56 protein-coding genes (2 of these 56 cut by a window edge) are annotated in these 56,631 nt (G+C 71.5%); 45 read left to right on the top strand and 11 right to left on the bottom strand.

Annotated elements, in window-relative coordinates:
• Positions 1–275, top strand: the end of a protein-coding gene (locus FBZ33_RS03265; RefSeq protein ID WP_141907941.1) for a mannose-1-phosphate guanylyltransferase. The gene continues 817 nt to the left of window position 1, outside the view; the window shows 275 of its 1,092 coding nt (coding positions 818–1,092); the start codon falls outside the window, past its left edge; it ends in the stop codon at positions 273–275.
• Here FBZ33_RS03265 and FBZ33_RS03270 read toward each other — a convergent pair.
• Complete coding sequence (locus FBZ33_RS03270) at positions 244–846, bottom strand: NUDIX hydrolase (RefSeq protein ID WP_141912376.1); 603 nt, start codon at positions 844–846, stop codon at positions 244–246. The two genes, FBZ33_RS03265 and FBZ33_RS03270, sit on opposite strands and share 32 nt — an antisense overlap.
• 54 nt (positions 847–900) lie before the next feature.
• Between FBZ33_RS03270 and FBZ33_RS03275 the strand changes: the two genes are divergently transcribed.
• Complete coding sequence (locus FBZ33_RS03275) at positions 901–1,956, top strand: DUF4185 domain-containing protein (RefSeq protein WP_141907942.1); 1,056 nt, start codon at positions 901–903, stop codon at positions 1,954–1,956.
• A gap of 274 nt (positions 1,957–2,230) precedes the next feature.
• Complete coding sequence (locus FBZ33_RS03280; RefSeq protein WP_088946288.1) at positions 2,231–3,229, top strand: winged helix-turn-helix domain-containing protein; 999 nt, start codon at positions 2,231–2,233, stop codon at positions 3,227–3,229.
• 12 nt (positions 3,230–3,241) lie between these two features.
• Here the strand turns inward: FBZ33_RS03280 and FBZ33_RS03285 are convergent, their stop codons facing one another.
• Both FBZ33_RS03285 and cofD read right to left on the bottom strand, forming a co-directional pair.
• Positions 3,242–4,327 carry a coenzyme F420-0:L-glutamate ligase gene (locus FBZ33_RS03285; RefSeq protein ID WP_141907943.1) on the bottom strand — a complete coding sequence of 362 codons (1,086 nt, stop codon included), beginning with the start codon at positions 4,325–4,327 and terminating at the stop codon, positions 3,242–3,244.
• Positions 4,324–5,271, bottom strand: a complete 948-nt coding sequence (gene cofD, locus FBZ33_RS03290; protein WP_141907944.1) for a 2-phospho-L-lactate transferase — start codon at positions 5,269–5,271, stop codon at positions 4,324–4,326. Before cofD ends, FBZ33_RS03285 begins: the two co-directional genes overlap by 4 nt.
• Before the next feature lie 98 nt (positions 5,272–5,369).
• Between cofD and FBZ33_RS03295 the strand changes: the two genes are divergently transcribed.
• The 6 genes from FBZ33_RS03295 (at position 5,370) to FBZ33_RS03320 (ending at position 11,992) form a co-directional block, all read left to right on the top strand.
• Complete coding sequence (locus FBZ33_RS03295; protein ID WP_141907945.1) at positions 5,370–6,365, top strand: hypothetical protein; 996 nt, start codon at positions 5,370–5,372, stop codon at positions 6,363–6,365.
• Positions 6,366–6,526: 161 nt separating this feature from the next.
• Positions 6,527–9,037, top strand: a complete 2,511-nt coding sequence (locus tag FBZ33_RS03300; protein ID WP_141907946.1) for a bifunctional FO biosynthesis protein CofGH — start codon at positions 6,527–6,529, stop codon at positions 9,035–9,037.
• A 161-nt stretch (positions 9,038–9,198) separates the two neighbouring features.
• Positions 9,199–9,477: a hypothetical protein gene (locus FBZ33_RS03305; RefSeq protein ID WP_141907947.1), complete on the top strand. Its 279-nt coding sequence runs from the start codon at positions 9,199–9,201 to the stop codon at positions 9,475–9,477.
• Between the two features lie 51 nt (positions 9,478–9,528).
• On the top strand, positions 9,529–10,926 hold the full coding sequence (locus tag FBZ33_RS03310; protein WP_141907948.1) for a DUF4331 domain-containing protein: 1,398 nt from the start codon (positions 9,529–9,531) through the stop codon (positions 10,924–10,926).
• A gap of 20 nt (positions 10,927–10,946) precedes the next feature.
• Positions 10,947–11,276: a phospholipase gene (locus FBZ33_RS03315; RefSeq protein ID WP_141907949.1), complete on the top strand. Its 330-nt coding sequence runs from the start codon at positions 10,947–10,949 to the stop codon at positions 11,274–11,276.
• A gap of 458 nt (positions 11,277–11,734) precedes the next feature.
• Complete coding sequence (locus FBZ33_RS03320) at positions 11,735–11,992, top strand: WhiB family transcriptional regulator (RefSeq protein WP_007455784.1); 258 nt, start codon at positions 11,735–11,737, stop codon at positions 11,990–11,992.
• A 134-nt stretch (positions 11,993–12,126) separates the two neighbouring features.
• Here the strand turns inward: FBZ33_RS03320 and FBZ33_RS03325 are convergent, their stop codons facing one another.
• Positions 12,127–12,576 carry a metallopeptidase family protein gene (locus FBZ33_RS03325; RefSeq protein ID WP_074316962.1) on the bottom strand — a complete coding sequence of 150 codons (450 nt, stop codon included), beginning with the start codon at positions 12,574–12,576 and terminating at the stop codon, positions 12,127–12,129.
• Between the two features lie 153 nt (positions 12,577–12,729).
• Here FBZ33_RS03325 and FBZ33_RS03330 point away from each other — a divergent pair, with 153 nt between their 5' ends.
• The 8 genes from FBZ33_RS03330 to FBZ33_RS03365 all read left to right on the top strand — a co-directional run bounded on the left by FBZ33_RS03330 (position 12,730) and on the right by FBZ33_RS03365 (position 19,732).
• Complete coding sequence (locus FBZ33_RS03330; protein ID WP_088946295.1) at positions 12,730–13,101, top strand: DUF3499 domain-containing protein; 372 nt, start codon at positions 12,730–12,732, stop codon at positions 13,099–13,101.
• Positions 13,102–13,466: 365 nt separating this feature from the next.
• On the top strand, positions 13,467–14,210 hold the full coding sequence (locus FBZ33_RS03335) for a Scr1 family TA system antitoxin-like transcriptional regulator (protein ID WP_141912377.1): 744 nt from the start codon (positions 13,467–13,469) through the stop codon (positions 14,208–14,210).
• Complete coding sequence (locus FBZ33_RS03340; RefSeq protein WP_185755460.1) at positions 14,207–14,395, top strand: DUF397 domain-containing protein; 189 nt, start codon at positions 14,207–14,209, stop codon at positions 14,393–14,395. Before FBZ33_RS03335 ends, FBZ33_RS03340 begins: the two co-directional genes overlap by 4 nt.
• 232 nt (positions 14,396–14,627) lie before the next feature.
• Positions 14,628–15,812, top strand: a complete 1,185-nt coding sequence (locus FBZ33_RS03345; protein ID WP_141907951.1) for a spermidine/putrescine ABC transporter substrate-binding protein — start codon at positions 14,628–14,630, stop codon at positions 15,810–15,812.
• A gap of 5 nt (positions 15,813–15,817) precedes the next feature.
• On the top strand, positions 15,818–16,972 hold the full coding sequence (locus tag FBZ33_RS03350) for an ABC transporter ATP-binding protein (RefSeq protein ID WP_141907952.1): 1,155 nt from the start codon (positions 15,818–15,820) through the stop codon (positions 16,970–16,972).
• The gene (locus tag FBZ33_RS03355) at positions 16,969–17,877 is read left to right on the top strand and encodes an ABC transporter permease (RefSeq protein WP_088946299.1); all 909 of its coding nucleotides are present in this window, start codon (positions 16,969–16,971) and stop codon (positions 17,875–17,877) included. Before FBZ33_RS03350 ends, FBZ33_RS03355 begins: the two co-directional genes overlap by 4 nt.
• Positions 17,874–18,683 (top strand): ABC transporter permease, encoded by an 810-nt coding sequence (locus tag FBZ33_RS03360; protein ID WP_255508701.1) that lies wholly within the window; start codon positions 17,874–17,876, stop codon positions 18,681–18,683. The genes FBZ33_RS03355 and FBZ33_RS03360 overlap by 4 nt, the downstream gene beginning before the upstream one ends.
• 257 nt (positions 18,684–18,940) lie before the next feature.
• Positions 18,941–19,732 carry a G5 domain-containing protein gene (locus FBZ33_RS03365; protein ID WP_255509103.1) on the top strand — a complete coding sequence of 264 codons (792 nt, stop codon included), beginning with the start codon at positions 18,941–18,943 and terminating at the stop codon, positions 19,730–19,732.
• Positions 19,733–19,893: 161 nt separating this feature from the next.
• Here FBZ33_RS03365 and FBZ33_RS03370 read toward each other — a convergent pair whose 3' ends face one another.
• From FBZ33_RS03370 to FBZ33_RS03380, 3 genes are read right to left on the bottom strand one after another with little or no spacing between them, the layout of a single operon-like run.
• Positions 19,894–20,238: a DUF779 domain-containing protein gene (locus FBZ33_RS03370; RefSeq protein WP_370452959.1), complete on the bottom strand. Its 345-nt coding sequence runs from the start codon at positions 20,236–20,238 to the stop codon at positions 19,894–19,896.
• A complete protein-coding gene (gene adh / locus FBZ33_RS03375; protein ID WP_141907954.1) occupies positions 20,238–21,743 on the bottom strand; it encodes an aldehyde dehydrogenase in 1,506 nt (501 codons plus the stop codon). The genes FBZ33_RS03370 and adh overlap by 1 nt, the downstream gene beginning before the upstream one ends.
• 39 nt (positions 21,744–21,782) lie before the next feature.
• Positions 21,783–23,066: a GAF domain-containing protein gene (locus tag FBZ33_RS03380; RefSeq protein WP_141907955.1), complete on the bottom strand. Its 1,284-nt coding sequence runs from the start codon at positions 23,064–23,066 to the stop codon at positions 21,783–21,785.
• 236 nt (positions 23,067–23,302) lie between these two features.
• On the opposite strand from FBZ33_RS03380, the gene FBZ33_RS03385 reads away from it, so the two are divergent.
• From FBZ33_RS03385 to FBZ33_RS03410, 6 genes are all read left to right on the top strand, one after another.
• Positions 23,303–23,968 carry a response regulator transcription factor gene (locus tag FBZ33_RS03385; protein ID WP_088946301.1) on the top strand — a complete coding sequence of 222 codons (666 nt, stop codon included), beginning with the start codon at positions 23,303–23,305 and terminating at the stop codon, positions 23,966–23,968.
• The gene (locus FBZ33_RS03390) at positions 23,965–25,029 is read left to right on the top strand and encodes a HAMP domain-containing sensor histidine kinase (protein WP_255508702.1); all 1,065 of its coding nucleotides are present in this window, start codon (positions 23,965–23,967) and stop codon (positions 25,027–25,029) included. The genes FBZ33_RS03385 and FBZ33_RS03390 overlap by 4 nt, the downstream gene beginning before the upstream one ends.
• Before the next feature lie 72 nt (positions 25,030–25,101).
• The gene (locus FBZ33_RS03395; protein ID WP_141907956.1) at positions 25,102–26,127 is read left to right on the top strand and encodes a threonine/serine dehydratase; all 1,026 of its coding nucleotides are present in this window, start codon (positions 25,102–25,104) and stop codon (positions 26,125–26,127) included.
• Positions 26,124–27,254, top strand: coding sequence for a D-alanine--D-alanine ligase family protein (locus FBZ33_RS03400; RefSeq protein ID WP_141907957.1), 1,131 nt, complete (start codon positions 26,124–26,126; stop codon positions 27,252–27,254). Before FBZ33_RS03395 ends, FBZ33_RS03400 begins: the two co-directional genes overlap by 4 nt.
• Positions 27,251–27,928: a M15 family metallopeptidase gene (locus tag FBZ33_RS03405; RefSeq protein ID WP_141907958.1), complete on the top strand. Its 678-nt coding sequence runs from the start codon at positions 27,251–27,253 to the stop codon at positions 27,926–27,928. The genes FBZ33_RS03400 and FBZ33_RS03405 overlap by 4 nt, the downstream gene beginning before the upstream one ends.
• A gap of 58 nt (positions 27,929–27,986) precedes the next feature.
• Positions 27,987–28,658 (top strand): hypothetical protein, encoded by a 672-nt coding sequence (locus FBZ33_RS03410; RefSeq protein WP_099850689.1) that lies wholly within the window; start codon positions 27,987–27,989, stop codon positions 28,656–28,658.
• 10 nt (positions 28,659–28,668) lie between these two features.
• Here FBZ33_RS03410 and FBZ33_RS03415 read toward each other — a convergent pair whose 3' ends face one another.
• A complete protein-coding gene (locus tag FBZ33_RS03415; RefSeq protein WP_141907959.1) occupies positions 28,669–29,910 on the bottom strand; it encodes an SUKH-3 domain-containing protein in 1,242 nt (413 codons plus the stop codon).
• Between the two features lie 79 nt (positions 29,911–29,989).
• On the opposite strand from FBZ33_RS03415, the gene FBZ33_RS03420 reads away from it, so the two are divergent.
• The 14 genes from FBZ33_RS03420 to ahcY all read left to right on the top strand — a co-directional run bounded on the left by FBZ33_RS03420 (position 29,990) and on the right by ahcY (position 45,296).
• A complete protein-coding gene (locus tag FBZ33_RS03420) occupies positions 29,990–30,412 on the top strand; it encodes a YbaB/EbfC family nucleoid-associated protein (RefSeq protein WP_141907960.1) in 423 nt (140 codons plus the stop codon).
• Entirely contained in the window at positions 30,409–30,741 is a 333-nt protein-coding gene (locus FBZ33_RS03425; protein WP_141907961.1) for a hypothetical protein, read from the top strand. The genes FBZ33_RS03420 and FBZ33_RS03425 overlap by 4 nt, the downstream gene beginning before the upstream one ends.
• A gap of 15 nt (positions 30,742–30,756) precedes the next feature.
• The gene (locus tag FBZ33_RS03430) at positions 30,757–34,854 is read left to right on the top strand and encodes a toxin glutamine deamidase domain-containing protein (RefSeq protein ID WP_141907962.1); all 4,098 of its coding nucleotides are present in this window, start codon (positions 30,757–30,759) and stop codon (positions 34,852–34,854) included.
• A complete protein-coding gene (locus tag FBZ33_RS03435; RefSeq protein WP_141907963.1) occupies positions 34,823–35,116 on the top strand; it encodes a hypothetical protein in 294 nt (97 codons plus the stop codon). Before FBZ33_RS03430 ends, FBZ33_RS03435 begins: the two co-directional genes overlap by 32 nt.
• A 59-nt stretch (positions 35,117–35,175) precedes the next feature.
• Positions 35,176–35,835, top strand: coding sequence for a tetratricopeptide repeat protein (locus FBZ33_RS03440; RefSeq protein WP_255508703.1), 660 nt, complete (start codon positions 35,176–35,178; stop codon positions 35,833–35,835).
• A gap of 76 nt (positions 35,836–35,911) precedes the next feature.
• Entirely contained in the window at positions 35,912–36,205 is a 294-nt protein-coding gene (locus FBZ33_RS03445; RefSeq protein WP_141907964.1) for a hypothetical protein, read from the top strand.
• Positions 36,206–36,341: 136 nt separating this feature from the next.
• A complete protein-coding gene (gene nfi, locus FBZ33_RS03450; protein WP_255509104.1) occupies positions 36,342–37,007 on the top strand; it encodes a deoxyribonuclease V in 666 nt (221 codons plus the stop codon).
• A 332-nt stretch (positions 37,008–37,339) separates the two neighbouring features.
• Complete coding sequence (locus FBZ33_RS32590; RefSeq protein ID WP_185755194.1) at positions 37,340–38,398, top strand: hypothetical protein; 1,059 nt, start codon at positions 37,340–37,342, stop codon at positions 38,396–38,398.
• 70 nt (positions 38,399–38,468) lie between these two features.
• Entirely contained in the window at positions 38,469–39,854 is a 1,386-nt protein-coding gene (locus tag FBZ33_RS03460) for a phosphomannomutase/phosphoglucomutase (protein WP_088946312.1), read from the top strand.
• A gap of 61 nt (positions 39,855–39,915) precedes the next feature.
• On the top strand, positions 39,916–40,101 hold the full coding sequence (locus FBZ33_RS03465) for a Trm112 family protein (protein ID WP_030490836.1): 186 nt from the start codon (positions 39,916–39,918) through the stop codon (positions 40,099–40,101).
• Positions 40,098–41,294 carry an SIS domain-containing protein gene (locus FBZ33_RS03470; protein WP_088946313.1) on the top strand — a complete coding sequence of 399 codons (1,197 nt, stop codon included), beginning with the start codon at positions 40,098–40,100 and terminating at the stop codon, positions 41,292–41,294. The genes FBZ33_RS03465 and FBZ33_RS03470 overlap by 4 nt, the downstream gene beginning before the upstream one ends.
• A 67-nt stretch (positions 41,295–41,361) precedes the next feature.
• A complete protein-coding gene (locus FBZ33_RS03475) occupies positions 41,362–42,351 on the top strand; it encodes a cation diffusion facilitator family transporter (protein ID WP_141907967.1) in 990 nt (329 codons plus the stop codon).
• A gap of 3 nt (positions 42,352–42,354) precedes the next feature.
• A complete protein-coding gene (gene manA / locus FBZ33_RS03480; protein ID WP_141907968.1) occupies positions 42,355–43,518 on the top strand; it encodes a mannose-6-phosphate isomerase, class I in 1,164 nt (387 codons plus the stop codon).
• A gap of 278 nt (positions 43,519–43,796) precedes the next feature.
• Entirely contained in the window at positions 43,797–45,296 is a 1,500-nt protein-coding gene (gene ahcY / locus FBZ33_RS03485) for an adenosylhomocysteinase (protein WP_141907969.1), read from the top strand.
• 74 nt (positions 45,297–45,370) lie between these two features.
• Here ahcY and FBZ33_RS32595 read toward each other — a convergent pair whose 3' ends face one another.
• Positions 45,371–45,529, bottom strand: coding sequence for a hypothetical protein (locus FBZ33_RS32595; RefSeq protein WP_172861943.1), 159 nt, complete (start codon positions 45,527–45,529; stop codon positions 45,371–45,373).
• A gap of 169 nt (positions 45,530–45,698) precedes the next feature.
• Here FBZ33_RS32595 and efeU point away from each other — a divergent pair, with 169 nt between their 5' ends.
• The 8 genes from efeU to hpf all read left to right on the top strand — a co-directional run bounded on the left by efeU (position 45,699) and on the right by hpf (position 55,121).
• Complete coding sequence (gene efeU / locus FBZ33_RS03490; protein WP_255508704.1) at positions 45,699–46,601, top strand: iron uptake transporter permease EfeU; 903 nt, start codon at positions 45,699–45,701, stop codon at positions 46,599–46,601.
• A 23-nt stretch (positions 46,602–46,624) separates the two neighbouring features.
• Positions 46,625–47,758 carry an iron uptake system protein EfeO gene (gene efeO / locus FBZ33_RS03495; protein ID WP_141907970.1) on the top strand — a complete coding sequence of 378 codons (1,134 nt, stop codon included), beginning with the start codon at positions 46,625–46,627 and terminating at the stop codon, positions 47,756–47,758.
• 25 nt (positions 47,759–47,783) lie between these two features.
• The gene (gene efeB / locus FBZ33_RS03500; RefSeq protein WP_141907971.1) at positions 47,784–49,061 is read left to right on the top strand and encodes an iron uptake transporter deferrochelatase/peroxidase subunit; all 1,278 of its coding nucleotides are present in this window, start codon (positions 47,784–47,786) and stop codon (positions 49,059–49,061) included.
• 182 nt (positions 49,062–49,243) lie between these two features.
• Positions 49,244–49,933: an MtrAB system response regulator MtrA gene (gene mtrA / locus FBZ33_RS03505; RefSeq protein WP_030331519.1), complete on the top strand. Its 690-nt coding sequence runs from the start codon at positions 49,244–49,246 to the stop codon at positions 49,931–49,933.
• Between the two features lie 12 nt (positions 49,934–49,945).
• The gene (gene mtrB / locus FBZ33_RS03510; RefSeq protein ID WP_099850712.1) at positions 49,946–51,700 is read left to right on the top strand and encodes an MtrAB system histidine kinase MtrB; all 1,755 of its coding nucleotides are present in this window, start codon (positions 49,946–49,948) and stop codon (positions 51,698–51,700) included.
• Complete coding sequence (locus tag FBZ33_RS03515) at positions 51,697–53,517, top strand: LpqB family beta-propeller domain-containing protein (RefSeq protein WP_141907972.1); 1,821 nt, start codon at positions 51,697–51,699, stop codon at positions 53,515–53,517. The genes mtrB and FBZ33_RS03515 overlap by 4 nt, the downstream gene beginning before the upstream one ends.
• 37 nt (positions 53,518–53,554) lie before the next feature.
• Positions 53,555–54,229, top strand: coding sequence for a ComF family protein (locus tag FBZ33_RS03520; protein WP_141912384.1), 675 nt, complete (start codon positions 53,555–53,557; stop codon positions 54,227–54,229).
• 247 nt (positions 54,230–54,476) lie between these two features.
• Positions 54,477–55,121, top strand: a complete 645-nt coding sequence (gene hpf / locus FBZ33_RS03525; protein WP_088946321.1) for a ribosome hibernation-promoting factor, HPF/YfiA family — start codon at positions 54,477–54,479, stop codon at positions 55,119–55,121.
• 58 nt (positions 55,122–55,179) lie between these two features.
• Here hpf and FBZ33_RS03530 read toward each other — a convergent pair whose 3' ends face one another.
• Complete coding sequence (locus tag FBZ33_RS03530; protein WP_141907973.1) at positions 55,180–56,292, bottom strand: GNAT family N-acetyltransferase; 1,113 nt, start codon at positions 56,290–56,292, stop codon at positions 55,180–55,182.
• Positions 56,289–56,631 carry the 3' portion of a GNAT family N-acetyltransferase gene (locus FBZ33_RS03535; protein WP_141907974.1) on the bottom strand. It continues 809 nt past the right edge of the window, so the window shows 343 of its 1,152 coding nt (coding positions 810–1,152); its start codon lies off the right edge, out of view; its stop codon occupies positions 56,289–56,291. The genes FBZ33_RS03530 and FBZ33_RS03535 overlap by 4 nt, the downstream gene beginning before the upstream one ends.

Below are 56,631 nucleotides of genomic sequence, written 5' to 3' on the forward strand. Positions count from 1 at the left end.
TCGGCGACTTCCACACCCTCGGCGAGGTGCTGCCGACCGACGACGCGGGCAACGTGGTGCTCGGCACCGACGCCAAGCCGGGTGTGCTGCTGCGCGACAGCGCCAACATGGTGGTCGTGCCGCAGTCGGGGCGGTTGGTGGCCGTCCTCGGGTTGCGCGACCTCATCGTCGTGGACACCCCGGACGCGGTCATGGTCTGCCCCCGCGACCGGGCCCAGGACGTCAAGGCCCTGGTCGACGAGCTCAAGGCGCGAGGCGAAGAGGGCTACGTCTGAGGGCTGCGAGGGCCGGCGCGACCATTTGCACGGTCCCGCCGGCCAGCGGCTCGGGCAGTTGGTCCAGCGGGAACCAGCCCAGCTCCTCGGCCTCGTCGCTGACCTGCTCCACGGCCGCGGGCGGGGCCAGCACGGCGAACCGGACGTCGTGGTGCAGTGACCCGCCCTGACACTGCACCTGGTGCACGTCCACGTCGATCGGCACCGGGTCGATGCGCAGGCCGGCGATCCCGGACTCCTCGGTGGCCTCGCGGAGCGCGGCGGCGACCAGGGTCTGGTCGGTCGGCTCACAGTGCCCGCCGAGCTGCACCCAAAGCCCGAACTTGACGTGCAGGCAGAGCAGCACCCGCGAGCCGGTGGCGTCCAGGACCAGCGCGCTCGCGGTGACGTGCCCGGGTCGGTGCTGCCGACTCATCGCGATCGGGCCGGCGCCGAGCAGGCGGAGGGTCCGGTCCCGCGCTACTGCCGCGTCCGGGCTGGCGGGCTGCCAGCCTTCGAGAAGCGCGGTGGCGTCGGCGTGCAGCGTCGCGTACGTGTCGGGGTCGGTCGGGTGGGCGGTCGGTCCGGTGATCGCGGTGTCGGGCACCCCGTCACTGTACGAGCGGGTGCTTCGTACGCTGGCCCGGTGACCCTGCGACTCGTCGAATTCGTGGTGGCCGGCAACGAGGCCAGTGATCTCCTGCCGGTGCGGTCGGCACCCCTGCTGCGCGCGTACGGCGCCCGACGGGGCTTCTGGACCGTGCTGGACGAGGGGCCGGTGGAGCGCTGCCTCGCCCTGCTGCTGGAGCTGGACGACGGCGAGTGGACGGCCCGGCACGTGCTGGCGGACGCCGGTGCGGAGAACGGGCGGACCGAGGACGGTGAGGCGCTCGCTCACCACGACGGCTGGGTGTACGTCTTCGGCTCCCACTTCGGCTCGAAGGGTGGCCCGCTGCGCCCCCGACGTGCCTTCGTGGCCCGGTTCCGCGAGGACGACGCTGCGGCCGGGCCGATCCCGGTGCACGTGGTGCGCAACTCGTTCCGGCTGCACCGGGCGGTGAACGACGCCCTGGCCGGGTCGCCGCTGGTCCTGTTGCCTCCGGGGGAACGGGTGCGGGCCCGGTTCATCGTGGAAACCCTGGCCAGGGGGACCGCCCGGGAGAAGAGCTGGGTGAGTCGCCTCACCCCGGACGACCTGCCGTTGAACGTGGAGGCGGCGGCCTTCACCCCGGCCGGGACGGTGCTGCTCGGTCTGCGTTTCCCGGTCACCGAGGCCGGTGAGCCGATCCTGGTCGAGGTGGCCGACGTGCCGGGCATGTTCACGACCGAGCCTTCGTGGCCACGGGCGTTGCGCACGTACGTGTTGACCGGGGTCACCCCGCCCGGGGAGCTGACCGGCTTCCGGGCGATCACCCCGACGGCGGACGGCGCGTACGCGGCCGTGATCGGCTCGATCGACGCGCTGGGCAAGGGATCGGTGCTGCTCGACGACCACCCCGGTGGGGGTGACGTCACCTCCCGACACGTCCGCTTCCGTCTCCCGGACGGTGGGTCGGACGACGCGTGCCGGCTCGGCGGGGAGCTGGTGGCGGACCTGGCGCCGTTCCACCACGTCGAGGGGGTGGCCGAGCTGGACGGGCGGCCGTTCTACGTCACGGACGAGGACCACCGGGTCGCGCTCTGGGTCGGCCGAGCGGGATGATGCGAGGGCGGGATGATCGGACGGCACCTCTGCGGAGCAAGGGCCGCAGACCCTCGTGGTGCCGCCCGATCACCGGGGCCCCCCCATGGCCCGGCGCCCTGGCGCCGGGAGCGTCGAGGACGCGCCGGCACCTGTTCGGGCACTGAGAGCATGCCGAACCCGCCCCGTTGACGTCGAGGTTTTTCAGCCCAGGCTTAAAGATGGAGATTAGTGCCGTCCAGGTAGAGTCGAACGGTCGTCCGGCATCCCCCTGCCGGGGACTCAGGAGTGCTCCATGCTGAAGATCCACTTTTCTGGGGAGGACATCCTCCGGACCCGGTTGGCGCCGGCTGCGGACCCGATCTGGGAGCTGGTCCTCAGCCTGCACGTGCTGCAGGGCCGCAACCGCGACCCGTTGACGGCCAACTGGCGGCGCACCGTGTCCCAAGCGTTGCGTCAGGACGTCGCGTCCGAGCAGCTCCGGTTGCTGTTCGCGCTGAACCCGCCACGCGGCTACTTCCCGGACTTCCTCACCCCGTACGACAGCGTCGACGGCTTCGAGGCCGGGCTGGACGCGCTCCGCCGCACCCCCACCGAGCTGCTGCACCGGGACCTGAGCGTGCTGGCCGCCGAGACCCAGCTGCCCTCCTCGGCCGCCGCGCTGGCCCGGGGCGAGGTGGCGGTGCTGCACCACCTCGCCGAGTCGATGGAGCAGTACCGATCGCTGGCGATCAACCCGTACTGGAGCAGGATCCAGGCCGCGGTGGCGGCGGACCGGGCCCGCCGCGCCCGGGCGCTGCTCGACGGCGGTGTCGAGGGTCTGCTCACCAGCCTCCGGCCGGCCATGCGCTGGGAGGACAGGGTGCTCGAGGTCCGCCACTACCCGCACAGCCGGGAGATGCACCTCGACGGCCGAGGTCTCCTGCTGGTGCCGTCGTTCTTCTGCGCGAGCACGCCGGTCGCACTGCTCGACCCGGCGCTGCCACCGGTGCTGGTCTACCCGGTCGACCGGCTGGGCGGGCTGGCACCGGCCGACCGCGTCGCGGCGATCCCGTCGGGTGCTCCCCGCGACTCGCTCGCCGCGCTGCTCGGCCGCACCAGGGCGGCGGTGTTGCAGGCCACCGACGAGGGCTCCACCACCGGCGAGGTCGCCCGTCAGCTCAACATCTCACCGGCAGCAGCGAGCCAGCACGCCACTGTGCTGCGCAACGCTGGCCTGCTGGTCAGCCACCGGGAGCGCAACAGCGTGCTGCACACGCTGACGCCGCTCGGCCGGGCCATGCTGGACGCCTGACCCGGCCGTCTCTCACAGCGCGAGCGCGGCGCTCGCCGGGCTGCCCGGCGGTGGCGGCAACAGGGTCGACCCGACACCCTCGGCTGCCAGGGCGACGCGCAGTCGGTGCAGGTCGGCGCCGAAGCGGACCAGGCCGATCGGCTCGACGGGCGTCGGGGCCGAGCCCAGCACCAGGGCGGCGCCCTCCGGCCAGCCCGGCATCTCGGCGACCAGACCGGCGCGTACCTCCGCCTCGTCCACCAGGGTGAAGACCGTGCCGGGGGCGACGACCTCGGCGACCGCGTCGATCGCCCGCCGCACCGCGGTCAGGTCGGCCGGCGTCGGGCCGAGAGCGTCGGTCAGGGTGGCGGCGTCGGTGAGCCCGGCGGCACGGGCCTCGGCGGTGCCGAGCGAGAAGAGGTCCTGCGCGGCGTCGCGGATCAGCGCCCGCGCACCACCGGCGTCATCCGATCCGGTCGTGGAGAGGTAGCCCCGGACCACCGCGACTGGGACCTGGTCACACTTGCCCTTGATCAGCTCGCCGGCGCCCGCCAGCTCGTCCACCACGGCCATCTGGGTCAACTGCAACTCGTTGCCGTACGGGTCCACCTCGCCACGGTGGTCCCGGATGGCCGGCATTCCGGCCACGCCGAGCGCCACGTCGGTGAGCCCGTTGCGCCAGGGCCGGCCCATGGTGTCGCTGATTATCACGGCCAGATCCAGGTCGTAGCGCTCCCGCAGCGCCTCGCGCAGAGCCCGCGCGGACGCGTCCGGATCGACAGGCAGCAGCACCAGCTGGGTCTTGTCCACGTTCGACGCGTCGATCCCCGCGGACGCCATCACGAAGCCGTGATGGGTCTGCACGATCCGGGTCGGCCCCCGGCTGGCTACCACCCGGGCGGTCTCACCGGCCAGGACCTCGTCCCGGGCGGCCAGCCGCTCCGGACCGTCCGCCGGGACGTCCACCAGCCGCCCCTCCGCCTTGGAGACGATCTTGCTGGTCACCACCAGGACGTCGCCGTTGCGCAGCCACGGCGCCGCTGTCGCGATCACCGCCGCCAGGTCGTCACCCTCGGTCACGTGGCCGATGCCGAGCACCGGCAGGATTTCCAGCCTCACGTCAACTCCACCGCGGCGCGGACCATGGCCGCAGTCGCCGCCTCGTCGGTCATCCGCAGCGGCACCGCGCGGACCGTCACCCCGGGCACCACCGCGCCGGCGTCCTCCTCGGCCACCAGCCACCCGTCCAGCAGGCCGCCGTCCGGCCGGCCCCCGTACAGGCGGCCCACTCCGGCGGCGCTGCACTCGACACCGAGCACGGCGAGGCAGCGGTCGGCCATGCCCCGCACCGGAGCGCCGCCGATGATCGGTGAGACACCCACAACCGGCGCCGGGCTGTCGGCCACCGCCGCACGCAGCCCCGGCACGGCCAGCACCGGCGCGACGCTCACCACCGGGTTGCTGGGCGCGATCAGCACCAGATCGGCCGAGCCGATCGCCTCCAACACGCCGGGTGCCGGCTTCGCCGTCTCCGCGCCGACGAACACGAAGCGCTGAGTGTCAATGTCGGCGCGGTACCGCACCCACCACTCCTGGAAGTGGATCGCCCGTTGCCCCTGCTCGTCCTCGACCACCGCGTGGGTCTCCAGACGGTCGTCCGTCGCCGGCAGCAGACGTACGCCCGGCTCCCAACGGGTGGACAGCGCCTCGGTGACCGCGCTCAGCGGGTAGCCGCCGTTGAGCATGCTGGAACGCACCAGGTGGGTGGCGATGTCCTTGTCGCCGAGGCCGAACCACGTCGGCTGCGCCCCGTACGCGGCCAGCTCCTCCTTGACCGTCCAGCTCTCGCCGACCCGACCCCAGCCCCGCTCCGGGTCGGCGCCGCCGCCGAGCGTGTACATGACGCTGTCCAGGTCGGGACAGATCTTCAACCCGTGCAGCCACAGGTCGTCGCCGACGTTGACCACGGCGGTCACCTCCGCGCCGACCTCCCGGGCATACGCCCGGACGCCGAGCAGGAACCGGGCGCCGCCAATGCCGCCGGCCAGAACCACGATGCGCATGTCGACCATCCTCGCGCACGTGACGCCTCCGGTCCGCCGGTGGCCCTAGAGACTAGGCTCACGTGCGCCCTGTCCGTTCATGCCCCGAGGGGGACCTCGTGACCAGCCCCGCCGAGCCCGCGTCGACCGACGCGACGAAGGCCCGTCAGCTGACCAAGCCACTACGCGAACTCGCTGCGCTCGCGTTGCTCGGCGCCAACGCGGTGTTCCTCTTCGTGGGCCTGCTCCGGCTGATCGCCCCGAACGACTACAGCTCCTTCACCGACCGCGCGGGCAGCGCCTTCTACGCGTTCATCGGGGTGGAGGCGGTGGTCCTCCCACTGCTGGCCGTGCTGTTGGCCACGCACGTCTCACCGGTGCTGCCGAAGGCGAAGCTGATCACCCAGGTGGCCCTCGCCGAGTACGCGGTCAGCGCGCTCTTCGGCACGCTGACCATGCTGATCTGGACGGTCGGCCGCCTGGCCGACGCCGAGGTCCTGGACGCGCTCCTCGGTGTGCTCACCCGGTTCGCCTGGATGGTGATCTTCGCGGTCGCCGCGTGGGTGGTCTACACCGTCTGGCGCGCCCACTACTACGTGCCGCGGCCCAAGCCCCAGCCCGGTGTCTACGGCCAGGCGCAGCCAGGCTGGCCGCAGCAGCAGGGTGGTTGGCCGGGCCAGGGGCAGCCCGGTGGCCAGCCGCAGGGCGGTTGGCCCGCCCCCGGCCAGCCGGGTGGCTATCCGCAGCCGGGCCAGCCGGGTGGCTACCCGCAGGCCGGCCAGTACGGTCAGCCGTCGCCGCCGTTCCAGGCCCCGCAGTCGGCCCCGCCGTTCCCGCAGTCGGGACCGCCGCACCCGCAGTCCGCGCCGCCGTTCCAGGCACCGCAGTCCGCGCCGTCGTTCCCGCAGTCCGCGCCTCCGGCGAACCCTGCCCCCCAGTCCGCGCCGCCTGCGCCCGCCGCACCGCCGTTCGGGCAGCCGCCGTCGGCCGACCCCACCCAGACCATCCCGCGCCAGTCGGCGGACCCGACCGAGGCCATCTCCCGCCCCGGCGACACGGACAACGACCGCACCCAGCAGCTGAAGCCAGGCGACAACCCCGACCACCCCCGCTGACCGGGGCCCGGCGGGCTCTTTGATCACTTGATGCTCAGTAGTCGTCAGCGAGTCTGCTGAACTGCTGAGCATCAAGTGATCAAGAGGGCGAACGCGTGCCGTTTCCCACGGTGCGGGCCGGGACTGGTGGGCCGGGCTCGCGCTGCGCATAGGCTGAGCGGATGGTTGATCGCACCCACTCCGGTCCGAGCGACGCGAGCGTGCGGCGGGCCCTGGGCCGGGCCGCGACCGGGCGTGCGCTGGATGTCGACGAGGCGACCGCGCTGCTGTCCGCTCGTGGTGACGCGCTCGAAGAGCTGCTCCGGGTCGCCGGGGGGATCCGGGACGCCGGGCTGCGTGAGGCCGGCCGGCCGGGCGTGGTCACGTACTCCAAGAAGGTCTTCATCCCGCTGACCCGGCTCTGCCGGGACCGCTGCCACTACTGCACGTTCGCGACGGTGCCGCACCGGCTGCCGGCGCCGTTCCTGGACCGCGACGAGGTCCTCGCGATCGCACGGGCGGGGGCCGCGCAGGGCTGCAAGGAGGCCCTGTTCACTCTGGGTGACCGGCCGGAGGAGCGCTGGCCGGCGGCCCGCAGCTGGTTGGACGAGCGCGGTTACGACTCCACACTGGACTACCTGCGTGCCTGCGCGGTCGCCGTGCTGGAGGAGACCGGCCTGCTGCCACACCTCAACCCCGGGGTGCTGTCCTGGTCGGAGCTGCAACGGCTCAAGCCGGTCGCGCCGAGCATGGGCATGATGTTGGAGACGACAGCGACCCGGCTCTGGTCCGAGCCGGGCGGCCCGCACTTCGGCTCGCCGGACAAGGAGCCCGCGGTCCGGCTGCGGGTGCTCGACGACGCCGGCCGGGTTGGCGTGCCGTTCACCACGGGCATCCTGATCGGCATCGGGGAGACCCCCGCGGAGCGGGTCGACGCGATCTTCGCGATCCGCCGCGCCCACCGGGAGTACGGCCACCTCCAGGAGGTGATCGTGCAAAACTTCCGCGCCAAGCCGGACACGGCGATGCGCGGCATGCCGGACGCGGAGCTGCACGACCTGGCGGCCACGGTCGCGGTGGCCCGGCTGCTGCTCGGCCCGAAGGCCCGGATCCAGGCCCCACCGAACCTCATCGCCGGCGAGTACGACCTGCTGCTGCGCGCCGGCATCGACGACTGGGGTGGCGTCTCCCCGCTCACCCCAGACCACGTCAACCCGGAACGCCCGTGGCCGCAGATCGAGGAGCTGGCCCTGCACACCGAGCTGGCCGGGTTCACGCTGCGGGAGCGGCTGACCATCTACCCGGAGTACGTGCGCGCCGGCGACCCGTGGCTCGACCCTCGGCTGCTGCCGCACGTGAACGCGCTGGCCGATCCGACGTCCGGCATGGCGGTGGAGTCGGCCATGCCGCAGGGCCACCCCTGGCAGGAGCCGGAGGAGGTGTTCGGCGGGCGGACCGACCTGCACACCACCATCGACACCGCCGGTCGGACCGACGACCGGCGGGGCGACTTCGACAGCGTCTACGGTGACTGGGCGGAGGTCGCCACCAAGGTGACGGCCGGTCCGGCCGCCGCCGCTGGCGACCATGACCTGCGGGCCGGGCTGCGGCTCGCCGCCGACGACCCCGCCGCGCTGCTGGAGCCCGCGCACACCGACGCCGCTCTGGCGCTGTTCGGCGCGGACGGTCCGGCACTCGACGAGTTGTGCCGGCTCGCCGACGACGTGCGCCGGGACGCGGTCGGCGACGACGTCACCTACGTGGTCAACCGCAACATCAACTTCAGCAACGTCTGCTACGTGGGCTGCCGCTTCTGTGCCTTCGCGCAGCGTGAACGCGACGCCGACGCGTACCGGCTCTCCGTCGACCAGGTCGCCGACCGGGCCGAGGAGGCGTGGACCCTCGGTGCCAGCGAGGTCTGCCTCCAGGGCGGCATCGACCCGAAGATGCCGGTCACCGGGTACGCCGACATCGTGCGCGCGATCAAGGCGCGGGTGCCGGAGATGCACGTGCACGCGTTCTCGCCCATGGAGATCGTCACCGCCGCCGCGAAGGCCGGCGTGCCGGTCCGCGACTGGTTGACCCAGCTGCGCGAGGCCGGGCTGGACACCATCCCGGGCACCGCCGCGGAGATCCTCGACGACGACGTGCGCTGGGTGTTGACCAAGGGCAAACTCCCGGCCGCCGCCTGGGTCGACGTGGTCAGCACCGCCCATGAGCTGGGCATCCGGTCCAGCTCCACAATGATGTACGGCCACGTCGACCATCCCGGGCAGTGGCTGGCGCACTTCCGGGTGCTGGCCGGGGTGCAGGACCGCACCGGTGGCTTCACCGAGTTCGTGGCGCTGCCGTTCGTGCACACCAACGCCCCGATCTACCTGGCGGGGATCGCCCGACCCGGGCCGACCTGGCGGGAGAACCGGGTGGTCCACGCGATGTCCCGGTTGCTGCTGCACGGCCGGATCGACAACATCCAGTGCTCCTGGGTGAAGCTGGGCGACGAGGGCACTGTGGCGATGCTCCAGGGTGGCTGCAACGACCTGGGCGGCACGCTGATGGAGGAGACCATCTCCCGGATGGCCGGTTCCGGCAACGGGTCGGCGCGTACCGAGGAGCAGTTGCGGGCCATCGCGACGGCGGCCGGGCGGCCGGCGCGCAAGCGCTCGACCGCGTACGGTCACGCCCGGCCCTGACGTCGAACCTTTCCCCTCCGCCGGCCGTACCACGCGGTGCCGGCGGCGGTTGCGGCGAGGACCGCCGCCGGTGTCCCCACGGGGCCCGGCGGCGTCGGTAGACGGCACCGGACCCGTCCGTCTCCGCGGGCGCGTACGCGCCGCCGCCGGAAAGGCTGCCCATGACCACTGATCAGCGGAAGCGGCAGTGGCCGCGACTGACCCGCCGGCAGACGTTGACCGCCGCGGCCAGCGCCACCCTCGGCGCCGCCGCGCTCACCGTGCCGGGCCTGTCGGCCGCGCAGAACGCTCCCGGCGCGGCCGGACGAGCCGACGAGCCGATCGTCGTGCACCTGCGGGACGCCGATTCCGGAACGATGGACATCTTCGTCGGCGAGGCCCGGGTCGAGGTACGCGACCGCGGCCTGGCGGATCGGCTGCGGCGCGCCGCCCGGCGCTGACCCGGCACCCCGCCCTGCCACCCTGTCCCCGCCCAGTGAGGTTGGTCCGCCATGTCTTCCCACCGCGAGGCCCCGGAGATAGCCAAGGATCCGGTCGCCGACAGCTCCGACCTGTACGCGTTCGTCAGCCCCGACAAGCGCGAAACGGTCACGTTGATCGCCAACTACGTACCGTTGCAGCTCCCCTCCGGGGGCCCGAACTTCTTCGAGTTCGGCGACGACGTGCGCTATGAGATCCATATCGACAACGACGGCGACGGCCGTCCGGATGTCACCTACCGGTTCGAATTCACCACCGAGATCACCAATCCGAACAGTTTTCTCTACAACACCGGCCCGATCGATTCGCTCGACAGCAGGAACTGGAACCGGCGGCAGTTCTACAGCCTGACCCGGGTGGCCGACGGCCGGGAGCACCGGCTGGCCCACAAACTGCCCTGCCCGCCGTGCAATGTCGGCCCGCTGTCCACCCCGAAGTACGCCGAGCTGGTGCGGCAGGCCACCTACTCGCTCTCCACCGGGGAGCGGGTCTTCGCCGGGCAGCGCGCGGACGGCTTCTTCGTCGACCTGGGGGCGATCTTCGACCTCGGCACGTTGCGGCCGTTCCAACAGCTGCACGTCGCCGGCAAGAAGATCTTCAAGACCGAGGGGGAGCCGGTCAATGCCACCGACCGGATGAACGTGCACAGCATCGCCGTGCAGGTGCCGTTGGACCGGGTCCGCCGGAGTGCCAACCGTTACGGCGCCGGTGACCGGGCCTCGGTGATCGGGGTGTGGACGTCGGCGTCGCGCCGGCAGGTGCGGGTCCTCGGTGACCGGGGTGCGGCGGACACCGCCACCGGCCCGTTCACCCAGGTCTCCCGGTTGGGCAATCCACTGTTCAACGAGGTCATCGTGCCGATGTCCAAGAAGGACCTGTGGAACTCGCTGCCGCCGTCGGAGGACAAGCGGTTCGCGCAGTTCGTCGAGCAGCCGGAGCTGGCGGCGTTGCTGCCGGCGCTCTACCCGGACGTCTTCCCCAATCTGGACAAGCTCACCAAGGCCAGGAAGGCGCGCGCCGACCTGGTGGCGATCCTGCTCACCGGCATACCGGCCGGGTTGATCGACGGCTTCACCAACACCACCGGCGACGTGCAGGCCGACATGCTGCGGCTGAACACCGCGATCCCGCCGACCCGGCAGCCGGACCGGTTCGGGGTGCTCGGTGGCGACCTGGCCGGCTTCCCGAACGGTCGGCGTGTCGGCGACGACGTGGTGAGCATCGCGTTGCGGGCGATCGCCGGGGTGACCGTCCCGCTGGTGGACAGGACGTTCCGCCCGGACGCGGCGGCCGCCGCGGTCACCCCGGGGCTGAGCGCCGCCGACGTGACAGCGCCGTTCCTCGGAAACTTCCCCTACCTCGGTACGCCGTACGACGGGTTCAACAACCCGTCGGCGGCGGCGTCCTGACCGGCGCGGGGGAGCGGAGCATGCACGAGCACGCGTACGGGCCGTCGGAGACCGGGAGCGTCGTCCTCGATCTGGGTGGCGACACCGGTGCCCTGGTCGTCTACACGAGCCGGGATCTGCACGGTCGGGAGATCGAGATCAGCCGCGAGGGCGAGCGGCGGGTCCACTCGGCGGTGCGTGAGCGCCGGGTGCGGGACGGCTCGTTCCACACAGCGGTCTATCCCGATCTGCCGTCCGGAATTTATACCGTCTGGTGGGACGACAAGACGTCCGCCGGCACGGTTTCTGTCCATGGTGGAGGGATAGCCGAGTTCGTATGGCCCAGCAGCGGTTTCGGGGTCGCCAGCTGACCTCGCCGCACCGGTTTTTCCACAGCGCCCCGTCCACATTGTGGACGGGGCGCATGTGCTGCCCGCAGCTCGACGGGCAGTCTGCGCCGTGTCGCGTTAACCTGTCTCCCACCAAGATCAGCTTGGCGGTGATGGCGGCTGGCGCCGTCCTGGCGGTGACTCATCAGGGAAGCGCCACGGCAGAAAAGTCGGGCAACTCGCCGGAGAGGGCGTTACTCGGCCGGGGTCTGAATCGATAGGGCAGGTTGCGAGGCTGGACGGCCCGAGTGGCCGTCCGGGGGTGTCGGGAGGGCGACTCCATTATCAAGTTTGGCTTGACGGCGCACGCATTACACGCGTGTAATTTGAATGGGGTTGTTCGCACGGAACGCAACAAAACGGGACCGGACGGACAAGCACGCCTTTCGCGTGGGGGGTTGCAGCGGCGATGACGCCGGTGCGCGACAAGGAGGCATTTGATGGACGGCCAGCTTGAGGTGGCCGACCTGCTCGGAAACGCGCCGGAGTGGCAGGAGCGAGCGCTGTGCTCGCAGACCGACCCCGAGGCGTTCTTTCCCGAGAAGGGCGGCTCGACCCGCGAGGCGAAGAGGATCTGTTCGCGCTGCGAGGTCAAGACGGAATGCCTTGAATACGCTCTCGGTCACGACGAGCGGTTCGGCATCTGGGGTGGGCTCTCCGAGCGGGAGCGGCGCAAGTTGAAGCGGCGGGCCGCCTGAGCGGTGCGAGGTCGGGGCGGTGGGGGCCGCCCGACTCGCCCGACAGGTTGCCTGATCGGGTCACGGTCCGGCGCGCGGGGGCGCGCTCGGCCTGACTCGCGGGGAGCGCTCGGCCTGACTCGCGGGGGGACCGCTCAGGCCAGCTCGTCGGGGTCGACCCCAAGAAGGTTCGCCACCTGCTCGATGATCACGTCATGCACGAGATCGGCGAGGTCCTCACGGTCCATCGCCCGGAACTCCAGGGGTCGCCGGTACAGCACGATCCGCGGCGGCACCTCCTGCCGGCCTGGGCGGCCGGGCAGCAGCCGGGCCAGCGGGACCTCGCCGTCCTCCAGCACATCGGAGTCGTACACGTTCAGGTCCGGCGGGACGTCCTCGACGGCGAACTCGACCCCGGCCAGCTCCTTGGCGAACCGACGCTCCAGCGTCTCCACGGTGTCCAGGACCAGGTCGTCGAAGACCTCGGCCTTGGTCCGCGCCAGCGGCACGGTGGCCGGCACCAGCCGCCCGCGCAGGCCGCGCCCGTGCCGGTCACGGTGCGCACGCCGGCCGGAGCCGGGGCGGCGGTGTTCCGGGCTCGTCATGAGGCAAAGGGTAGCGCCCGCGTCGGGCTCGCCAGCGGCAGCGCCGCTCGCCTGGCGCGGCGCGCCCAGGACGGGCAAGTGTGATCACCACGACGGGCGTGTCGCAACGCGAAGCGATGCGCCGGACCCGGTAATGGAGATACCCTGCCGCCTGTGAGGTCACCACGGCGCTGCTCCCGTAACGGCTGCCCCCGGCAAGCGGTCGCCACATTGACCTATGTCTACAACGAGTCGACAGCGGTGGTGGGGCCGCTGGCGGCGTTCGCCGAGCCGCACACGTACGACCTGTGTGAGCCGCACGCCCGCAGCCTGACTGCACCCCGTGGCTGGGACGTGGTCCGGCACGAGGGTGAGTTCGAGCCGCCGCCGCCCACCACGGACGATCTGGTGGCGCTGGCCGAGGCGGTCCGCGAAGCCGCCCGCCCGGCCCCCGCCCCTCGCCCCCCGGACCCGGGTCAGCACCACGAGAACCCGAACCAGACCGGCCGGCGAGGCCACCTCCGCGTAATCCCCCCCAACCACTGACTGCCGGGCTCCGCCCGGCCGCCGGCCCGGCCCCGCCCTCCGGGACCCGCCACCCTCGTTGATCAAGAGGTTTGCGTCAAGAACGCGCCGTTTGGTGACCGAAACCTCTTGATCAACCAGTGCGGCGGGGTGGGGTGGGGCGAGGCGGGGTGGGGTGGGGTGGGGTGGGACCTTGTGGGACGCCTTGGGGGCGTTCGGGGGGCGCCGGGGAAGCGTTCCAACACGTCCGACCGCCACACGCCGGTAGGCCGCAGACATCGGCACTCAGCGTGGTTAGCATGCGCCGCAGCGTGCACCGAGCCAAGTCACCGTGTACGCCTGGCGGGCAGGAGGGTCCGGTGGCGAACGAGGCGTTGCGGGTGGCGATGGCCGAGGCGGGGGAGACTGTCGAATCGCTGGCGGAGAAGGTTCGCGTCGACCCCAAGACGGCCGCGCGGTGGCTTGCCGCGGGGCGCATCCCGCACTCGCGTACCCGGGTGGCGGTGGCCCAGGTGCTGCGCCGGGACGCGGCCGACCTCTGGCCGGAGCCGTTCCGCCGCCGTGACCTGCCGTGGTTCCGACCGTGGGCCGAGCTTGAACAGGACGCCACCTCGATCCGCTCCTACCAGCCGCTGCTCGTGCCGGGCCTGCTCCAGACCGAGGGGTACGCTCGCGCGGTGCTGGGCACCGGTGGCCTGCTCCCACCGTCCGAGGTGGATCTGATCGTGGCGAGCCGCCTCGAACGGCAGGCGGTCCTCGGCCGCGATGCCCCGCCGCAGCTCGTGACGGTGATCGACGAGGTGGTGCTGCGCCGGCTGGTCGGCGACCGCGCCGTGATGTCCGGACAGTTGACCCACCTGGCGGTGGTCGCCGAGTGGGAGCATGTGCAGGTCCGGGTCATCCCGGCCGAGAGCCCGTGGCACACCGGTCTGGCGGGTCCCTTCGTGCTGGGCCGCCTGCCCGACGGGACGGAATTGGCGTATCTCGACAACCAGCTCCGCGGTCAGGTCGTGACCGATCCCGTCGACGTCGCTAGCCTGGGTCGGAGGTGGGAGAGCGTCACCGGTGAGGCGTTACCCCAACGCAGGTCGATCGAGCTGATCAGGGAAGTGGCCACGACATGGACATGACCGACGCCCGCTGGCACACGGCGACCCGCAGCAGCAACAACGGCGGCGACTGCGTCGAGGTGGCCGACAACCTGCCCGGTCGGGTGCTGGTGCGCGACAGCAAGGACCGCGACGGCGGCACCCTGGCCTTCGCGCCGGCCGCCTGGTCGTCCTTCGTCGACGTTGTCCGTCGGTCCGACCGCTGACCCCCTGGCCGCTGATCCCCGGCCGCTGACCCCCTGGCCGCTGATCCACTCGGCTTCTTGGAAAGCGCGGTGTCCCGGCGCAGAGACACCCCGACTTCCTGGAACGCGAGTGGATCAAGCTGAGCGTGCCCGACGCCTGCACGGGCAGTGAGCATTGGCCCCGATGCTCTTCCGGTGCTGCCGGTTTGTCATCGTGTCAGTCGTCCACGGCGCCGACCCCTGAGGAAAAGTGATGCGTACTCCCCTCCGGCCCCTATCCCGGCGTGGACTACTCAGCGGCACTCTCGGTTCGGCTGCCCTGCTGGCCCTGGGCGGCAGCCTTGCTGGCTGCGGCACCAAGGGTGCGCGGCAGACCGATGCCGGCTGCGTCAGCGAGGACCTGTCCGGCACCGAGCGCAAGCTCGTCTTCTCCAACTGGCCGCAGTACCTGGACGTGGATGAGAAGGACGAGTCCAAGCGGCCCAGCCTTGACGAGTTCGTCCGGAAGACCGGCATCGCGGTCACCTACACCGAGGACATCAACGACAACAACGAGTTCTTCGGCAAGGTGCAGCACCAGCTCTCCGCCTGCCAGAGCACCGACCGGGACATCATCGTGCTGAGCGACTGGATGGCGGCCCGGATGAGCCGGCTGGGCTGGATCCAGAAGCTCGACCCGGCGAACATCCCGAACGTGCGGGCCAACCTGCTGTCGTCGCTGCTCGACCGGTCCTTCGACACCGAGAACCGGCTCTCCATCCCGTGGCAGTCCGGCCTCGCCGGGTTGGCCTACAACGGCAACGTCACCAGAGAGTTGCGGACCGTCGACGAGCTGCTCACCCGCCCCGACCTCAAGGGCCGGGTGACCGCTCTCAGCGAGATGCGCGACACGATGGGCCTGCTGCTCGGTGCGGCGGGGCACGACCCGGCCAACTTCACGAGCGCGCAGTTCGACGACGCGCTCACCACGCTCAAGAAGGCTGTCGACTCAGGGCAGATCCGCAGGTTCACCGGCAACGACTACGCACCCGACCTGGCCAAGGGCGACATCGCCGCCTGCATCGGCTGGTCCGGCGATGTCGTCCAGCTCTCCGGCGCGGACGAGAAGGTCAGGTTCGTCGCGCCCGACTCCGGGGTGATGCTCTACAGCGACAACATGATGGTGCCCAACAAGGCCACCCACAAGGCGAACGCCGAGCAGCTCATCAACTACTACTACGAGCCGGCGGTCGCCGCGAGGCTCGCCGCGTACGTCAACTACATCTGCCCGGTCAAGGGCGCACAGGCCGAGATGGAGAAGATCGACCCCGAGCTGGCGGCCAACCCGCTGATCTTTCCCGACGAGGCCCTGCTGTCGAAGTCCACGCTGTTCATGGCCCTGGACGAGAAGCAGGAGAAGGAGTACGAGGGCAAGTTCCAGCAGGTCATCGGGGCGTGACGAGGATGGCGCGTGAAACACCCGCCGGCGATCTGCGCCTGGCCAACCTGACCAGACGGTTCGGCACCCTCACCGCGGTCGACGACCTCAGCCTGACGATCGCCCAGGGCTCGTTCTTCGCGTTGCTCGGCGCGTCCGGCTGCGGCAAGACCACCACCCTGCGGATGATCGCCGGTCTGGACGAGCCGACCAGCGGTCAGGTGCTGCTCGGTGACCGGGACATCGGCCGGCTGCGTCCGCACCAGCGACCGGTCAACACCGTCTTCCAGAGCTACGCGCTCTTTCCGCACCTCACCGTCTTCGAGAACGTGGCGTTCGGGCTGCGCCGACGCGGCATCCGCCCGGTCGACGCCGAGGCCAACCGGATGCTGTCGCTGGTGCGGCTCGACGGCTACGGCAGCCGCCGCCCGGCCCAGCTCTCCGGCGGTCAGCAGCAACGGGTCGCGCTGATCCGTGCGTTGGTCAACCGGCCGCAGGTGCTGCTGCTCGACGAGCCGTTGGGTGCCCTCGACCTGACGCTGCGCCGACAGATGCAGATCGAGCTGAAGCGCATCCAGACCGAGGTCGGCATCACCTTCGTGCACGTCACGCACGACCAGGAGGAGGCCATGACCATGGCGGACACGGTCGCGGTGATGAACGCCGGCCGGATCGAGCAACTCGGCGCACCCGCCGACATCTACGAGTTTCCCGCCACCGCGTTCGTCGCGAACTTCCTGGGCCGGTCCAACCTGCTGGCCGGCGAGGCCGGCGGTGTCAGCGGCGGCGACGTCGTGGTGACGGCGCACGGCGCGCGCTTCTCGGTGCCCGCCGGCCGGGCCCGGGCCGACCACGGCCCGGTCCACCTGGGGGTACGCCCGGAGAAGCTGCTTCTGGTCGGCTCCGCCGACCAGGTGCCCGTGGGTCATCAGCACGTCACCGGTGTGGTCACCGACGCCTCCTACCTGGGGGTCAGCACGCAGTACCTGCTGCGCACCGGCTGGGGCAGCGAGCTGTCGGTGTTCGCGGCCAACACGGGGACGTCGACGCGGATCGCGGTCGGCAGTGCGGCCGTGGCGTGCTGGGATCCACGGCACGCGTTCCTGCTGCCCCGGGACGCCGCCGACACCGAACTGCCGGTCCCGGTGGTGCCGGACCAGCCGGTGGGCGCGTCGTCGTGACCCTGCTGGCTCCCACCGGACCGGGGCAGCCGCCGCCCGCGCCGCCGGCAGCCCGGTCCGGGCGGCGCCGGCTCCTGCCGTACCTGCTGGTGTTGCCCGGTGTGGCCTGGCTGTTGATCTTCTTTGGTGTGCCGCTGGGGCAGCTCGCCGCAGCCAGCCTCTACGACCCCGGCGGCTCGCTCTCCACCGGGTACGCGATGACCTGGGCAGTCGGCAACTACCCGGACGTGTTGCAGGCGTACTGGCCGCAGTTCCTGCGCTCGTTCGGCTACGCCGCGCTGGCGTTGCTGCTGGCGCTGCTGCTGGGCTACCCGCTGGCGTACGCGATCGCGCAGAAGGCCGGTCGTTGGAAGAACCTGCTGCTGGTGTGCGTGGTCGCGCCGATGTTCACCAGCTTCCTGGTCCGCACGCTGGCGTGGAAGACGATCCTGTCGGACAACGGGGTGCTCGTCGGCCTGCTGCGCGACGTGCACCTGCTCGCCCCGGACGGTCGGCTGCTGGCCACCCCGTTCGCGGTGGTGCTCGGCCTGACGTACACCTTCCTGCCGTTTCTGGTGCTGCCGCTGTACGCGAGCCTGGAGCGGTTGGACCGTCGGCTGCTGGAGGCGGCCGGCGACCTGTACGCGAGCCCCGTGCAGGCGTTCCGCCGGGTGACCCTGCCGCTGTCCATGCCCGGCCTGGTCGCCGGCGCGCTGCTGTTCTTCATCCCGGCCAGCGGGGACTACATCAACGCGGAGCTGCTCGGCACACCGAACGAGTACATGGTCGGCAACGTCGTCGACTCGGCGTTCCTGGTCCGGCTGGACTACCCGCAGGGTGCCGCGCTGTCGGTCCTGCTGATGGCGGCGATCCTCGCGATGGTCTTCGGTTGGCTGCGCAGGGCCGGCACCGAGGCGGTGCGGTGAGACTCTGGCGATGGCTCGCCGACCGCTGGGTGATGATCGTGGCACTGCTGGTCCTCGGCTACCTGGCCCTGCCGATCCTGGTGGTGGCCGCCCTGTCGTTCAACCGCCCGTCGAGCCGGCTGTCGTACGACTTCAACGAGTTCACAGTGGACAACTGGCGTCGGCCGTGCGCCACCTCGGACATGTGCGAGGCGGTGGTCCGCAGCGTGCAGATCGGGTTCCTCGCCACCGTGGTCGCGACAGTGCTCGGCACCCTGATGGCGTTCGCGCTGGTGCGGCACCGCTTCCGGGGCCGGTCCGCGATCAACGTGCTGGTCTTCCTGTCGATGGCCACCCCGGAGTTGGTGATGGGCACGTCGCTGCTCGCCCTCTTCGTGTCCGCCGGGGTGCCGCAGGGCTTCTGGACCGTCGTGGTCTCGCACGTCATGTTCTGTGTGTCGTTCGTGGTGGTCACCGTGAAGGCACGGCTGGCCGGGATGGACCGGCGGTTGGAGGAGGCCGCCATGGACCTCTACGCCAGCGAGTGGCAGACCTTCCGGCGGATCACCCTGCCGCTGGTGCTGCCCGGCATCGTGGCCGCCGCGCTGCTGGCCTTCTCGCTGAGTTTCGACGACTTCATCGTCACGAACTTCAACGCCGGCACCACTGTCACGTTCCCGATGTACGTGTGGGGCGCCGCCCAGCGGGGCATCCCACCACAGGTCAACGTCATCGGTACTGCGATGTTCGCGGTCGCGCTGCTGCTGGTCGGGCTCAGCTCGCTGCGCGGTCGACGGGCCCGTCGCACCTCCGAGCCCGCCCGCTGACGGCATTTCGACACATCCACTGCCGCCCGCCGGTGACCGACCGTGCGACGGCACGGTGGGTGGGGATTTGCGACGCTTGTCGGCAAATGTAGCCGCACGATCGGCCCCGACCGGCCGGCCTGGAGGGTTGTCCCAGGTGTCGTCTCGTCGCCCGAGGAAGCGCCCATGGATCACCGGTGCGCGGCGAACGGCGCAGGTGACCAACGCGACGGATGATATTGCGCGGAGTGTTTGCGACGACACTCATCGCCGTGACGATGCAACCACCGCCGAATCCTGGCCCGCCGTACGCGCCGTCGTCCGGTCCGCCGCCCCGACCGAACTGGTTCCGCCGGGCCAGCCCCGCCCGCCGAGCCGCCGTGATCCTCGGCTCGGTGACCCTGTCGGTCCTGCTGCTCTGCTGCACCGGCACCGCCATCATCAGCGCGCTGGCCGGCGAGCCGGAGCCGACCAGGACCGGCACGGCAGCCGAGGCGCAGCAGCCCATCGTGGCGGCGCCCGCCGAGCCGACCGAGGGTGCCGACGCCCAGGCCGCGTCGCCGCTCGCCGCCCCATCCGCCACGCCGGACCCCAGCGACGCGGTGCCGGCCTCGCCGACCCCGGCCGACGCCGTGTCCCCGTCTCGCGCCGCGTCCACGCCGGTCGTGCGGGTGACGACCGAGACGGAGCGAGCCGCCGTGCGCTACACCGAGCGGACCGTCAAGGACGCGACCCTCGCCGAGGGCAAGCGCGTCGTCCGGACCAAGGGCGTGAACGGCGTACGGACCCTGACGTACGAGGTGACCACCACGGACGGGGTGCGCACGGCCAGGAAGCTGGTCAAGTCCACAGTGACGAAGCAGCCGGTCACGCAGGTCGTAGCCGTCGGCACCAAGAAGGCGCAGTCGAAGTGCGACCCGAACTACAGCGGCTGCGTCCCGATCGCCAGCGACGTCGACTGCCTGCCCGGCAGCGGCGACGGACCGGCCTACGTTCGTGGCCCCGTCAAGGTCATCGGCACGGACAAGTACCGCCTCGACAACGACAAGGACGGCTACGGCTGCGACTGATCCTGCATGGCCTGCGATCACGCATTGTCATCTCGCGCGACCGAGACGCGGTGTGGAGCGTGATGCCTGTGAGTCATCTTGATGCCTCACAGGCATCACGGTCTCCAGTGCGAGCTATCCCCGAAGCTCGTCCCGCCCGGGAACGGCGCTCAGGTCAGGGGTCAGGCGGCCAGGCGGGAGCGGATGAGGAAGCGGACTCCGTCGGGTGCTTCCAGGGAGAAGCCGCTGCCTCTGCCCGGGACCACGTCGACGGTCAGCGTCGTGTGTTTCCACAGCTCCCACTGGGACTTCGACATCCAGAACTCGACCGGTTCCGGCACCCCGTCGACGGTCAGCGAGGCGAGCAGGACGTCGGACGAGCCGGTCCGGAACTCGCCCGCCGGATAACACATCGGGGCGCTGCCGTCGCAGCAGCCGCCGGACTGGTGGAACATCAGTGGGCCGTGTCGCCCCCGCAGCGACCGGATCAGCTCTGCCGCGGCGGGGGTGACGGAGACGACCGGCATCAGAAGAAGCCGAGCTTCTTGGTGGAGTAACTGACCAGCAGGTTCTTCGTCTGCTGGTAGTGCTCCAGCATCATCTTGTGGTTCTCCCGGCCGATGCCGGACTGCTTGTACCCGCCGAACGCCGCATGCGCCGGGTACGCGTGGTAGCAGTTCGTCCACACCCGGCCGGCCTGGATGGCCCGCCCGGCCCGGTACGCCGTGTTCATGTCCCGCGTCCAGACGCCGGCACCCAACCCGTACAGGGTGTCGTTGGCGATCTTCACGGCGTCGTCGAGGTCGGCGAAGGAGGTCACCGAGACCACCGGGCCGAAGATCTCCTCCTGGAAGATCCGCATCGAGTTGTCGCCCTCGAAGATGGTCGGCTCAACGTAGTACCCGCCCGACAGGTCTCCGCCCAGGTCTGCACGGGAGCCGCCGGTCAACACCCGGGCACCCTCCTGCCGGCCGATGTCCAGGTAGGACAGGATCTTTTCGAGCTGGTCGTTGGAGGCCTGCGCCCCGATCATCGTGTCGGTGTCCAGGGGATGCCCCTGCACGATCTGCTCGGTGCGAGAAACCGCCGCGGCGAGGAAGTCGCTGTAATGGCCGTGCTGGATGAGCGCCCGGGACGGGCAGGTGCAGACCTCACCCTGGTTGAGCGCGAACATGGTGAAGCCTTCCAGGGCCTTGTCCAGGAAGTCGTCCGATGCGGCGCTGACGTCGTCGAAGAAGATGTTCGGGCTCTTGCCGCCCAGCTCCAGGGTGACCGGTTTGATGTTCTCACTGGCGTACTGCATGATCAGCCGCCCGGTGGTGGTCTCACCGGTGAAGGCCACCTTCGCGACCCTGGCCGAGGAGGCCAGCGGCTTACCGGCCTCCACGCCGAAACCGTTGACGATGTTGAGCACGCCCGGCGGCAGCAGGTCCGCCACCAGCGACAGCCAGTAGTGGATGGACGCCGGGGTCTGCTCGGCCGGCTTGAGCACCACGGCGTTGCCGGCGGCCAGCGCGGGCGCCAGCTTCCACGTCGCCATCAGGATCGGGAAGTTCCACGGGATGATCTGCCCGACCACGCCGAGCGGCTCGTGGAAGTGGTAAGCCACGGTGTCGTCGTCGATCTCGCCGAGTGAACCCTCCTGGGCCCGGATCGCCCCGGCGAAGTAGCGGAAGTGGTCGATGGCGAGCGGGATGTCGGCGGCGAGGGTCTCCCGGACCGGTTTGCCGTTCTCCCAGCTCTCGGCGATGGCCAGCGACTCCAGGTTCTCCTGCATGCGGTCGGCGATCCGGTTGAGGATCAACGCCCGTTCGCCCACCGAGGTGCGCCCCCACGCGTCGGCGGCGCCGTGCGCGGCGTCCAGGGCCCTCTCCACGTCGGGGGCGGTGCCGCGGGCGACCTCGGTGAAGGTCTGCCCGGTGACCGGGGTGGGGTTCTCGAAGTAGGCGCCGCCGTGCGGCTTGACGTACTCGCCGCCGATGTAGTGGTCGTAACGGGACTGCCAGTGGGTGGGCGCGTCGTAGCGCGTCATGGTGACCTCCGCCGTCGATGGGGGATGACGGCGGGAAGGCTAGTTTCGCGGACGTTGCAGGAACGTTGCGCGCTCCAACGCGTACTCCCTGGCGAGCTGGTCGATGCGCGCGAGGGCGAGGGGCCGACGCGGCGCGCCCACCGGCAACGTCCGCGCCAGGGCCTGCCACACGACCAGGTCGTCGGCGCCGGCGGGCGTCGCGGTCCAGGCCGCGAGCAGCGCCGGGTCCGCGGTGGCCAGCACGGCCGCGCGGAGGTGACCGTCGATCAGCCGGCGCAGTCGCGTCACTCCCGGCGCGTCCGAGCCGGGCAGCAACGGCCCGGGGTACGCGTCGAGCGCGCCCGCCGCATCGCCCTGGTCCAGCCGGTGGGCGAGGGTGGTGAAGTCGGCGCGGACGGTGCCGCGCAGCCGGTAGGGGCGGGAGTCGAGCAGCTCGGGGCCGAGCACCCGGCGCAACCGGGACAGCTCGGCGCGCAGGGTGACCGGGTGCAGTCGGTCGTCGCCGTACAGGTCGAGGCCGAGCTGAACGCCTGTGCGTCCCTCCGGGTGGTGCAGCAGCAGCACCAGCAACTCGCTGTGTCGGCGACCGAGTCGGATCCGCCGGCCGTCGACCCGCAGTTCCGCCTCGTCGCGACCGAGCGCGGTCACTGTGGTGACGCCGGGCTCCACCGGTTGGCCGGCGGCGAGCTGCGCCTCGGCGGCCCGGGCGGTGGCACGGACGAGGGCCAGACTGTGCGGATTGGCCAGGTGGTCCCCGCCGGTGATGTCGATCGCGCCGAGCAGTCGGCCGGTGGCGGGGTCGTGGATCGGCGCGGCCGCGCACGTCCAGCGTTGCACCGGGCGGCTGAAGTGCTCGGTGGCGAAGATCTGCACGCTGTGGTCGACGGCCAGCGCGGTGCCGGGCGCGTTGGTGCCGGCGTGCGTCTCGTCCCAGCGGGCGCCGGGCACGAAGTTCATCCGTTCGGCGTGCCGGAGCACGCCCGGATGCCCCTCGACCCAGAGCAGTCGCCCGTCCGCGTCGCAGACCGCCATCAGGTGCGCGCCGTCCTGGGCGATGCCGCCGAGCAGGTCCCGGAACAGCGGCAGCACCCGGGCCAACGGGTGAACGGCCCGGTACGCGGCCAGGACGTCGTCGGCCAGGTCGACAGGTGGGGTGGCCTCGGGGTCGAGTCGTGCCGAGCGTTCCCAGGAGCGGCGCACCACGTCCCGCACCCGGTGTGGCGCGGCGCCGGCGGTGAGGAAGGCTTCGTGGGCGGCACCGACCTGCGCGATCCGTTCCGCCGGATCGACGCCGAACTCCAGGGCGAGCCACGGGTCAGCCATCAGGGCGACCTCCTCGGCCCCCATCGTGACGCAGCTCACCCTCGATCGCCAACCGCCGTGGCCGCCGGAACCCTGGGCGCAGACGGCGCGGCGCGGGACGAAGCCGGCAGGGCGAGGGTTGCAATGGTTTGTCCGCTGGTCGCTGCCGTGGAGGATGGCTTTCGCGGGTCCTTACAGAACCCTTAACCCGGGCCTGCGACGGTATGCGGGCAAGCGGAACTCGGGGGAGCGGACACGTGCGGGTGCTGGTGGCGGACGACGAGCGGTTGTTGGCGGACACGGTGGCCCAAGGGCTGCGCCGCCTCTCGATGGCCGTCGACGTCTGCTACGACGGTGACGGCGCGCTGGAGCGGATCGGGGTGAACCGGTACGACGTCGCGGTGCTCGACCGGGACATGCCGGGACACACCGGTGACGAGGTCTGTCGCAGCATCACCGACTCACAGGTCGGCACCCGGGTGCTGCTGCTCACCGCCGCGGCCGGCATCCGGGACCGGGTGGAGGGTCTCGGTCTCGGTGCCGACGACTACCTGACCAAGCCGTTCGCCTTCGCCGAGCTGGTCGCCCGGGTGCAGGCCCTCGGTCGACGGTCCGCGCCGGCACTGCCACCGGTGCTCGCCCAGGACGGCCTCGTGCTTGACGTGGGCCGACACGTGGCCACCCGGGACGGCCGCCCGCTCGCGCTGAGCCCGAAGGAGTTCGCGGTGCTGCACGTGCTGCTGCGCGCGGACGGGCAGGTGGTCAGCGCCGAGGAGTTGTTGGAACAGGCCTGGGACGAGTTCGCCGACCCGTTCACCAACGCCGTACGGGTCACCGTGATGACGTTGCGCAGGAAGCTCGGCGACCCGGCGGTCATCCACACCGTGCCGAAGGCCGGCTACCGCATCGGTGGGACGGCGTGACCTGGACGCCCCGACGTCGGGTGCTGCTCGTGGGCCTGCTGGCACTGCTGGCCGGGCCGCTGCTGCCGACCATGGGCAGGTGGGTGTCGGGGGTGACCTGGACCTGGGGGCAGCAGCTCTGCGACCTGCCGGTGCCCGGTCTGATCTCGACCTGCGCCGACGTACGCCCGGGGGCGTTCGTGCTGCCCCTGCTGTCCGTGCTGCTCGTCACCGTGACCGCCCTGGTGGCGCTCTGGTTCGGTGCGGCCTGGTGCCTGCGCCCGGTCCGTGACCTCGTCGGACCGATCGGGCACCTCGGCCCGCAGAACCTCGGTCACCGGATCCGGCCCCGGGGCGGGGACGAGCTGGCCCAGCTCTCCCGCGCGATCGACGAGATGATGGAACGTGTCTCCGCCGGATACGAGGGGCAGCGACGGTTCGCCGCGAACGCCTCACACGAGCTGCGTACGCCGCTGGCGGTGCAGCGGACGCTGATCGAGGTCGGCATGGCCCAGGCGCTCACCAGTGAGCAGTTGGAGCTGTTGACCAGTCAGCTGCTGGAGACCAACGAGCGCAACGAGCGGCTGATCGAGGGACTGCTCGCACTCAGCGAGAGCGACCAGGGCCTGCGCTCGCGGATCCCGCAGCGGCTGGACACGATCGTCGAGGCGGTGCTCGCCGGGTACCAGGACCGCGCCCGGGAGGCCGGCGTCACCATCGACACCCATCTCGCGACCCGGGTCGTCGTCGGCGAACGGGTGCTGCTGGAACGCCTGGTCACCAACCTGGTGGAGAACGGGATCAAGTACAACCGGCGCGGCGGCTCGCTGACCGTCGCGGTGAGCGGCGCGCCCGCGCTGACCGTGGTCAACACCGGTCAGCCGGTGCCGGCCGAGGCGGTGGCCGGTCTCTTCGAGCCGTTCCGACGGCTCGCCCGGGACCGCACCTCGCAGGGCGGAGGCGCCGGCCTGGGGCTGGCCATCGCCCGCTCGATCACCCAGGCGCACGACGGCATCATCGCGGCCCGGCCCGCCGAACACGGCGGTCTGCGGGTCGACGTCCAACTACCCAATGTGACCTAGCGCTCCACCCACCTCCCGGGGTCCCGCGTACCGCTGGATCCCGCCTGTGGTGTGCCCGAAAGGAGAAAGACGATGTCACACACCGTTGGCCAGGTTCGGGCCGATGTCGAGGAGGCCGCCCGCTGGCTGGCCGGCCGGGTGGTCCGCACACCCGTGCTGCGGTCCCCGGTGATCGACGGTCTGGCCGGGGCTCGAATCCTGCTCAAGGCCGAGAACCTCCAGAACGGCGGCTCGTACAAGATGCGGGGCGCGCTGCGGGCGGTCGGCCGGCTCGCCGCCTCCGGTCACACCGGGGTGATCGCGCAGAGCACCGGCAACCACGCGATAGCGGTGGCGTTGGCGGCCCGGGAGCACGGGCTCACGGCCACCGTGGTGCTGCCGGTCGACGCGGCGTCGACGAAGGTCGACCGGGCCCGCGCGGCGGGGGCGCGGGTGGTGCTCGCCGGCACCGACGTCGCGGAGCGGGTGGCGGTGGTCGACGGGCTCAGCGACGAGAGCGGTCACCCGGTCGTCGACGCGTACGACCACCCGGACGTCATCGCCGGGCAGGGCACGGCCAGCCTGGAGTTGATCGAGGAGGCCGAGCGCGCGGGCACACCGCTGGACGCGCTGGTCGTACCGGTCGGTGGTGGTGGCGGGGTGGCCGGCGCGTGCCTGGCCGCCGCCGGCAGGGGCATCGAGGTGTACGGCGTGGAACCGGTCGGTTGTGACTCGCTCGCCCGCAGCCTGGCGGCAGGTGTTCGCGTCCCGGTCGCACCGGCGCCCACGATCGCGGACGGGCTGCGGCCGTCCTGTGTGGGTGAGCTGCCGTTCGCCATCGTGCGCGACGTGCTGCGCGGGGTCGTCCGGGTCGACGACGACGAGATTGGGGCGGCGTTCCGGCTGATCCTGATGGAGCTCAAGGTGCTCGCCGAGCCGTCCGGTGCGGCCGGCCTGGCCGGCGCGCTCCGGCTGGCCGGTGACGAGCGCGTGGGTCCCGGTCGGCGGCGGACGGTCGGCGTGGTGCTGACCGGCGGGAACGTGGAGGCATCAGTGGTGGCCCGGTTGTCCACCCAGCGGTCCGCCGCGGTGACGACTGTCGAGGGGATGGCGGCGTGAGCGCGCCTGTTCGGATCGGAATCCTGTTCGGTGGACCGTCGGCGGAGCACGAGGTGTCCTGCGCGTCCGCGCTCGGCGTGGCCCGGGCGCTCGCCGGCGGCGGCTACCGCACTGTCGCCATCGGTGTCACCCGCAGCGGCGGGTTTCGGCTGCTGCCCGACGCGCTGCTGGCCGAGCTGCGCGACCGGCCGGCCGGTGCGCGGGCCATCGACGACCGCCTGGTGGTGTCCGGGCCGTCCGTCGAGCTGCGGGCCGGTCCGCGTCCCGGCGTCGTGCAGGTGTGCGCCGGCAACGCCCCCGGCGCGGTGCACGCCGAGCTGGACGTGGTCTTCCCGGTGCTGCACGGCCCGTTCGGTGAGGACGGTGTGGTGCAGGGGCTGTTGGAGGCGCTGAACGTGCCCTACGTGGGGTGCGGCATCCTCGCCTCGGCGGTCGGCATGAACAAGGTGGCGATGAAGCGGGCGTTGCGCGCCGAGGGCGTTCCGGTCACCCCGTACGTCGCGTTCGATGAGCACACCTACCGTGCGGCCGACGACCCGGAGAAGCTGGTCGTCGGGCTGCGCCGGCCGCTCTTCGTGAAGCCGGCCAGCATGGGTTCGTCGATCGGCATCTCCCGCGTCGGCGAGGGTGACGACCTGGCCGCCGCCGTGGAGGAGGCGCTGTGCCACGACCAGCTCGTCATGGTCGAGCAGGGGGTCACCGGCAGGGAGCTGGAGTGCGCGGTCCTCGGTGGCTGGCGCCCCGAGGCGTCGGCGGTGGGCGAGGTACGCGTCGCCGGCGGATGGTTCGACTACCAGCAGAAGTACTTCGGCGACAGCGATCCGATGATCGTCCCCGCGTCGCTGCCGGACGAGGTGACCGCGCGGGTTCGGGAGCTGTCGCTGCGCGCGTTCGCTGCGATCGGCGGTTGGGGCCTGGCCCGGGTGGACTTCTTCTACGACGAGACGACCGGTGAGGTGTACGTCAACGAGCTGAACACCATGCCCGGCTTCACCGCGCACTCGATGTACCCGAAGGTGTGGGCGGCCGTCGGCGTCGCCTACCGGGAGGTGGTGGACCGCCTCGTCGAGCTGGCCCGTGTCCGGCACGCCGAACGGCCGGCGACCCCGGTGGGGAACGCCCGATGATCCTGCTCTCCGATCCCCGGGTGGCGGCCGTGCCCAGCTCCGACGACGGCGACCCGCTGGTGGACCTGCGTGCGATGGCGGAGCTGCGCCTCGACGGCCGCGCGGCCGACCCCGCCGGGGCGTACGCCAGGCTGCGCGCGGGAGTCGTGGACCGCCTGGTGGCCGCGCAGCGTGACCTGCCCGCCGGCATGCGCCTGCTGGTCGTCGAGGGTTACCGCCCGTACCAGACGCAGTTGGCCATCTTCACCGGCTACCGGGACGAGCTGCGCCGACGGCACCCGGACTGGCCCCCGCAGCGACTGCACCGGGAGACCACCAAGTTCGTCTCGCCGGTCGACGTGGCCCCGCACAGCACCGGCGGGGCGGTCGACGTGACCCTGTGCACCGACGACGGGGTGGAGCTGGACCTGGGCACGGCCATCGACGCGACCCCGGAGGACAGTGCCGACGCCTGCTTCACCGACGCGCCCACGATCGGTCGCACCGCCCGCCGACACCGGCGGATCCTGGTGGACGCTCTCGGCGGCGCGGGGATGGTGAACTACCCGACCGAGTGGTGGCACTGGTCGTACGGGGACCGTTACTGGGCGCTGCTCACCGGTGCGCCGCGCACCCGGTACGGGCCGGTGGACCTGGCCGCCGCACGATCGATACCCGTCCCGGCTGAACGGTAGGGCGCTCCCGTCCGTACCAGGTGAGTGAAGGACACCACCGAGGACGGGAGTGACGGCGATGAGGGTGCAGCGCAGGCACGTGCTGGCGGCGACCGTGGCGGTCGTCGCCGCCGCGGGTGTGGCGGTGGGGACCAGCTTCGGGTTCGCCGGCACCACCCCGGCACGGTCGTCCGTCTGCTCCGGCTCGGTCACGTTCTCGGCGGAGGGCGGTGCGCCGGCGGCCACCAGCGACCGTTTCCCGGTGGGTACCCGGTTGCGGGTGACCAACCTGGACAACAACCGGGCTGCCACGGTGACGGTGACCGGCCCGTCGGGTAGCTGTGTGCTGCTCAACGCCGCCGCCATGGAGCTGGTCCGGGAGCCGGGCAAGAACGTGATCCGCCGCAACGTGGTGGAGCGGCTGGACGGAGCGGCGCCCGTCGGGCAGCCACCTGCCGGCACGGTCCGTCCCGGCGTCGCGTCTCCCGGCGCGCCCGGCCCGGCACCCAGCTCGGCCTGCTCGGGGCCGATCACCTTCTTCGCCGAGGTCGGGGCGCCAGCGGCGACCAGTGGACAGTTCCCGGTGGGCACCAGGCTGCGCGTGACCAACCTGGACAACAACCGGGTGACGACGGTGACGGTGACCGGCCCGTCGGGCAGTTGTGTGCTGCTCAACGACGCCGCGATGGCGCAGATCCGGGAGCCGGGCAAGAACCTCATCCGCCGCAACACGGTCGAGGTCATCCGCTGACGCTCCAGCCTCAGTCGGCCTGCCAGGTGCCGTCGTCGCGGACCCGGGCCGGTGCGCGGCCCAGCAGCAGAGTCGTCAACGCGCTGTCGATGGAGTCGCCGAGGAACCACTCGCCGGCCTGATCGAGCGCGAAGACCCGGCCACGCTCGTCCACCGCGAGGATGCTGTCCTGCTGCTCGGTGCCGATCGGAAAGAGGCGTACGCCGAGGACAGCGCCGAAGTCCGCGAGGGTGTCGGCGGTGTGGGCGATGGTGTGCGGGCGGATGTCGAAGCGGGAGATCCACACCTGCTCGCCCCGCCCGCGCCGCGCGCCGACCAGGCTGGGAAACGCGGTCAGCGCCTCCACGGCCGCGGGAAAGACCGTGTGCTGATGGGTCAGCCCCGACACGGCGGTGACGTCTCGCACGGCCGCGGCGGCCATGATCTGGTCCCCGATGTGCGGTCGCCACCCGGCCGCGACCAGCGCGTTGGCGACCTCCGCCGGGAAGCGCCCAGGATCGGGGTCGGTTGCCGCCGGCGCACGCCAGGGTTCGGTGTACGCCCGAGCCGACTCCGGCAGGACGTTGGCGCGCACCAGGAAGGTGATGCACGAGTCGCAGGGCAGCTCGGCGGGGCCACCAGCCGGATCACCCGGCTCCCGGATCCGGAAGATCTCGAACCGGGCGCCCTCCAGCAGCGCCGCCGCCTCGGCCCGACCCATCGGCGCGATGCCCTCGGCGGCCCGGCGGTGGTCGTACTCGTGCAGGACGTCGGAGACCACGATCAGCTCGGCATGCGACTCCCCGCCCCGGACCAGGTCGCCAGGGGGTAGCTGGTCCAGGTAGTCGCGGACCAGCGGGTGATGGTTGAGCGGGACGTCGGCCCTGGTGCCCTGGGCGGTCCAGATCCGCCCGTCGAGCGCCAGATGGGCGGCGGTGTTCGGGGTGGCTGCCCGGTGGATCTCCCGGACCAGCAGACTCGACGGGTCGACGGTGCGGGGAGAGGCCGGCCCGGTGGGACGGCTGCGTCGGTACAGATCCGCCACCACGTCGCTCGGCACCCGCGGCCAGGTGGTGACAGTGCCGGTCTGCTTGTCGATGACCGTCGTCGGCAGGTCCCCCGGGACCGTACGCACCTCGGTGGGCACGACCGACGTGATGACGAAGCCGAGGTCGAACTCGTCGACCATCGCTGTGCACTCGTGCCCGAGGCGCTGCGAGTCGCGGCGGGCCCAGGTGGCCGCGAGCTGCTCGGCCTGTTGACGGTCGATCACGCACTGAAACTACCGGACTACACGGATCGATGGCAGCCGGTATGGTGCTGCTCTACCGACGGTGACGGGAGGGGCGGCGGTGAGCGAACATGTGGACCGACACGCCAACCGCGAGCTACGGGCCCGGTTCGACGACGTGTACGGGCAATATCAGCAGCTCAGGTCCGGTTTGGACACCCTGCAGACGAGGCTCGCCGAGCTGCGGGTGACCCGCCGGTCGGCCGACGGGCAGGTCACCGCCACCGTTGGGGCCCGGGGCGAGGTCATCGAGGTCGAGTTGACGTCGGCCGTTTACCGCGAGCGGGACGCCGGGGCGCTCGGCCGAAAAATCACCGAAACGATCCGGGCCGCCGCGACCGCCGCCGCCGACGCCACCCGCGACCTCGTCGCCGAGGCCGTGCCGGCCAGCTCCGGCTCGATGGACTTCCTGCGCACCGGCGACTACGCGGCCCTGCTCGGCCGGGCCGACGCCGTGCTCGGCAGGCGTGAGGGGACGGCATGACCGACGGGCAGCTCTGGCTCGATCCGTCCCGGGCGCGTCGGGGCGGTGCCGACCTGGCGCTCGCCGGCGAGGCGGTCACGGCCCGTCGAGCAGCGGAAGGCGGCGCGATCGAGGCCGCCAGCGGTGCCCGGCCCTGGGGTCGCGACGACATCGGCGCTGCTTTCGAGCGCAACTACCGCGCGATCGAGCAGACCGTGCTGCTGGCCTGGGCGGGCGTCGGGCACCAGCTCACCGAGTTGGGCGGCGACGTGGTCCGCGCGGTCGACGCGAGCGTGCAGACCGACGGGGCCAGCGCCGCCCGGTTCGGTCGGGTCACCGACCAGCGCTGACGGCCGACGATCCCGATGAGCGTGCTGCCGAGCCCGATCCCGCACCCCCTCGACCACGCACCCTGGGACGTTCCGGGCTGGATCTACGAGGCCCTCGACTGGGTGGTCGGGGTGCAGTGGCCGGAGGGCAACGAGCGGGCCGTCTGGGACGTCGCCGACCAGTGGTACGAGGTCGCCACAGTGCTCGCCGGCCCGCACACCGACGCCGCCACGGCCGCTGCCGAGGTGCACAACGGGTACGGCGGGGTCGGGGCCGTCGACGCGGCGTTCGTGGCGGCCTGGCGGGGGATCGCCGAGGGCGCCGACGCCCCGCTGCCCGTGCTGCTCGCGGTCACCGCCGACCTGGGCCGGCTGGTCGAGGAGTGCGGCTGCGACATCGAGGGCGCCAAGCTGGAAGTCTGGATCGAGCTGGGCATCCTGGTCATCGAGTTGCTCTCGGTGGCGGTCGCGGCGGTGCTGACCGCCGGTGCCGCAACCCCCGCCGCCGGTGCGGCGATGACCGTCACCCGGCTGCTGATCCAGCAGATCTTCAAGCGGCTGATGGGTCAACTGGCCAGCAAGTCCCTCAGACACGGGCTCAAGGAGGCCGGCGAACGGGCCGCCAAGGAGGTCACCCGGGGTGGCGTGCGAGGGCTCGCCAAGCGGGCCACCCGTGGAGGGTTGGAGGAGGCCGCCGAGGAGAGCGGCGTCACCCTGGCCACCCAGGCGTACCAGAACTCCACCGGGCGGGCGCACGGCCTGGACATGACCGACCTCGGCGCATCGGCGGTCGGCGGGCTCGCCGGCGGGGCCGTTGCTCCGCTCGCCGGCCTGGGCCGGCACGCCACCGGGCGGGCGGCCCGGGTCGGGGAGCACCTGGGGCGGGAGATGACCGGCGAGGTGCTCGCCGACAGCGCTGCCAGCCTGGCCACCGGCCAGGGCCTCACCTCGGTGGAGGACGTGGCACGCGCTGCCGCGTCCGGGGCCACCGGCTCCGCGACAGGTCAGACCGACCACGCGTTACGGGCACGGCTCGACGCGCAGGCCAACGCCCTCGCGGGGGCGTCATTCGCCAGCCCGTCGCTTCCGTCCGTGGGGGTGTCGGGGGATTCGGCTCTCTCGGGGGCGGCGTCCTCCTCGGGCGGGGCTGCTTCTCTGGGCGCGGCCTCGTCTGTGGATGGGGCGTCTTCTTCGGGCGCGGCCTCGTCTTCAGGTGGGGCGCCTTCCGGGGGTGCGGCGTCTTCTGGCGGTGTGCCTTCTGCGTCGGGTGCTGTGCCTTCGGGGGAGATCTCGTCGCCGGTGGTGCCGGTGCAGGCGACGGCAGTCGCCGCCACGTCACCTGACCAGCTGACGCCGGTACGCGCCGAGATGCCGACGGAACCGGCCGTTCACCCGTCGCGGGTGACTGAACTGCCGCCCGTCGCCGCCTCCGGCCTGCCCGCGGTTGCCGCCGAGCTGCACGTGTCGTCACCATCCTCGGTAGGCGTGGTGTCCGACGTGGACGCCGCCGACCGCTCGCTGCGCCCGCCCGAGCCGACGCCGTCGACGGATGGGCCCCTGTCGAAGGTGGTGGGCGCGGCACACCCCATCGCGGCCGACCCGACGCTCTCGTCGGTGGCTGCTGATCCGACGCTCTCGTCGGTGGGCACCGATTCGCGGCTCTCGCCGATGGCCGCACCTGCGGCCGGGACCTTCGAGCCGAGCAGCGGACCGGCCACCGGTGTCACGCCGGGCAGTTCGCCGCACACCCCCACCGCTGGCCCGGTCACGTGGTCTCCGTCGACCGGTGCGTCACCACCGACGACCACCGTCGGCCCGACAACGCCGGTCACCTTCGGTGGCCCAAGCACGACCAACCGCCCGTCGGTCATACCGACGGTGGTGGGCCGATCCGCCGTGCCATCGCGCGCCCCGACACGGGAGGCGCGCCCACCCGACCATCCCGCCCGGGGCAGGGCGTCGATTCCCGTCGAGGTGGTGTTCGGCGATCCGGTCGTGCCAGCGATCGACCCCGACGACTGGTACGCGGCGCAGTGGGCCGCCGAGGCGGAAGCCGCCGAGCGGCGGCGCTACCAGGGCCACTACGAGTCGCAACGGATCGGCTTCGAGAACAACCGCCGGCAGGCGGAGGCCACCCGACTGCGGGCCCGGGCCGCGGAGCACGATCGCCGGGCGGTCGAGTACGCCACCTACGCCCGGCAGTTGCACCAAGCAGGTCACCGACAGTGGGCCGACGGCTGGCAGCGGGCCGCGAACGACGAGACACGCGCGTACGCCCAATGGCGTGACCTCGCGGATGCGGTGCTGGCCGGCACCACGGCGCCGCCGGTCGTGGATCTCGGCGCCGGCACCTTCGAGCACGCGAACAGGGACGTCGGCGCGCTCGCGCTCGGCGCGGTGGAAACTGCCGGGCCGTCCCGGCTCACCGGCGACGACGTTCCCCCGCCGATCGACGATTCCCGGCCGTATGGGCGGCCCGGGGGGCTGCGCCCACCGCTCGCCCTGCACCAGGTCGACGTCGAACGGCAGATGCCCCGCGAGTGGGACGGCAGCATCACCCGCACCGCCGACCCCCGACGGGGCGGCTGGTTCCGACTGCTGAACGACGGAGGTCCCGCAGCCGACGCCACCCGGGGCATCAACTGCCTGGACTGCACACTGTCGTTGTTCGAGACCTGGGTGCACGGGCGGCCACGAGTGTCGGCGCCGCGTACCTTCGACGGCTACCTGGACGGGGACATCCGGCGCCCGATCCGCGGCGAGGCAGGCGGCCCGGGCCGGGTGGAGGACGTCACCGGTGGGCGCTTCCAGCAGCTCCTCGCCCCGCCGTCCGGCCAGCGTCCGTACGCCGAGCAGGCACGGCAGGCCGCCGACCGGGGCTACCGCAACCTGCGCGACCAACTGCTGCTGGGAGGCCACGGCAGCTACGCGTTCGTGGTCACCGAGTGGCCGCACGGCGGTTCCCACGCCTGGGTGGCGCTCAACCAGAACGGCACCGTGCTCTACGTCGACCCGCAGAACGGGGTGGTCCAGGACCGTCCCCTGTATCCCGACGTGGTGGGCATCGACGCGCTGGTGCTGAGCGGGGACGGGCGACCGATGCCGCTCGGCGGGCTGCCCCGGGGCCGGTTCAGCGAGCGGCCCGACCTGCCGGACCATCCGTCGACGGACGACAACGGCGGCCACGGTGACCCGTACATCAACCGGATGTACCTGCTGCTGGACGGCCTGGGCTCGGCAGATGTGGGTGACGCCGGGACGAACGCAGGCGATCCGGGTCCGCCGACTTCCAATCTCACCCAGCTAACGAGCTACGAATTGGCCACCCTGGCGGAGGCTCGCGAGCGTGCACTGGATGCCGCTGACCTGGTTGAGGAAGCCTTGACCCAGGTCGGGCAGAGCGTGACCGACGGGCTCGGCCTCAGTGACCCGATCCGGCTACGGGATCGCGAGTTTCGCGTCAAAGGGCTGGAATCGCTGGCCCGGAAGTACCTCGACGAGGTTCGTGTCGCTGAGATCGACGCAGCAGACTTTGTGTCGAGCGTGAACGACGTTCTGAGGTTCTGCTTTGAGATGCCGTCAGGTCAGCACTACGCCAGAGCCGCCGATCTGGTACTCGCTGGCCTGGCCGAAGCGGGCTTCTCCGTGCCGACTTCAACGTGCAAAAACTTTTGGCGGCAGGGCAATCGATTCTACGGATTGAACTGCACCCTCATTTCGTCCGACGGGATGCTGATCGAGCTACAACTGCACACCTCGGCCTCGCGTGAAGCATGGCTGGCCACTCATGAAGAATATGAGGTCGTGCGGCGGCCGACGAACAGTCCTGAACAGCGTGTCGGTGCCTTCATGCGGATGCTTGCCGAAAACCGCGAGCACGGCCTGCCGGAGTCCTTGCCGGGCGGGCTGGATCTCCTTTTCGACCCCAAGGACGCCACCTTCGCCAAGTGGATCAGCCAGAACCCCGACGCGTGGCGGGAGTACCGCGCCTGGTTGGCCCGGCAGGGGACGAGTCTCACGCAAGTTGTGCAGGATCTTGGGCTAGGGTCTCGTGACTTCCCGGTAGCGCCGCAGATCGCCGAAGAGTTGGAGCGGGAGATTGTTGAGCTACTACGTGATCTACCGGACCGATGAGCAGGGCGAGCCGGCGGGGCTCTTTGTCATGGATGCGGGGCTCGGTCAGGCCATTCTTTGGGATCATCGCGCTCGGGCATGGGCTTGTGACCCTGGGCTCGTTGTGCGGTTCCTCGATGACTACCGGAATGTGGACCGCTACAAGAATGTCGGCCGCGCCGCCGCCGAGGCAGTGGCAGAGGCAGTCACCGGTGGTGAGAAATTGCCGGACGAGAGATCGATTCGTGCCATGTTCAAGGCTGACAGCAGCGGCGATAGCTGACGTCCAGCTCTGGCTTCCGTAGCAGTGCGACCAACTGAGTTTGATTGAAGGGTGGGTCGGTGACGACCGTAGGGCTGGACGCTCGGTTGGTGCGGGCGCAGGAACGTTACGAACAGGCGGTGTTCGGTGGCGACGCGAAGCCGCTGGACGAGGCCGAGCGGGATCTCGCGGCGCTGGACGCGGATGTGGCTCTGACCCGTGGCCGGATCCTGCACGCCCGCTTCATCGACACCGGTTCGGAGGACCCGGCGGAGCTGCCGCTCTTCGAACGGGCAGCCGGCATCTACCGCGAGCTGGGCGACGCCCGTGGTGAGGGCGAGTCTCTCTTCTGGGTGGGCGCGGTCCACCAGGTGATCCGGCAGGACCAGGCGACCGCTGCCCCTGCCTTCGCCCGGGCTCGGGAGTTGGCTACCCCGGCGGGGGACGAGCTGACTCTGTCGTACGTGCTGCGGCACCTCTGCTTCGCCGAGCAGGCCGCCGGTCGCGTCGACGCGGCGCGGCAGTTGCTGACGGAGTCGACCCGGCTACGCCGGAAGTTGTCCTTCACCGCGGGGGTGGCGGCGAACCTGATCGGTCTGGCGGACCTGGCCGCGGGCGACGGCGATCGGGACGCCGCCCGTGAGCTGCTCGACGAGGCCGCTGGGCTGGCGGCCGGCAGTGGCGCCCATGGGGTCGGCCGGTGGATCGAGCAGGCCCGCGACCGGTTGGGCCTTGCCTGACCGAACGTAGGTCGCCGCTGTCGCGGAAGGCAGGCGGCGCGGGCGGGAAAGTGGCAGAGCCGAATAACATCGACGGATGGCGAGACCCGGTACGGAGAACACCAAGCCCAACCTCTGGGCATGGCCGGTCGGCATCATGATCGGTCTGGCTGTCGGCATTCCCGTGTTCGGTTCGAAGGGCGGGGTGGCCTTCGGTGTCGCCCTCGGGGTTGCCTTCGCGGTCGCCTTCGGTGCGACCAGACGTCGGACCGGTGGCGACCCCGTCGGCGGGGCGGCGGGGCGAGATGTCAGCTCCACGGACGCGGGTCAGGGCAGCATCTCGACTGACGACGCCACCGTGGCACGCGCCGATGGTTCGCGCCGAGGGTGATCGACTCCGGTTTGGTGAAATCGGGGCATCCAGGTCCTTCGGATAGCCCGATTTCATGAATTCGAGTGGATCACGCCCGGACTTGGCGCCGGGGCGAGCGGCGGCGCTGGGGCTAGCGGCGCTGAGCCGTGTGGTGGTGCCGGGCAGTGTGGCGGAGGCGGTGGCCGTACAGGAGGAGTTGCGGCCATTGGTCGACCTGGTCGGGCCGGGCCCCAGCGCGCCCGCGACGGTGGCCGGCCTGGACGTCGCGTACGGCCAGGGTGGTGACCTCCTAGCGGCGGCCGTGACGGTGCTGGACGCCGCGACGTTGGAGGTGGTGGATTCCGCGGTCAGCGTGGGAGAGCCCGCGTTCGACTACGTGCCGGGGTTGTTCGCCTTTCGTGAGTTGCCCGCGCTGCTCACCGCGTTGGACCGCCTGAGCGTCCTGCCCGACCTGCTGGTCTGCGACGGGCACGGTCTGGCCCATCCACGACGGTTCGGGCTGGCCTGCCACCTTGGCGTGGTCACCGGGTTGCCGGCGATCGGGGTGGGGAAGACGCCGCTGGTCGGGACGTGGGATCCGCCGGCCGCCGAGCGGGGTGCGTGGTCGCCGCTGCGCGACGGCGGTGACGTCGTCGGCCGGGTGTTGCGCACCCAGGACGGGGTGAAGCCGGTCTTCGTCAGCGTCGGGCATCGGATGAGCCTGGAGAACGCGACAGCGCAGGTGCTCGCGCTGGCCCCGCGCTACCGGCTGCCGGAGACCACCCGCACCGCCGACCGACTCAGCCGCGACGCCCTCGCCGGCGCCGAACAGACCGACTGACCGCACCGAGCGCGCCGACCCGATCCCACCGACCCGACCCCGCCGATCCCACCGACCCGACCCCGCCGAGCGCGCCGACCCGACCCCGCAGAGCGCCGACCCGACCCCACCGCGCACGCCGACCCGACCCCACCGCGCGCCGACTGATCGCGCCCGGCGGGCCGGTCGGAACGCGCTCCGGTCGGACCCGCGCCGACCTTCTTCGCAGGTCGGCGGGCCGGGCCGTAAACCGTAACGCCGCACACATCCGGGCCGCTCTATGACCGATGGGGTAGGTGGGCCGGTAGTAGCCTGACCCGCGAACCCCACCCGGGGAGAACGGCGAGGTGATCATGACGGTGCGTCGACGCGCGGCACAGCTCGCGGCGGTCTGCGGTCTGGTGGGCGGCCTGGTGATGCTCGGTGCGTCACCGGCGCTGGCCGACGAGGACTCGGTCCGGGTGGGTGCGGCCAGCAGCTTCGCCGCCGGCGGTTCCCCGCAGGGGGTGAACGTCGCGGTGCGCAAGCGCACCAACGGGTGCGTCCTGCTGCGTACCGCACTGGGTCTGCGTCTTGAGGGTCTTGAGCCAAGCCAGGTGAAGGTCGAGGTCAACCCGGGCGGGCGCTGGTTGCCGGTGGGCGTCTCGGGTGGCGGCGGCACGGTGGCCACCGTGCCGACGTCGCCGACGAAGCCGACCCTGTGCAAGGGCAAGGGCATCACCGTGCGATACCGGGTGGCGTTCGCCGCGGGTGTCCCGGGTGGTCGTCTCGTCGTCAGCGGCGCGGGTGTCAGCGCCATCGGTCAGGAGTTGGGTCGGGGCAGCGACACGGCGAAGGTGGCCGGCGCGCGGGTCACCCCGTCGCCGACCCCGTCGAAGAAGCCGACGCCCACCCCCAGCCCGTCCGAGGTCGCGACCGTCGACGAGGCGGTGAACCCGGCCGCCCCGGGCGTCGTGTCAAGTGCCCCGAACACCACGGCGACTGCCGCGGAGTCGTCCGGAGGAGGTTCGATGGTGATGTTCTTCGGCATCGTGATGGTGGCGGTCGGTCTGCTGCTCATCGTGCTGCTGGTGCGTCGTTCGCGGCAGGACCGCAAGCCGTCCGACCAGTCGCCCGAGATGCTGCCGGGCAACCCCGGTGGCACCACCTACCGCGCCGGCGGTGGGTCGCCGGCCGCGCCCGGTCGCCCCGGCCAGGTGTACGGCCAGCAGCCACCGGCCGCTGGCTGGGGTGCCGTGCCGTCCCCCCGCCCCGCCACCGGTGGGGTCTACGGTGTGCGCCCCGGCGGTGCCGGTGCGGTCCCGGAGGCGACGCAGCCGATGCCGGGGACACCCGGAACTCGACCGCTACCCGGGGACCCGCCGACGGACGAGGGCGGCCACACCGCTTTCATTCCCCGGCTCCCGGGCTGAGCGGGGCGAGACACGAACCCTCCGTTAGGCTCAGGATCGGTGTCCAACTTGCGGCCAAGGAGCGGAACACGTGTCTGATCTGTCCCAGATTGTGAAGGCGTACGACGTCCGAGGGACGGTGCCGGACCAGTGGGACGAGCGGGCCGCCGAGGCACTGGGAGCCGCATTCACGCAGCTGCTCAACTCCACCGACGAGCCGGGCGACGCGGTTGTCGTCGGGTACGACATGCGGGCCACCTCGCCCGGGCTGGCCGCCGCGTTCGCCGCCGGCGTACGGGCCGAGGGGCGCTCGGTGATCGAGATCGGGCTCGCCTCCACCGACCTGCTCTACTTCGCCTCCGGCTCGCTCGACCTGCCCGGTGCGATGTTCACCGCCAGTCACAACCCCGCGCAGTACAACGGCATCAAGATGTGTCGCTCCGGTGCCCGGCCGATCGGCCAGGAGAGCGGCCTGACGGAGATCCGGGATCGGGCCCAGGCCCTCCTTGACTCGGGCGAGGCCCGTCCGGCCGGCGAGCCGACCCAGCCGGTCGAGCGACGTGACATGCTCCCCGACTACGCCGCCTACCTGCGCAAGCTGGTCGACCTCTCGGGCATCCGGCCGCTGAAGGTCGTCGTCGACGCCGGTAACGGGATGGGCGGTTTCACCGTCCCCACCGTGCTGGGCGATGCCGCACTGTCGCCGCTGCCGCTGGAGATCGTGCCGCTCTACTTCGAGCTGGACGGCAGCTTCCCCAACCACGAGGCCAACCCCCTGGACCCGGCCAACCTGGTCGACCTCCAGCGTGCGGTGGTCGAGCACGGTGCCGACATCGGGCTGGCCTTCGACGGTGACGCCGACCGGTGCTTCGTGGTGGACGAGCGCGGCGAGCCGGTCTCGCCGTCGGCGATCACCGCCCTCGTCGCCGCACGTGAGCTGGCCAAGCACCCGGGCTCCACCGTGATCCACGGTCTGATCACCTCCAGCGCGGTCGCGGAGATCATCCGTGAGCACGGTGGGCAGCCGCTCGTCGCCCGGGTCGGGCACTCCTTCATCAAGGCGGAGATGGCCCGCACCAATGCCGTCTTCGGCGGCGAACACTCCGCGCACTACTACTTCCGTGACTTCTGGTTCGCCGACACCGGAATGCTCGCGGCGATGCACACGCTGGCCGCGTTGGGTGAGCAGTCGCTGCCACTGTCCGTGATGGCCGGCGAGTTCGAGCGTTACGTCGCCTCGGGCGAGATCAACTCGACGGTGGCCGACCAGGCGGCGGCGGTGGCCGAGGTGCGGGCCGCATACCCGGACGCGGTGGCCGACGAGATGGACGGTCTCACCCTGCGATTCCCCGACGGCGCGTGGTTCAACCTGCGCGCCTCCAACACCGAGCCGCTGCTGCGGCTCAACGTCGAGGCGCCCACCCGGGATCGGATGGTCTCGCTCCGGGACGACGTGCTGGACCGCGTTCGCCGATAAGATCGCCTGCGCCGGTCGGCACCGCCGCCGGTGAAGCCGCACACGTGGAAGGAGCCGTGCCATGGCCCTGGATCCGCAGTTGCTCGAGATTCTCGCCTGTCCGGACACGCACCACGCCCCGCTCACCTACGACGCCGAGGCGCAGACGTTGACCTGCACGGAGTGCGGTCGCATCTTCGAGGTCCGCGACGACGTGCCGGTGCTGTTGCTGGACGAGGCGCGCGGCGGCCCCGGGCAGCCGTCGTGATCGACGGTACTGCCGGGGTCAGCGGACGTCGCGATGCCGATGAAGCCCTGCTCGACAACCCGGAGGCGCTGGCCGAGCACGACCCGGGCGGCATGCTCCGGCACACGGCGTCGGCCGGTGCGCAGGTCCGCGAGAGCGCCGCACTGGCTGCCGAGGCGAACCTGGCGGTGCTCGCCGACGACGGGCGGCCCCGAGCCGTGGTCATCGCCGGCATCGGCACGGCGGGGCGTACCGGAGACGTGCTGGCCACGGTCGCCGGGCCGCGCTGCCCGGTCCCGATCATCGGGCACCGCAGCGCCGGCGTACCCGGTTGGGTGGGCGCGGCCGACGTGGTGATCGCGGTGAGCGCATCCGGTCGTAGCCCGGAGGCGCTCGGCGCGGCCGAGGCGGCGCACCGGCGCGGTGCCCGGCTGGTCGCCGTGGGTGCCCCCGACTCGCAGTTGCAGTCGATCGCCGAGCAGGCCCGGGCGCCGTTCATTCCGGTGCCGCGGCGTGCTCCGGCCCGGGCCAGCCTCTGGGCGCTCACCGTGCCGGTGCTGCTCGCGGCCCGTTCCCTCGGGCTTGTGAAGGTCAACGAGGCGGACCTGGCGGAGACCGCGGCCCGGCTCGACGCGGATGCCGACCGCTGCCGGTCCGCCGCCGAGTCCTTCGTCAACCCGGCGAAGTCGCTGGCCCTGGCCCTGGCCGGCTCGATCCCGATCGTCTGGGGCTCGTCCCCACTGGCCACCGTGGCCGCCCGCCGGTTCGGCGACACCCTGTCGGCCAACGCCCGCTACCCGGTGGTCACCGGGGCGCTCGGTGAGGCCGGTCGGGGTCGGGTCGGGCTGCTCGACGGCGTCTTCGGCGGTCTGGCCGAGGGGGAGCGGGACATCTTCGCCGACCCGGCCGAGGACGACGGCGAGGGCACCCGACTGCGGTTGGTGCTGTTGCGCGACGGCGGGCTCAACGCCGAGGACGACACCGACGAGCCCTTCGCCGTCGAGGAGCGCCGCGCGGACGCGGTGCAGACCCTCGCCGAGCGCCGTGGCGTGCGGTGCGACGTGGTGACCGCCGAGGGTGGCTCCGCGCTGGAGCGGCTGGCCTCGCTGATCGCGGTCCCGGATTTTGCCTCGATCTACCTTGCCCTGGCCCATGGGCTGGACCCGATGGCCGTGCCGGCCATCACCGAAATGAAGGAGCTGTCGAACCAGTGAACGAACGCAATGGGCGGCGCATCATGCACGGACCGGTTGGCTTCGTACGGCGAAGCGGAGCGGTGGCATGAGCGCCAACGGTGGGACGAAGGCGATTGTCGCCGCCCTGCTGGCAAACGTCGGCATCGCCATCACCAAGTTCGTCGCGTTCCTGCTGACCAGCTCGTCGTCGATGTTGGCCGAGTCGGTCCACTCGGTCGCCGACTCCGGCAACCAGGCACTTCTGCTGCTCGGCGGCAAGCGGGCCAAGCGGGCGGCCACCCCGGAGCACCCGTTCGGGTACGGCCGGGAGCGCTACATCTACGCGTTCATCGTGTCCATCGTGCTGTTCAGCATCGGTGGCCTGTTCGCCTTATACGAGGCGTACCACAAGTGGTCGGATCCGCACGGGATCACCGAGTGGCAATGGGTGCCGATCGTCGTGCTGGTGGCGGCGATCATCATGGAGTCGTTCTCCTTCCGGACCGCCATCAAGGAGTCCAACCACGTCCGGGGCAACCAGTCCTGGGTGCGCTTCATCCGCCGGGCGAAGGCGCCCGAGCTGCCGGTGGTGCTGCTGGAGGACTTCGGCGCCCTGGTCGGTCTGGTGTTCGCGCTGTTCGGTGTGACCATGACGCTGATCACCGGCAACGGTGAGTGGGACGCCGCCGGCACCGCGATGATCGGCGTGCTGCTGGTGCTCATCGCCATTGTGCTGGCAATCGAGACGAAGAGTCTGCTGCTCGGTGAGGGTGCCGAGGCGTCCGACGTCGCCGCCATCGAGCGAGCCGTCACCGAAGGCCCCGAGGTGGAGCGGATCATCCACATGAAGACGCTCTACCTGGGCCCGGAAGAGCTGATGGTGGCCGCGAAGATCGGCGTGCCGGCGTGCGAGAGCGCCCAGGACCTGGCCCGGGGCATCAACGCCGTGGAGGCGCGGATTCGCGCCGCGGTGCCGACCGCCCGGGTGATCTACCTGGAGCCGGACATCTACAGCGTCGCCGCCGCGGAAGCCGGCACCGGCACCGCCGCTGACACCGCCGTGCCGCAGCCAGAGGCCGAGCGGTCCGGGGGCTGACTGGTGGAGCCACTGTACGGACCGATCCGCGACTACGCCTGGGGGTCTCGTTCGGCCATCGCTCTCCTCCAGGGGAGGTCGGTGCCCAGCGAGGGTCCGGAGGCGGAGCTGTGGTTGGGCGCCCACCCGGGCGCCCCGGCCAGCGTGGTCCGTTCCGGCCTCCGGGTGAGCCTCTGTGACCTGGTGCGGGACGAGCCGGGGCAGTGGCTCGGCCAGCGGGTGTCCGAGCGGTTCGGCAGTCGCCTGCCGTTCCTGCTCAAGGTCCTCGCGGCCGATGCTCCGCTGAGCCTCCAGGCTCATCCGGACGCCGAGCAGGCCCGGGCTGGCTTCGCGGCGCAGGCCGGGCGCCCCGAGGGGGAGCGCAATTACTCCGACCCGCACCACAAACCGGAGTTGCTGGTCGCGCTCACGCCGTTCGAGGCGCTGTGCGGTTTCCGGGACCCGGCGGAGTCGGCGGAGGCGCTCGCCGCGTTCGGCGTACCGCAGTTGGCGCCGGTGGTCGAGGCGTTGCGGGCCGGGCCGGCGGGGCTGCGGACGGCGGTACGGACGCTGCTCGGCTGGCCGGTCGAGCAGCGCGACGAGTTGCTGGGCGCCGTGCTGGCGTCGTCGGCCGACGGCCCGGACGCGGACCTGGTCCGCCGGCTGGCCAAGGCATACCCGGCCGATCCGGGCGCATTGGTGGCACTGCTGCTGCACCACCTACGTCTGGTCGCGGGCGAGGGAATCTGGATGCCGGCCGGCAACCTGCACGCCTACCTGAGCGGCTGCGGGGTGGAGATCATGGCGGCCAGCGACAACGTGCTGCGCGGTGGTCTGACCCCGAAGCGGGTGGACGTCGACGAGTTGCTGCGGGTGCTGCGTTTCGAGGTGCTCGACGATCCGGTGCGGGCCGCCCAGCCGGTGGGCCCGGGTGTGGATTGCTGGCCCGTGCCGGTGGACGACTTCGCGCTGCACCGGGTGCGCGTCGGTGCGGAGGTGCCCTCGGTCACGCTGACGCTGCCCGGTCCCCGGGTGGTGCTCTGCGGTGGCGGTTCGATCACCGTGGACGATGGCGCCGGCGCGGTGACGCTCGCGTCCGGCGAGGCGGCGATCGGCACGGCGGCCGGCGAGCCGTTGCGGGTCAGCGGTGCCGGTGAGGCGTACGTGGCGACCTCTGGGTTGCGCTGACAGGCTCGTCCGGCACCGACACAAGTCCGACTTTCCCGGAATAGCTTGACGTTGCCCTGCCTGAGTGTGACTCTATGAGTACGCAGCGTTATCGCGACGACGGTCCGAGAACGTGCGGGGGAACCAAACCGGGGGGATGCACGGGGCGGGCGGGACGTGGGCGGTTATCCGTCCATCACCGACCGCCCCGTGCGCTGTCCGCAGCCCGTCCCCGGATGCCCGTCGCTGGCGCGCGTAAGGTGGAAGGTCGGCGCAGACATCGTTCGACAGGAGCTTTCATGACCAGCACCCTCCCGGCGTCCGCCAGCGGTACGCCGTCCGAGGCCCGGCCGAGCACGCTCGCCGAAGGCGACTTCAAGGTGGCGGATCTGTCGCTCGCCGAGTTCGGGCGTAAGGAGATTCAGCTCGCCGAGCACGAGATGCCCGGCCTGATGGCGATTCGCCGGGAGTTCGCCGAGGCACAGCCCCTCGCCGGCGCGCGGATCACCGGCTCGCTGCACATGACCATCCAGACCGCCGTCCTGATCGAGACGCTGGTCGCGCTCGGCGCGCAGGTGCGCTGGGCGTCCTGCAACATCTTCTCCACCCAGGACCACGCCGCCGCGGCGATCGTCGTCGGCCCGGAGGGCACCCCAGAGGCCCCGGCCGGCGTGCCGGTGTACGCGTGGAAGGGCGAGACCCTCCCGGAGTACTGGTGGTGCACCGAGCAGGTGCTCGCCTGGCCGGACGGTCAGGGCCCGAACATGATCCTCGACGACGGCGGCGACGCCACCCTGCTCGTGCACAAGGGCGCGGAGTTCGAGAAGGCCGGGGCGGTTCCGCCGGTCGAGTCCGCCGACTCCGAGGAGTACGGCGTCATCCTTGAGGTGCTGCACCGCTCGCTCGGCGAGGACAACCAGCGCTGGACCCGGATCTCCGCCGGCATCAAGGGCGTGACCGAGGAGACCACCACGGGCGTGCACCGGCTCTACGAGATGCACCGCGCGGGCACCCTGCTCTTCCCGGCCATCAACGTCAACGACTCGGTGACCAAGAGCAAGTTCGACAACAAGTACGGCTGCCGGCACTCCTTGATCGACGGCCTCAACCGGGCCACCGACGTGCTGATCGGCGGCAAGATGGCCGTGGTGATGGGCTACGGCGACGTGGGCAAGGGCTGCGCCGAGTCGCTGCGCGGCCAGGGCGCCCGGGTCGTGGTGACCGAGGTCGACCCGATCTGCGCGTTGCAGGCCGCGATGGACGGCTACCAGGTCGCCACCCTGGACGACGTTGTCGAGCAGGCGGACATCTTCATCACCGCGACCGGCTGCTTCGACGTCATCACCAATGAGCACATGGCCCGGATGAAGCACCAGGCCATCGTCGGCAACATCGGCCACTTCGACAACGAGATCGACATGGCCGGTCTGGCCAAGCGTTCCGACGTCGAGCGGGTCAACATCAAGCCGCAGGTCGACCTGTGGCGCTTCGCCGACGGGCACGCCATCATCGTGCTCTCCGAGGGCCGCCTGCTGAACCTGGGCAACGCCACCGGCCACCCGAGCTTCGTGATGTCGAACTCGTTCGCGAACCAGACGATCGCCCAGATCGAGCTGTTCACCAAGACCGAGGAATACCCGATCGGCGTCTACGTGCTGCCCAAGCACCTGGACGAGAAGGTGGCCCGGCTGCACCTGGGCGCGCTCGGCGCCAAGCTGAGCACGCTGACCAAGGAGCAGGCCGCGTACTTGGGTGTCTCCACGGAGGGTCCGTTCAAGCCGGATCACTACCGCTACTGATCGACGATTCGGGACCGGGTCGGCTGTTCGCAGCCGGCCCGGTTTCGTCGTTTCCGGCATCAGGGCCGGCGGGCTCAGCCTGACCGAGGGCCGCGGCGGGTGGGGCGGAACCACGTCCAGACGCACCAGGCCAGCCAGCCGACCGACACGACGGTGGCCAGGGCCCGCAGGCGCAACGCGCTGAGCAGCAGCACAACGGCCAGCACCGTCAGCCACGGCAGGAATGCCTTCACGGCGGGGATCCTTCCACAGTCGACCGGGGCGGCCCGCCCTCCCGAGGCCGAAGAGGCTGGTCAACAGGGCGAGTGAGCTTGTCGCGATCGACTTGACGCCAGCCCCGAGCGGGAGGAAGGTATGCCTGCCCTAAGTCAGTTGAGACGGTCTAGTCAACTCGGAGCCCGGATGTTCGCCACCTACCTGATCGGCCTTCGGGAAGGCCTGGAGGCCACCCTGGTGGTCAGCATCCTGGTCGCGTTCCTGGTGAAGTCGCAGCGTCGGGACCGGTTGCCCCAGGTCTGGTCGGGCGTCGGTCTGGCCGTCGTGCTCTCGGTGCTCTTCGGCTGGCTGATCGAGTACACGTCAACCTCGCTGCTGGCCCGTTCCGAGGACCGGGAGCTGTTCGAGGCGATCACCTCCGTCGCCGCCGTCGTCTTCGTCACTTGGATGATCTTCTGGATGCGCCGGGCCGCCCGGACCATCGCCGGCGAACTGCGGGGCAAGCTCACCGAGGCGCTGGCCGTCGGGTCCCTCGCGGTCGCCGGCATGGCCTTCCTCGCGGTGATCCGCGAGGGCCTGGAGACGGCACTGATCTTCTACTCGGCCGCCCAGGGCGCGGCCGGCGACAGTCGACCGCTGCTCGCGTTGATCGGCGGCATCGTCACCGCCGTGGTGCTCGGCGTGCTGCTCTACGCCAGCGCCCTGCGGATCAACCTCAGCAAGTTCTTCACCTGGACCGGCGCGCTGCTGATCCTGGTCGCCGCCGGCATCCTCAAGTACGGCGTACACGACTTCCAGGAGGCCGGCGTCCTGCCCGGCCTGAACGACCTGGCCTTCGACATCACCAGCACGCTCGACCCGAGCACCTGGTACGCCGCCCTGCTCGCCGGCATGTTCAACGTGACTCCCGCGCCCACCGTGCTGGAGACCATCGCCTGGGTCGGGTACGCCGTACCGGTCCTCCTGCTCTTCCTGCGGCCTGCCCGGCGTACGCCGGCACCCGCCGCGACCACCACCGTCACCGAGCGCGGGGCCGACACCGGCACCGAGGCCGAGGCCGAGGCGGCATCCACGCCGCAGCGTGCCTGACTCCACGAGGAGAGACAGCTCAGATGCGTACCACCCAGTTCTTCGCGCTCGCCGCCGCCGGCGTGCTGGCAACGGCCGGTCTGGCCGCCTGCTCCGACTCCGACAAGGGTGACTCGGCCGCGACCGGCGGACCGATCGTGGTCAAGGCCAGCGACACCGCGTGCGAGGTCGGCACGACCGATCTGGGCGCCGGCACCGCCACCTTCAAGATCACCAACTCCGGCGCGAAGGTGACCGAGTTCTACGTGTACGCCGAGGGCGACCGCGTGCTCGGCGAGGTGGAGAACATCGCCCCCGGGCTCAGCCGTGAGCTGCACGTGGAGCTGCCGGCCGGCACATACCAGACGGCCTGCAAGCCCGGGATGAGCGGCAAGGGCATCCGGGGCGCGCTCAAGGTCAGCGGGTCGGCGCAGCCGCTCACCGCCGACGCCGCGCTGGGTGACGCCACCGAGAACTACCAGCGCTACGTCAAGAGCCAGACCACCGCGCTTCTCGACAAGACCGAGGAGTTCGTCGGTGCGGTCAAGGCCGGCGACGTTGCCAAGTCCAAGGCGCTCTACCCGGTCGCCCGCACCTACTGGGAGCGGATCGAGCCGGTGGCCGAGATCTTCGGTGACCTCGACCCCAAGATCGACGGCCGCGAGGAGGTCATCGAGGAGGGGATGGAGTTCACCGGCTTCCACCGGATCGAGAAGGACCTCTGGCAGTCCGGCGACATCAGCAAGGACGGGCCGATCGCCGACCGGCTGCTGGTCGACGTCAAGGAGATCGTGGCCAAGGCCAACGCCGAGAAGCTCTCCCCGCTCCAGCTCGCCAACGGCGCGAAGGAACTGCTCGACGAGGTGGCCAGCGGAAAGATCACCGGCGAGGAGGACCGCTACTCGCACACCGACCTGTGGGACTTCGCCGCCAACCTGGAGGGTTCGAAGGCCGCCGTGTCCGCCCTCCGCCCGGCGCTCCAGCAGCGCGCACCGGAGCTGGTCACGCAGCTGGACACCGAGTTCGCCAACGTGGAGGCGCTGCTCGGCAAGCACCGCGACGGCGACGGGTGGAAGCTGCACACCGCGTTGAGCAAGGCCGAGCTCAAGGAGCTCTCCGACGGGATCAACGCGCTCGCCGAGCCGATCAGCAAGGTCGCCGCGGCCGTCGCGAAGTGACCGGATGGCAGAGGGAGTCGAGTCGATGAGCGGAAGCAGGTTCACCCGACGCCGGGCGATCACCCTGGCCGGTGCCGGGGTGGCGGGGGTCGCCGGAGTGGCGGCCGGCGCGGGGGCACTGCTGAACGGCTCCCATGGCCCGGCCGCGGCGAGCGACCACCCGGCCGGGGCGGTGCCGTTCCACGGTGAGCACCAGGCCGGCATCGTCACCCCGGCACAGGACCGGCTGCACTTCGTCGCATTCGACGTGATCACCAAGGACCGGGCCCGGCTGGTCGAGCTGCTCGAGGAATGGACGGCCGCCGCCGCCCGGATGACCGCGGGGCGGGACGCCGGGATCCTCGGCGCGGTCGGCGGGATGCCGGAGGCCCCACCGGACGACACCGGCGAGGCGCTCGGGCTGCCCCCCTCGCAGCTCACGCTAACGATCGGCTTCGGGCCGACGCTGTTTCGCGAATCCGACGGGCGGGACCGTTTCGGCATCGCCGACCGGCGGCCCGCCGCCCTGGCCGAGCTGCCGAAGTTCCCGGGTGACGCGTTGCAGCCGCAGCTCTCCGGTGGCGACCTCTGCGTGCAGGCGTGCGCCAACGATCCGCAGGTGGCGGTGCACGCGATCCGTAACCTGGCTCGGCTCGGCATGGGCGTGGTGAGCGTCCGCTGGTCGCAGCTCGGCTTCGGGCGTACCTCGTCGACCTCCCGCGACCAGGCCACCGCGCGCAACCTGTTCGGCTTCAAGGACGGCACGGCCAACCTCAAGGCCGAGGACACCGACCTGCTGCGCGACCAGTTGTGGGTGCAGCCGGGCGACGGGCCGGACTGGATGGCCGGGGGCTCGTACCTGGTCACCCGCAAGATCCGGATGCTCGTGGAGACCTGGGACCGCACCTCCCTCGCCGAGCAGGAGGAGATCGTCGGCCGGAGCAAGGGCAGCGGTGCTCCACTCGGTCGGGCCGACGAGTTCGACGAGCCGGACTTCGCGGCGCGCGGCACGGACGGCAAACCGGTGATCGCCGAGCATGCCCACGTCACGCTGGCCCACCCGAGCCGGAACAGCGGCGCCCACTTGCTCCGCCGGGGCTACAACTTCGTCGACGGCTCGGACGGCCTCGGCCGGCTCGACGCGGGCCTCTTCTTCATCGCCTACCAGCGCGATCCGCGCCGCCAGTTCGTGCCGATCCAGACCCAGTTGGCCCGGCACGACGTGATGAACGAATACCTGCGGCACGTCTCCAGCGGTGTGTTCGCCTGCCCACCCGGGGTACGCGACGGCGGCGACCACTGGGGGCGCGCCCTCTTCGGGTGACCGTCGTCGAGATGGCGACAGCGGAATCGGTCCGGGCTGCGGTGGCGGCGGGTAGCACCGAAGGGGGATCATGGGGGCAGCCAGGCCCGGGACCCACCCGTGCGCCCGGCGCCGCAGCACGTGGCGCATCTACCGGCAGACGCCGGTCCCACCGAACTGAATGAGGATGCAATATTAATCCCATGAGAGCCCGCGTACTGGTGGTCGACGACGACCCCGCGCTCGCCGAGATGCTCGGCATCGTGCTGCGTAGTGAGGGTTTCCTGCCCTCGTTCGTGGCGGACGGCGAGCGGGCGTTGGCCGCATTTCGTGACAGTCGTCCCGATATCGTGCTGCTTGACCTGATGCTTCCTGGTATGAGCGGTATCGACGTCGCCAGGTCCATCCGGGCGGAGTCCGGCGTGCCGATTGTCATGCTGACCGCCAAGAGCGACACCGTGGATGTCGTGCTGGGCCTGGAGTCCGGTGCCGACGACTACGTGGTCAAGCCGTTCAAGCCCAAGGAGCTGGTCGCCCGGATGCGGGCCCGACTGCGCCGAGGCGAGGACGTGGCCCCCGAGATGCTGACCATCGGGCCGCCCGACAACCAGATCACCATCGACGTGCCCGCGCACACCGTCAGTCGTAACGACGAGGAGGTGAAGCTGACTCCGCTGGAGTTCGACCTGCTGGTCGCGCTCGCCCGCAAGCCACGTCAGGTCTTCACCCGTGAGGTGCTGCTGGAGCAGGTCTGGGGTTACCGGCACGCGGCCGACACCCGCCTGGTCAACGTGCACGTCCAGCGGTTGCGGGCCAAGATCGAGCCGGACCCGGAGCGACCGGAAATCATCCTCACCGTGCGGGGCGTGGGTTACAAGGCGGGGACCGGATAGCCTGGTCGCACTGTGTCGACCACGCCCCCACCCTCCCCGAGTACGCCTGCCCGCCGGCCCAGCGCCGGCGGGGAGGTCTGGCGTGCGGTGAGCGGCCGGGTCGCCCGCGTGGTGGCCCGGGTGCACCAGACCTGGCGCCGCTCGCTCCAGGTGCGGGTCGTGACCATCACGCTGGTCGCGTCCAGTCTGCTGGTCGGCGGGTTCGCGTTCCTTATCGCCGACAAGATCACCACCATCCTGCTCGACAGCGCCCGCAGCGACGTCCGGCAGAGGGTGACCAGCGGCGCCAGCTATGCCGCCAAGCAGGTCTCGCTCTACGGCCAGCCACAGGAGGCGCAGCTCCAGGAGACCATCGACGGCACCGTCAACTACCTCGCCGGTGGCGACCCTCAGCAGACCAGCGGGGTGGTGGTGGCGATCACGGCCAACGACTATCCCAGCGAGATCCAGACGCGCACCGCGCCCTCCGCGAACGTCCAACAGCTGATCAGCCCGGAGCTGCGGGCCGCGGTCGCCGACGGCAAGGTCGCCAGCCAGATCCGCACCGGCCGGCTCACGGGGAAGTCCACCAAATACCTCGTGTACGGGTCGCCGGTGCCCACCAGCTTCGGCCAGATCGAGCTCTACTATCTGGTGCCGCTGACCCGGCAGGACGTGACCGCCGCCGACGCCCGAGCCACAGTGGTGGCCACCGGGGTCGCCCTGGTGATCCTGCTCGGGCTGCTCGCGGCGCTGGTCACCCGCCTGGTGGTCAACCCGGTCCGGGTCGCCGCGCGCACCGCCCAGCGGCTCTCCGCCGGGCTGCTCGACCAGCGGATGGTGGTCAACGGCGAGGACGACCTCGCCCTGCTGGCCGCCTCGTTCAACCAGATGGCCACCAACCTGCAACGGCAGATCCTGCGCCTGGAGGAGATGTCCCGGCTGCAGCGCCGCTTCACCTCGGACGTCTCGCACGAGCTGCGTACCCCGCTGACCACGGTCCGGATGGCCGCTGACCTGATCTTCGCCGAGCGCGACGAGTTCGACCCGGCGGTGGCCCGCAGCGCCGAGCTGCTCCAAGCCGAGCTGGACCGGTTCGAGGAGCTGCTCACCGACCTGTTGGAGATCAGCCGGTTCGACGCCGGTTTCGCCATGCTGGATTCCGAGCCGACCGACCTGGTGCCGGTGGTGCACCGGGTGGTCGATCGGCTGGCCGGCCTGGCCGAGCGGGTGGGCGTCCCGATCGAGCTCGACCTGCCGGGCGCGCCGGTGATCGCCGAGGTCGACCCGCGCCGGGTCGAGCGGATCCTGCGCAACCTGGTCGGCAACGCCGTCGAGCACGGCGAGGCCCGTCCGGTGCTGATCACCCTCGGCGCCGACGAGACCGCAGTGGCGATCACCGTCCGCGACCGGGGTGTGGGGCTCAAGGTGGGCGAGGAGAAGCTGGTGTTCAACCGGTTCTGGCGGGCGGACCCGTCCCGGGCCCGGCAGACCGGTGGCACCGGCCTTGGCCTGTCGATCAGCCTGGAGGACGCCCGGTTGCACGGCGGCTGGCTGGAGGCGTGGGGTGCTCCCGGGCAGGGCGCGCAGTTCCGGCTCACTCTGCCGGCCCGCGCCGGCGATCGGCTGACCACCTCGCCGCTGCGGCTGGTGCCGGCCGACGCCGCGCTGCCCTTCGGTGGCCCTCGCGACGGTGGCCCGCTGGCCATCGGTCCGGGCACCGGCGGGGCGGTGGCGATCGGCCCGGCGCCGACCGGGGACGGACAGCGGGCGGAGGTGCGCTCATGAGACGGCCCTCTCTGCTCGGGGCACTCGGTGTGGTGGTGCTGCTCGGTGCCGGCTGCGGCATCCCGGCCGGGTCCGACGTGCGGGTGGACGGCAAGGGCGGGGCTGTGACCGGGGCCGGCGGGTTCGACGTCCGGCGCAGTGAGCCGCCGACGCGGACCGCCGGCGGCAGCGACAACGAGGTGTTCCTGCGCAACTTCCTGTCGGCCGCCGCAGGCGAGCCGGACCGGGCGTACGAGCGGGTCAAGGCGTTCGTCGCCCCGGAGGACAAGTCCCGTCTGCAGGACAAGAAGGGCAGCGAGGTCGCGCTGAACGTGGTCCGGCTGCGCGAGGCGGCGGTCTACACCCTCAACAGCGACTCGACCACCACCGTGAAGATCACGGTGCAGCAGCTCGGTGTGCTGCGGGCCAACGGCACCCTCGCCCCGCCCGTGGCGACCGAGTCGGAGTACGAGTTCGGGCTGCGCAGCGCGGCGTTGGACGGCGGCGCCAACGACGAGCGTGCCGGCCTCTACGTCCTCGACCCGCCGAACGTGCTGCTGCTCAGCGACGTCGCCCTCAAGCAGTACTACCAGGAGGAGACGATCTACTTCTGGAGTTCCGACCGCAGCCGGCTGGTGCCCGACCAGCGCTACCGGCCGGTGGCGGTGCCCAACGAGCGCCGGGTCAACGAGGTCGTGAAGTGGCTGGTCGGCGGCCCTTCCGACTGGCTGCGCCCGGGTGTCGTCGGGCTGCCCGACCGCACCGAGCTGATCAACAATGCCACCGGCGCGAACAACCGGTGGGAGGTCAACCTGGACATGTCCGGTGACGACCAGAACGGCATCAACCAGCTGATCACCCAGCTCGCCTGGTCCCTGGGCGACCTGACGGGCGAGCTGGAGTTGAAGATCCGCAACAACTCGCAGCCCGTGCAGGACCTGAACGAACGACGCAACTCCCAGCAGCTCTACCCGAACGCCCAGAGCCCACAGCGGTTCGGCGTGTACGAGGGCGCCATCCACCCGCTCGACTTCGACGGCGAACTCAGCGGGATGGTGCCGCTGGCGCCCGAGGTCAACCGCAACATCGTCTCCGCCGGCCTGGCGTTGGCCCGGGATCAGCGGGTCCTCGCCGGGATGGTGGTCAACGGCAGCAGCAGTGGCCGGTACCGCCTCGCCGTGGGCACGGGTGTCGCGCCGGTGTCGGTCATCAACCGCAGCGGCACCGAATACTCATCGATGAGCCGACCGGTCTGGCTGCGTACCGTCGACTCCCGTGCCGATCGCGGCCTGGTCGTGGCCGACGGGCAGCTCTACCGGTTCGACGAGGCGGCGCGGATGTACCCGGTGCCGCTCAACCTGCCTACCGCTGACGTCACAGCGGTGGCCGCCGCGCTGGACGGTCAGCGGGTCGCGGTGATCGCCGGTGGAAAGCTCTACGTCGCCGCGGTCAACCTGGACGGCGGCGGCGTCTCCATCGGGCCGCCGAGGCAACTGGCCACCTCGCTGACCGGCCTCACGGCGGTCGACTGGGGCAGGGAGGACCGACTGGTGGTGGCGGGGTCCGCAGGCCAACAGGCGATCTACGAGATCAGCGTGGACGGCGCCGTGGAGACGCCCCTGCGGACCGACGTGGGCGCCAAGGTCAACCACCTGGCGGCATACCCGACCAACCGCGTCGTGCGGGTCCCCAGCGGGGCCTACATGTACGAGGCGAACGGGGTGGCCTACCGCAGCAGCCCGTTCGAGCGGATCGAGCCGGACCGCGTGCGGGACATCGCCCCGGTGCCGGCCGGCGTCCGACCGAGCAACCCGTCGGCACCGTTCTTCCTCTACTGACACGGTGAGCGGGCTCTGGGCGGACCTCACCGACCTGGTGCTGCCCGCCACCTGCGCGGGTTGTCGGGAGCGCCGGGCCGGCCTGCGGCACGGGGTCTGCCCGGCCTGCGTCGAGGCACTGGACGCGCTGCGTCCACGATCGGTCCGCCCGACACCCGCCCCGCCGGGCCTGCCGTCCTGCGTCGCCCTCGGCCCGTACGCGGGCCCGCTGCGCGAGGCGCTGCTGGCATACAAGGAACACGGCCGGCACGGTCTGGCCCGCCCACTCGGGGCCCTGCTCGCCGAGGTCGTCGCGGCGGCGGTCGGCGTGGCCCGTCCGGTGGCACTGGTCCCGGTCCCGGACACGGCGGCGGCAGCCCGCTCCCGGTACGGGGATCACCTGGACCGGCTCGCCCGGCACTGCGCGGCCCGGCTCAACCGGGGCGGCTGGGCGGCGCAGGTGCATCGTCCGCTGCGGGCGTTGCCCCGCCCGGACTCGGTGACCCTGGACAGCGCCGGGCGGGCGGCCGCGGCCCAGGCCGCGTTCCAGCCCCGCTCCACCGCGCCTGGCTGGCCCCGTGCCGCAGCCGCGCCCCCGGTCGTGGTGCTGCTCGACGACATCGTCACCACCGGCGTCACCCTGGCCGCCGCGACCAGGGTGCTGACCGCGACCGGGTGGGCACCGAGCGTCGCCGCGGTGCTCGCGGCGACCGAGAAGAGACACCAGTCGTAACCGATCGTGTTTCCGTTTCACCCGTTGGTGTATGAGCTGCGAAAAATCCTGGGCCGTCTCGGCAACATGGGGTGACTGTCGCGCGAACAGGAGTTAGCGTTTCGCTGTCGGGGGTAGGAGGTTCGTTCCACCCCGCCCCCGGCGGTGAGAGGAGGCGTAGCCGTACCAACCGGTCGACGCCAGCGGGTCTCCCCACGGCGCGCGACCGGGTAACCGGATCGAAGACCGTCCGAACAAGGGAGGTCACGTGGACATCGTGGTCAAGGGCCGAAACGTCGAAGTGCCGGACCATTACCGGGTGCACGTAGCCGAGAAACTCGCAAAGATCGAACGCTACGACCACAAACTAATTCGTGTCGATGTCGAGCTTTTTCACGAGCGCAATCCGCGCCAAGCCGACCACTGTCAGCGGGTGGAGATCACCTGCATTTCCCGGGGCCCGGTCATTCGGGCCGAGGCGTGCACCAACGACTTCTACAGCGCGCTCGACGCGGCCATCGCGAAGCTCGACACCCGGCTGCGCCGCGCGGCCGACCGTCGCCGCGTACACCGGGGTCGGCAGACGCCGATCTCCGTCGCCGAGGCCACCGCGGGCCTGCCGGTCGCGGACCTGGTGGCCCCCGCCCTGAGCGCGCCGGCTGACGGCGCCCGCGCCGGCACCGCCGTCGCGGAGCGGGTCGAGGAGGAGTACGACGACCAGCAGCCGTGGCACATCGCCCGGGAGAAGGTGCACCCGGCGGAGCCGATGACGATCGACGACGCGCTGTTCGAGATGGAACTGGTCGGGCACGACTTCTACCTGTTCCAGGACAAGGAGTCCGGCCGCCCGAGCGTCGTCTACCGGCGTCACGCGTACGACTACGGCATCATCTCCCTCGCCACCGACCGGTAACGAGACGCGTTGATCAGGGAGTTGTGGTGGGAAGCCCCCGCCACAACTCCCTGATCCGTCAACGGAGGTCGGTGGGCAGCAGCGCGAAGGTCAGGTCGTCCAGGCGGGTGCCGGCCAGCCCGGGCAGACGGCCTCGTTGCAGGGCCTCGCGCTCGAACCCGACCCGCTCCAGCACGCGGTGCGACGCGGTGTTGTCCGGCACCGTGCCGGCGGTCAGCCGCGCCATCCCGGCCGGGCCGAACGCCCAGCCGGCGAGCAGTCGGATCGCCCGCGTCGCGTACCCCCGGCCGCGCCAGTCCGGCAGCAGCGCATAGCCGACCGACGCCTCGCCACTGGCCACGTCGGTGTACGACAGCCCGCAACTGCCCGCCGGCTCCCCGCTGGCCACGTCCGTGATCAGCAGTCTGGCGATGTCGCCGGTCAGCCATCCGCTCTCCGTGAGACGGCAGCGCCGTTCGATCGCCTCCCGCGTCGGCGGTACGGGCGGCGCCTGGTTCGCCACCACCTCGGGTCGGCTGTGCAGCCGGTACATCAGCTCCGCATCGCCGGGCGCGAGCCGGCGCAGCGCCACCACCTGATCGGTGAGCACACCGTCGGGCAGATCGGGCAGCAGCCGGGCGGTCGGTCCGGGCGGATCCCCGGCGAGGCGTACCCAGGCCAGCAGATCGTGCCGCCCCGTGTTCCGGTTGCAACCGGCCGACCGCCGCGAACCCTCGTAGCGGAAGCCGGCGGCCAGCGCGACCCGCTGGCTCGGCCCGTGCTCCGCGTCGGTGAGCAGTTCCAGTCGGGCCGTCCCGGCGGCGAACGCGTGCTCGCTCAGCGCGCGGGTCGCCGCCGCGGCCACCCCGCGCCCGCGCGCCTCCGCCCGCACCCAGTAGCCGATCTCGGCCTGGCCCCGGTTGGGCACCGGATTGCTCAGCCCCACCGTGCCGAGCAGCCGGTCGGTGGCCGGGTCCGCGATGGCGTACGCGGCGCCGCCGCCGGCCCAGGCCGCAGGGGCGCCGGCGTCGATCCAGCAGCGGGCGTCGGTGTCGGTGTACGGCGACGGCAGCCCCGAGATGAACCGCTGGGTCAGCGGATCCGCGCAGCCGTCGACCACGTCGGCGATGTCCTCGGCGCGGAATGGCCGCAGTCGCACCCCGTGCGCCTCGACGACCTGCTCAAGGCTCATGTCAGGTCCTTGCTGAGCAACGAGGCCACCCAGACGTCGACCCGCTCGCCGCGGTGCTGCACCCCGCCCCGGGCCGTTCCCTCGAACGTGAAGCCCGCCTTCTCGGCCACCCGGCGGGAGGCGGTGTTGCCCACGTTCGCCTTCCACTCGATCCGGGCCAGGCCCAGCGTCGTGAAACCCCAGGCGCTGAGCGCGACCAGCGCGGCCGGCATGTACCCGCGGCCACGGGCCGCCGGGGCGGTCATGAAGCCCACGTCGGCCAGCAGCGCGTCGGCGGGGGAGAGCCGCAGGTCGAGCGAGCCCGCGTACCGGTCGTCCGCGTCGGCGATCACGAAGTGG

The organism is Micromonospora sp. A202, from assembly GCF_006715105.1.
GTDB classification, from domain to species: Bacteria; Actinomycetota; Actinomycetes; order Mycobacteriales; family Micromonosporaceae; genus Micromonospora; species Micromonospora zamorensis.

Bases quoted from the DNA above. Each gene is read 5' to 3' on its own strand.
- FBZ33_RS03335 (WP_141912377.1), top strand. From the start codon at position 13,467: ATGGCCGAGGCGGGGGAGACTGTCGAATCGCTGGCGGAGAAGGTTCGC.
- FBZ33_RS03380 (WP_141907955.1), bottom strand. From the start codon at position 23,066: ATGGCTGACCCGTGGCTCGCCCTGGAGTTCGGCGTCGATCCGGCGGAA.
- FBZ33_RS03350 (WP_141907952.1), top strand. From the start codon at position 15,818: ATGGCGCGTGAAACACCCGCCGGCGATCTGCGCCTGGCCAACCTGACC.
- FBZ33_RS03530 (WP_141907973.1), bottom strand. From the start codon at position 56,292: ATGAGCCTTGAGCAGGTCGTCGAGGCGCACGGGGTGCGACTGCGGCCA.
- FBZ33_RS32590 (WP_185755194.1), top strand. From the start codon at position 37,340: ATGACGGTGCGTCGACGCGCGGCACAGCTCGCGGCGGTCTGCGGTCTG.
- efeU (WP_255508704.1), top strand. From the start codon at position 45,699: ATGTTCGCCACCTACCTGATCGGCCTTCGGGAAGGCCTGGAGGCCACC.
- FBZ33_RS03325 (WP_074316962.1), bottom strand. From the start codon at position 12,576: ATGACGAGCCCGGAACACCGCCGCCCCGGCTCCGGCCGGCGTGCGCAC.
- adh (WP_141907954.1), bottom strand. From the start codon at position 21,743: ATGACGCGCTACGACGCGCCCACCCACTGGCAGTCCCGTTACGACCAC.
- cofD (WP_141907944.1), bottom strand. From the start codon at position 5,271: ATGCGCATCGTGGTTCTGGCCGGCGGCATTGGCGGCGCCCGGTTCCTG.
- efeO (WP_141907970.1), top strand. From the start codon at position 46,625: ATGCGTACCACCCAGTTCTTCGCGCTCGCCGCCGCCGGCGTGCTGGCA.
- FBZ33_RS03345 (WP_141907951.1), top strand. From the start codon at position 14,628: ATGCGTACTCCCCTCCGGCCCCTATCCCGGCGTGGACTACTCAGCGGC.
- FBZ33_RS03340 (WP_185755460.1), top strand. From the start codon at position 14,207: ATGACCGACGCCCGCTGGCACACGGCGACCCGCAGCAGCAACAACGGC.
- FBZ33_RS03405 (WP_141907958.1), top strand. From the start codon at position 27,251: ATGATCCTGCTCTCCGATCCCCGGGTGGCGGCCGTGCCCAGCTCCGAC.
- FBZ33_RS03430 (WP_141907962.1), top strand. From the start codon at position 30,757: ATGAGCGTGCTGCCGAGCCCGATCCCGCACCCCCTCGACCACGCACCC.
- FBZ33_RS03395 (WP_141907956.1), top strand. From the start codon at position 25,102: ATGTCACACACCGTTGGCCAGGTTCGGGCCGATGTCGAGGAGGCCGCC.
- FBZ33_RS03315 (WP_141907949.1), top strand. From the start codon at position 10,947: ATGCACGAGCACGCGTACGGGCCGTCGGAGACCGGGAGCGTCGTCCTC.
- FBZ33_RS03475 (WP_141907967.1), top strand. From the start codon at position 41,362: ATGAGCGCCAACGGTGGGACGAAGGCGATTGTCGCCGCCCTGCTGGCA.
- ahcY (WP_141907969.1), top strand. From the start codon at position 43,797: ATGACCAGCACCCTCCCGGCGTCCGCCAGCGGTACGCCGTCCGAGGCC.
- FBZ33_RS03410 (WP_099850689.1), top strand. From the start codon at position 27,987: ATGAGGGTGCAGCGCAGGCACGTGCTGGCGGCGACCGTGGCGGTCGTC.
- FBZ33_RS03365 (WP_255509103.1), top strand. From the start codon at position 18,941: ATGCAACCACCGCCGAATCCTGGCCCGCCGTACGCGCCGTCGTCCGGT.
- FBZ33_RS03310 (WP_141907948.1), top strand. From the start codon at position 9,529: ATGTCTTCCCACCGCGAGGCCCCGGAGATAGCCAAGGATCCGGTCGCC.
- FBZ33_RS03445 (WP_141907964.1), top strand. From the start codon at position 35,912: ATGGCGAGACCCGGTACGGAGAACACCAAGCCCAACCTCTGGGCATGG.
- FBZ33_RS03425 (WP_141907961.1), top strand. From the start codon at position 30,409: ATGACCGACGGGCAGCTCTGGCTCGATCCGTCCCGGGCGCGTCGGGGC.
- FBZ33_RS03300 (WP_141907946.1), top strand. From the start codon at position 6,527: ATGGTTGATCGCACCCACTCCGGTCCGAGCGACGCGAGCGTGCGGCGG.
- FBZ33_RS03280 (WP_088946288.1), top strand. From the start codon at position 2,231: ATGCTGAAGATCCACTTTTCTGGGGAGGACATCCTCCGGACCCGGTTG.
- FBZ33_RS03320 (WP_007455784.1), top strand. From the start codon at position 11,735: ATGGACGGCCAGCTTGAGGTGGCCGACCTGCTCGGAAACGCGCCGGAG.
- efeB (WP_141907971.1), top strand. From the start codon at position 47,784: ATGAGCGGAAGCAGGTTCACCCGACGCCGGGCGATCACCCTGGCCGGT.
- mtrA (WP_030331519.1), top strand. From the start codon at position 49,244: ATGAGAGCCCGCGTACTGGTGGTCGACGACGACCCCGCGCTCGCCGAG.
- FBZ33_RS03515 (WP_141907972.1), top strand. From the start codon at position 51,697: ATGAGACGGCCCTCTCTGCTCGGGGCACTCGGTGTGGTGGTGCTGCTC.
- FBZ33_RS03370 (WP_370452959.1), bottom strand. From the start codon at position 20,238: ATGCCGGTCGTCTCCGTCACCCCCGCCGCGGCAGAGCTGATCCGGTCG.
- FBZ33_RS03305 (WP_141907947.1), top strand. From the start codon at position 9,199: ATGACCACTGATCAGCGGAAGCGGCAGTGGCCGCGACTGACCCGCCGG.
- FBZ33_RS03465 (WP_030490836.1), top strand. From the start codon at position 39,916: ATGGCCCTGGATCCGCAGTTGCTCGAGATTCTCGCCTGTCCGGACACG.